Annotated in this window: 42 protein-coding genes; 21 read left to right on the top strand and 21 right to left on the bottom strand. The window is 55.2% G+C overall.

The features are described from left to right. The 9 genes from HA48_RS15970 to otsB form a co-directional block, all read right to left on the bottom strand. The coding region (locus tag HA48_RS15970) for a Tar ligand binding domain-containing protein (protein ID WP_128602204.1) at positions 1–916 on the bottom strand (916 nt) is incomplete at its 3' end. A 168-nt stretch (positions 917–1,084) separates the two neighbouring features. Continuing rightward, a complete protein-coding gene (cheW, locus tag HA48_RS15975) occupies positions 1,085–1,582 on the bottom strand; it encodes a chemotaxis protein CheW (RefSeq protein WP_128602205.1) in 498 nt (165 codons plus the stop codon). Between the two features lie 22 nt (positions 1,583–1,604). Beyond that, positions 1,605–3,593, bottom strand: a complete 1,989-nt coding sequence (cheA, locus tag HA48_RS15980) for a chemotaxis protein CheA (protein WP_208613147.1) — start codon at positions 3,591–3,593, stop codon at positions 1,605–1,607. Between the two features lie 10 nt (positions 3,594–3,603). Next, on the bottom strand, positions 3,604–4,635 hold the full coding sequence (gene motB / locus HA48_RS15985; protein WP_128602207.1) for a flagellar motor protein MotB: 1,032 nt from the start codon (positions 4,633–4,635) through the stop codon (positions 3,604–3,606). Beyond that, a complete protein-coding gene (gene motA, locus HA48_RS15990) occupies positions 4,632–5,519 on the bottom strand; it encodes a flagellar motor stator protein MotA (RefSeq protein ID WP_128602208.1) in 888 nt (295 codons plus the stop codon). The genes motB and motA overlap by 4 nt, the downstream gene beginning before the upstream one ends. A 133-nt stretch (positions 5,520–5,652) precedes the next feature. Continuing rightward, positions 5,653–6,231, bottom strand: a complete 579-nt coding sequence (gene flhC, locus HA48_RS15995; protein WP_128602209.1) for a flagellar transcriptional regulator FlhC — start codon at positions 6,229–6,231, stop codon at positions 5,653–5,655. Then, the gene (gene flhD, locus HA48_RS16000) at positions 6,231–6,581 is read right to left on the bottom strand and encodes a flagellar transcriptional regulator FlhD (protein ID WP_128602210.1); all 351 of its coding nucleotides are present in this window, start codon (positions 6,579–6,581) and stop codon (positions 6,231–6,233) included. The genes flhC and flhD overlap by 1 nt, the downstream gene beginning before the upstream one ends. 1,044 nt (positions 6,582–7,625) lie before the next feature. Then, a complete protein-coding gene (gene otsA / locus HA48_RS16005) occupies positions 7,626–9,062 on the bottom strand; it encodes an alpha,alpha-trehalose-phosphate synthase (RefSeq protein WP_128602211.1) in 1,437 nt (478 codons plus the stop codon). Then, entirely contained in the window at positions 9,059–9,847 is a 789-nt protein-coding gene (gene otsB, locus HA48_RS16010) for a trehalose-phosphatase (protein ID WP_128602212.1), read from the bottom strand. The genes otsA and otsB overlap by 4 nt, the downstream gene beginning before the upstream one ends. Before the next feature lie 470 nt (positions 9,848–10,317). Here otsB and umuD point away from each other — a divergent pair, with 470 nt between their 5' ends. The 6 genes from umuD (at position 10,318) to HA48_RS16040 (ending at position 13,580) form a co-directional block, all read left to right on the top strand. Then, positions 10,318–10,749 carry a translesion error-prone DNA polymerase V autoproteolytic subunit gene (gene umuD, locus HA48_RS16015; RefSeq protein ID WP_128602213.1) on the top strand — a complete coding sequence of 144 codons (432 nt, stop codon included), beginning with the start codon at positions 10,318–10,320 and terminating at the stop codon, positions 10,747–10,749. 277 nt (positions 10,750–11,026) lie between these two features. Continuing rightward, positions 11,027–11,317, top strand: a complete 291-nt coding sequence (locus tag HA48_RS16020; protein ID WP_128602214.1) for a DUF2913 family protein — start codon at positions 11,027–11,029, stop codon at positions 11,315–11,317. A 154-nt stretch (positions 11,318–11,471) separates the two neighbouring features. Next, positions 11,472–11,984 carry a GNAT family N-acetyltransferase gene (locus tag HA48_RS16025; RefSeq protein ID WP_128602215.1) on the top strand — a complete coding sequence of 171 codons (513 nt, stop codon included), beginning with the start codon at positions 11,472–11,474 and terminating at the stop codon, positions 11,982–11,984. Between the two features lie 243 nt (positions 11,985–12,227). Beyond that, positions 12,228–12,398 carry a con-10 family general stress protein gene (locus tag HA48_RS16030; protein ID WP_128602216.1) on the top strand — a complete coding sequence of 57 codons (171 nt, stop codon included), beginning with the start codon at positions 12,228–12,230 and terminating at the stop codon, positions 12,396–12,398. A 198-nt stretch (positions 12,399–12,596) separates the two neighbouring features. Further along, positions 12,597–12,794 (top strand): hypothetical protein, encoded by a 198-nt coding sequence (locus HA48_RS16035; protein WP_128602217.1) that lies wholly within the window; start codon positions 12,597–12,599, stop codon positions 12,792–12,794. Next, complete coding sequence (locus tag HA48_RS16040) at positions 12,795–13,580, top strand: hypothetical protein (protein ID WP_128602218.1); 786 nt, start codon at positions 12,795–12,797, stop codon at positions 13,578–13,580. On the opposite strand, the gene HA48_RS16045 is transcribed toward HA48_RS16040, so the two are convergent. After that, the gene (locus HA48_RS16045) at positions 13,577–15,934 is read right to left on the bottom strand and encodes a phosphoketolase family protein (RefSeq protein ID WP_128602219.1); all 2,358 of its coding nucleotides are present in this window, start codon (positions 15,932–15,934) and stop codon (positions 13,577–13,579) included. The two genes, HA48_RS16040 and HA48_RS16045, sit on opposite strands and share 4 nt — an antisense overlap. A 292-nt stretch (positions 15,935–16,226) precedes the next feature. On the opposite strand from HA48_RS16045, the gene HA48_RS16050 reads away from it, so the two are divergent. The 5 genes from HA48_RS16050 (at position 16,227) to HA48_RS16070 (ending at position 19,214) form a co-directional block, all read left to right on the top strand. After that, the gene (locus tag HA48_RS16050; protein WP_128602220.1) at positions 16,227–16,403 is read left to right on the top strand and encodes a con-10 family general stress protein; all 177 of its coding nucleotides are present in this window, start codon (positions 16,227–16,229) and stop codon (positions 16,401–16,403) included. 193 nt (positions 16,404–16,596) lie between these two features. Next, positions 16,597–17,070, top strand: a complete 474-nt coding sequence (locus HA48_RS16055; protein WP_128602221.1) for a YciE/YciF ferroxidase family protein — start codon at positions 16,597–16,599, stop codon at positions 17,068–17,070. 60 nt (positions 17,071–17,130) lie between these two features. Then, complete coding sequence (locus tag HA48_RS16060) at positions 17,131–18,009, top strand: manganese catalase family protein (RefSeq protein ID WP_128602222.1); 879 nt, start codon at positions 17,131–17,133, stop codon at positions 18,007–18,009. Between the two features lie 408 nt (positions 18,010–18,417). Then, positions 18,418–18,720 carry a hypothetical protein gene (locus HA48_RS16065; protein ID WP_208613146.1) on the top strand — a complete coding sequence of 101 codons (303 nt, stop codon included), beginning with the start codon at positions 18,418–18,420 and terminating at the stop codon, positions 18,718–18,720. Between the two features lie 293 nt (positions 18,721–19,013). Further along, positions 19,014–19,214, top strand: coding sequence for a hypothetical protein (locus HA48_RS16070; RefSeq protein WP_128602223.1), 201 nt, complete (start codon positions 19,014–19,016; stop codon positions 19,212–19,214). 35 nt (positions 19,215–19,249) lie between these two features. Here HA48_RS16070 and HA48_RS16075 read toward each other — a convergent pair whose 3' ends face one another. From HA48_RS16075 to HA48_RS16100, 6 genes are all read right to left on the bottom strand, one after another. Further along, the gene (locus tag HA48_RS16075) at positions 19,250–19,516 is read right to left on the bottom strand and encodes a biofilm development regulator YmgB/AriR family protein (RefSeq protein ID WP_128602224.1); all 267 of its coding nucleotides are present in this window, start codon (positions 19,514–19,516) and stop codon (positions 19,250–19,252) included. 53 nt (positions 19,517–19,569) lie between these two features. Next, on the bottom strand, positions 19,570–19,857 hold the full coding sequence (locus HA48_RS16080) for a hypothetical protein (RefSeq protein WP_128602225.1): 288 nt from the start codon (positions 19,855–19,857) through the stop codon (positions 19,570–19,572). A gap of 158 nt (positions 19,858–20,015) precedes the next feature. Then, a complete protein-coding gene (gene ycgZ / locus HA48_RS16085) occupies positions 20,016–20,261 on the bottom strand; it encodes a regulatory protein YcgZ (RefSeq protein ID WP_128602226.1) in 246 nt (81 codons plus the stop codon). 322 nt (positions 20,262–20,583) lie between these two features. Next, positions 20,584–20,748: a hypothetical protein gene (locus HA48_RS22655; RefSeq protein ID WP_244182886.1), complete on the bottom strand. Its 165-nt coding sequence runs from the start codon at positions 20,746–20,748 to the stop codon at positions 20,584–20,586. Between the two features lie 80 nt (positions 20,749–20,828). Further along, complete coding sequence (locus tag HA48_RS16095; RefSeq protein WP_128602227.1) at positions 20,829–21,269, bottom strand: DUF421 domain-containing protein; 441 nt, start codon at positions 21,267–21,269, stop codon at positions 20,829–20,831. A gap of 12 nt (positions 21,270–21,281) precedes the next feature. Next, positions 21,282–21,791, bottom strand: coding sequence for a hypothetical protein (locus tag HA48_RS16100; RefSeq protein ID WP_128602228.1), 510 nt, complete (start codon positions 21,789–21,791; stop codon positions 21,282–21,284). A 214-nt stretch (positions 21,792–22,005) separates the two neighbouring features. Here HA48_RS16100 and HA48_RS16105 point away from each other — a divergent pair, with 214 nt between their 5' ends. The 6 genes from HA48_RS16105 to dcuR all read left to right on the top strand — a co-directional run bounded on the left by HA48_RS16105 (position 22,006) and on the right by dcuR (position 28,677). Continuing rightward, the gene (locus HA48_RS16105; RefSeq protein WP_128602229.1) at positions 22,006–22,494 is read left to right on the top strand and encodes a CinA family protein; all 489 of its coding nucleotides are present in this window, start codon (positions 22,006–22,008) and stop codon (positions 22,492–22,494) included. A 552-nt stretch (positions 22,495–23,046) separates the two neighbouring features. Then, the gene (locus HA48_RS16110) at positions 23,047–24,105 is read left to right on the top strand and encodes a YeiH family putative sulfate export transporter (RefSeq protein ID WP_128602230.1); all 1,059 of its coding nucleotides are present in this window, start codon (positions 23,047–23,049) and stop codon (positions 24,103–24,105) included. Positions 24,106–24,251: 146 nt separating this feature from the next. Continuing rightward, positions 24,252–25,520: a translesion error-prone DNA polymerase V subunit UmuC gene (gene umuC, locus HA48_RS16115; RefSeq protein WP_128602231.1), complete on the top strand. Its 1,269-nt coding sequence runs from the start codon at positions 24,252–24,254 to the stop codon at positions 25,518–25,520. A 152-nt stretch (positions 25,521–25,672) separates the two neighbouring features. Continuing rightward, positions 25,673–26,209, top strand: coding sequence for a peptide-methionine (S)-S-oxide reductase MsrA (msrA, locus tag HA48_RS16120; protein ID WP_128602232.1), 537 nt, complete (start codon positions 25,673–25,675; stop codon positions 26,207–26,209). Positions 26,210–26,329: 120 nt separating this feature from the next. Beyond that, positions 26,330–27,961 carry a sensor histidine kinase gene (locus tag HA48_RS16125; protein WP_128602233.1) on the top strand — a complete coding sequence of 544 codons (1,632 nt, stop codon included), beginning with the start codon at positions 26,330–26,332 and terminating at the stop codon, positions 27,959–27,961. Continuing rightward, entirely contained in the window at positions 27,958–28,677 is a 720-nt protein-coding gene (gene dcuR / locus HA48_RS16130; RefSeq protein WP_128602234.1) for a two-component system response regulator DcuR, read from the top strand. The genes HA48_RS16125 and dcuR overlap by 4 nt, the downstream gene beginning before the upstream one ends. Here dcuR and HA48_RS16135 read toward each other — a convergent pair. Together HA48_RS16135 and HA48_RS16140 are read right to left on the bottom strand one after the other, a co-directional pair. Continuing rightward, a complete protein-coding gene (locus HA48_RS16135) occupies positions 28,671–29,633 on the bottom strand; it encodes an FAD:protein FMN transferase (RefSeq protein WP_128602235.1) in 963 nt (320 codons plus the stop codon). The genes dcuR and HA48_RS16135 overlap by 7 nt on opposite strands. Positions 29,634–29,686: 53 nt before the next feature. Then, on the bottom strand, positions 29,687–32,467 hold the full coding sequence (locus HA48_RS16140) for a flavocytochrome c (RefSeq protein WP_128602236.1): 2,781 nt from the start codon (positions 32,465–32,467) through the stop codon (positions 29,687–29,689). A 603-nt stretch (positions 32,468–33,070) separates the two neighbouring features. On the opposite strand from HA48_RS16140, the gene HA48_RS16145 reads away from it, so the two are divergent. After that, on the top strand, positions 33,071–34,582 hold the full coding sequence (locus HA48_RS16145; RefSeq protein ID WP_128602237.1) for an anion permease: 1,512 nt from the start codon (positions 33,071–33,073) through the stop codon (positions 34,580–34,582). Positions 34,583–34,747: 165 nt separating this feature from the next. Then, a complete protein-coding gene (gene fumA, locus HA48_RS16150) occupies positions 34,748–36,391 on the top strand; it encodes a class I fumarate hydratase FumA (RefSeq protein WP_128602238.1) in 1,644 nt (547 codons plus the stop codon). Positions 36,392–36,451: 60 nt separating this feature from the next. Here fumA and HA48_RS22215 read toward each other — a convergent pair whose 3' ends face one another. Together HA48_RS22215 and exaC are read right to left on the bottom strand one after the other, a co-directional pair. Beyond that, positions 36,452–36,622, bottom strand: a complete 171-nt coding sequence (locus HA48_RS22215; RefSeq protein WP_167377159.1) for a hypothetical protein — start codon at positions 36,620–36,622, stop codon at positions 36,452–36,454. 168 nt (positions 36,623–36,790) lie between these two features. Beyond that, positions 36,791–38,311: an acetaldehyde dehydrogenase ExaC gene (gene exaC / locus HA48_RS16155; protein WP_128602239.1), complete on the bottom strand. Its 1,521-nt coding sequence runs from the start codon at positions 38,309–38,311 to the stop codon at positions 36,791–36,793. A 314-nt stretch (positions 38,312–38,625) separates the two neighbouring features. On the opposite strand from exaC, the gene HA48_RS16160 reads away from it, so the two are divergent. Beyond that, a complete protein-coding gene (locus HA48_RS16160; protein WP_128602240.1) occupies positions 38,626–39,189 on the top strand; it encodes a class I SAM-dependent methyltransferase in 564 nt (187 codons plus the stop codon). Here HA48_RS16160 and HA48_RS16165 read toward each other — a convergent pair. Beyond that, complete coding sequence (locus tag HA48_RS16165) at positions 39,177–39,896, bottom strand: glutamine amidotransferase (protein WP_128602241.1); 720 nt, start codon at positions 39,894–39,896, stop codon at positions 39,177–39,179. The two genes, HA48_RS16160 and HA48_RS16165, sit on opposite strands and share 13 nt — an antisense overlap. A 178-nt stretch (positions 39,897–40,074) precedes the next feature. Between HA48_RS16165 and HA48_RS16170 the strand changes: the two genes are divergently transcribed. Next, a partial coding sequence (locus tag HA48_RS16170; protein ID WP_128602242.1) for a DMT family transporter occupies positions 40,075–40,915 on the top strand: 841 nt, incomplete at its 3' end.

Below are 40,915 nucleotides of genomic sequence, written 5' to 3' on the forward strand. Positions count from 1 at the left end.
CTGCGGTCTGCTCCAGCGACGCGGCCTGCTCTTCGGTGCGCGCCGACAGATCGTTGTTACCGGCCGAGATCTCGCTGGCACCGGTGAAGATAGCGTCAGATCCTTCACGCACGTTACTCACGGTGCGCACCAGCGCCTGCTGCATCTCATGCAAGTTGCTGGCCAGCTGGCTCATCTCATTGCGCCCGACCACCGCAATGGTCTGCGTCAGATCGCCCTGTGCAATATGCTGGATATGCTGAATGTTGTCGTTCAGTGGCGTGATCAGCACTTTGCGCAGGCCCAGCCAGCAAAGTGCAATCACCGCAATCACTACGGCCATGACGGCACCAATCAGCCACATCATGCGAATATACGCCGCGCTGTTGGCTTCTACTCCGGCGCTGGTCAGGCGATCCTGATCGGCACGCCAGCGGGTGTAATCCTGTAGAAAGGCATTTTGCGACGGCGCAACCGGGATCTTGCCCGCCAGTACGGTGTCGCTGTGCAGCAGCGCATCCTGCATCTCGTCGAGCGCTTTGGCATACGCTTTATAGGTCGTATCCAGATGCTGATTAAGCTGCAGATCCTGGCCCGGCGTGTCCGGCGTACTTTTGAAGATGCGGTAATTTTCAGCCGCCGCCTGCTGGAAACCCTTGCTCTGCTGATACAGCTCGCTGATATCCGCTTCATTGCCTGCCAGTTTGCTGGTGGCAATACGCAGCAGTACACGCGTCAGCACAATGCGGCTCTGGTTAAGGCTCATATAAGCATCATTGATAGCGGCGATATTTTTACTCGCCAGCTGAGAGACATTGAAGCTGGTTTTGTCGTCGTTCAGCGCTTTGATAAACAGCGAGCCTGACGCCAGTTGGAGAAAACCAAAGACCAACAACACCAGCAGCAGGCTGGTGACAACGCGGATTTTCGTAAACATAGTTTGCCCTGGAAAAGTAAGAAAAAGTCATACAGGACAGTTATCGACCAGCGTGCGTAAACGTTGAGGGAAAAATACGGGGTTTTTGTTATTTTCTTGTTGCATAACAAGAAGTTAATTAATCACGGTGATGATAACGGGCCGCATAAGCGGCCCGCAGTTTGTGACTTACGCGCTACGCAGCGTATCCACCAGCGCCATCTCTTCGCTGCTCAGCAGCTTCTCGATATCCACCAGGATCAGCATACGCTCACCCAGCGCGCCGAGACCGGTCAGGTACTCGGTGGACATGGTCACGGCAAATTCCGGGGAAGGACGGATCTGATCCTGCGTCAGCGACAGCACGTCAGAAACGCCATCCACCACGATGCCGACCACGCGGTGCTCCAGATTCAGCACAATCACCACGGTGTTTTCGTTGTAATCCACGTCCGGCTGCGAGAACTTCACGCGCAGGTCGATAATCGGCACGATCACGCCGCGCAGGTTAGTGACGCCTTTGATGAACTCCGGCGTGTTGGCGATGCGCGTTACCTGATCGTAACCGCGGATCTCCTGCACTTTCAGGATGTCGATGCCGTACTCTTCGTCACCGAGGGTGAAAACCAGGAACTCCTGGCCGACGGTTTCGCCAGCGATTTTGGTCACGGTTGCCATGTCAGTCATTTTTTTACCCTTTCGTTATCTATTACGCTGCGGCACCGGCCACACGCTTTTCACGGTTCAACGATTGCAGTGCCGAAACATCCACAATCAGCGCCACGCTGCCATCGCCGAGAATGGTGGCGGCAGAGATGCCCGGCACTTTGCGATAGTTACTTTCGAGGTTTTTCACCACCACCTGATGCTGACCAATCAGCTGATCGACCAGCAGCGCATAGCGCCGCCCTGCGCTTTGCAGGATCACCACGATGCCCTGCGTCGCGTCGGTTTTGGCGTTCTGCACATCAAACACATTCCACAGCTCGACCAGCGGCAGGTATTCGCCACGCACTTCCAGCACGCGCTCACCACCGGCCAGCGGCTTCAGCTCTTCGGCAGTCGGCTGCAGCGACTCCATCACCGCGTTGAGTGGCAGAATGAACACTTCATCGGCCACGCGCACAGACATACCGTCCAGGATGGCCAGCGTCAGCGGCAGCAGAATGCGGATGGTGGTGCCTTTGCCCTGCTTCGAGGCGATCTCAACGTGGCCGCCCATCTCCTGAATATTTCGTTTCACCACGTCCATACCCACGCCGCGGCCGGAGACGTCGGTCACCTGCTCGGCGGTGGAGAAGCCCGGGGCGAAGATCAGCATGCCGACCTCCTCATCGCTCATGCTGTCGCTGACCGGCAGGCCCGATGACATGGCTTTCGCCAGGATACGTTCACGGTTCAGGCCCGCGCCGTCATCGATCACTTCGATACAGATATTGCCGCCCTGGTGTTCAGCGGAGAGCGTCAGGTTGCCGACGGCGGTTTTGCTGGACGCCAGGCGTTTTTCCGGGGTTTCAATACCGTGATCGAGGCTGTTACGCACCAGGTGCGTTAACGGATCGATGATGCGCTCAATCAGGCTCTTATCCAGCTCGGTAGAGCTTCCCAGCAGCGTCAGCTCTACCTCTTTGCCCAGCTTGCTGGCCAGATCGCGCACCAGACGCGGGAAGCGGCTGAACACATACTCCATTGGCATCATACGAATCGACATTACCGACTCTTGCAGGTCGCGCGCATTGCGCTCCAGCTGGCCCATGCTGTTGAGCAGATCACCGTGCGCGACCGGATCCAGTGCGCCGGAGCGCTGTGCCAGCATCGACTGGGTAATCACCAGTTCGCCCACCAGGTTAATCAGCTGATCCACTTTCTCAACGGCGACGCGGATACTGCTGGATTCACTGGTTTTGGCCGGTGCGGCGGCGCGTTTCGCTTCACGTTTTACAGCGGGCGTAATGTCGGTGACCGTTGCGGTCTGTACCGGCTCCGCCGCCGGCGCGTCGGGTTCTGCCACGTTTGCCACTTCGGCCACCGGTGCGGCGGCCTCCGGGAAGCGAATCTGTGCTTCATCAATGACAAAGCAGAGCACCGCCACGATATCGTCTTTGCCGACGCCATCGATGGTGACTTCCAGCGAGTGGGTGCCCTTCACCACGCCGGTGAGCGTGCCAAGATTGCCCAGCTCCTCCAGCATCAGGTCCGGCTCTTTCTCTTTCAGATCGACCAGCTGCAGGCGCAGGCCACTGCTGGCGACCGCGACCGGTGTAGCGATCTCCGTGACGGTTGCCGCTTTCGGGGCTTCCGGCGCTATGCCTTTAGCTTCCAGCGCCAGCTGACGCAGTGCTTCGCAGATGTAGTTAAAGTTCTCTGCGTTTGGCTCCTGCGCAGTTTTATAGGCATCGAGCTGTTCCTGCATAATATCTTTGGTTTCCAAAAACAGGTTGATGATGTCGGTGCTGAGCTGCATCTCGCCGCGGCGCGCACCATCCAGAATGTTTTCCAGGATATGTGTAGTCTCCTGTAAAACCGTAAAACCAAATGTACCGGCCCCGCCCTTAATGGAGTGGGCGGCGCGGAAGATGGCATTCAACTGTTCAGAATCGGGCTCCTGGGGATCTAATCCCAACAGGTGTTGCTCCATATCCGCTAACAGTTCATCGGCTTCATCGAAAAACGTCTGGTAAAAATCGCTGATGTCCATACTCACGGGATCACCTCGGCTGTGAGGGTTGGTCTGGTGTCACCGCGCCAGCGGCGGGCGGCGCTGCTGCTGCAGGCGCGGTCGCAGGTGCCGGCGTAGCCGGTGTTGCGGTCGTCCCTGTGGGGGCAGCTGGCGCAGCCGGTCCTGCCGGTGCGGTAATGTTGGGAATAATCTGCGCCGGGTCGCTTACCTGCACGGCATCGCTCTCGGCATTCTCTTTTTCTATCGCGGCCTCGGTATCGTGGTTCAGTACCAGCAGGCTGATGCGGCGGTTAACGGCATCATCCGCTCCACGGTTCTTCAGCTTCATGGTGTCGGCCATGCCCACCACCCGCAGCATTTTGCTGCCGTCCAGACCGCCCATGACCAGCTCACGACGTGAGGCGTTGGCGCGGTCCGCTGACAGCTCCCAGTTGCTGTAGCCGCGCTGGCCGTTGGCATACTGGTAATCATCGGTATGGCCGGACAGACTGATTTTGTTCGGCAGATCATTCAGCACTGGCGCAATGGCGCGCAGAATGTCGCGCATATAGGGCTCGACGTCAGCGCTGCCGGTTTTAAACATCGGGCGGTTCTGGCTATCGATAATCTGAATGCGCAGCCCCTCTTCCACCATATTGATGATCAGATGCGGACGCAGCGCTTTCAGGCGTGGATCGGCCTCAATCAGCTGATCCAGCTTTTCGCGCAGGCGGTTGAGACGGATCTCTTCCAGTTTTTTCTTCTGCGCATCCATATCCACCACTTTTCGTACTTCGCCATCCTTGCGCGTCGGGTCATCACCGCCGCCAGGGATCGGGCTCTCACTGTCGCTGCTGCGTGCTCCGCCGGTGAGCGCCACTTTCAGCGGCGTACGAAAGTACTCCGCAATCTGTACCAGCTCACGCGGGCTGGAGATCGACAGCAACCACATCACCATAAAAAACGCCATCATCGCCGTCATAAAGTCGGCATAGGCAATTTTCCACGATCCGTGGGCACCATGATGACCTTTATGTTTGCGCTTTTTCACCAGCACAATGGGGCGATTGCCTGCCTTCATGAGTTCTGATCCGAAGTCTGTTTCGCTGGATTCTTGGCGTTCCGCACGTGCTCTTCCAGCTCAGTGAAAGAGGGACGTTCGGTGGAGTACAACGTTTTACGACCAAATTCGACGGCGATTTGTGGTGCATAGCCATTCAGGCTGGAGAGCAATGTCACCTTCACGCACTGCATCATCTTGGTGGTTTCGGCACACTTCTGACGCAGCACCGAAGCCAGCGGCGAAATAAAACCGTAGGCCAGTAAAATACCGAGGAAGGTTCCCACCATCGCGTGGGCCACCAGCGCGCCCAGTTCAGCGGCGGGACGGTCGGCAGATGCCAGCGCATGGACCACGCCCATGACTGCCGCCACGATACCGAAGGCCGGTAAGCCATCACCCATAGCGGCTAAACTTTGCGCTGGCACTTCACACTCGTGCTCGTAGGTTTCGATCTCTTCATCCATCAGCGCTTCAATTTCAAACGCATTCATATTTCCGCTGACCATCAGTCGTAAATAGTCGGTAATAAAATCCACTAAGGGTTTATCGGCCAGAATGCGCGGATAGTTAGCGAAAATTTCGCTCTGACTGGGATCTTCAATATCACGCTCTAACGACAGCATGCCCTGCTGACGCGATTTCGCCATCAGTCGGTAGAGCAGCGCCATTAAATCCATATAGACCGCTTTATTGTATTTTGAGCCGCGCATGAGCAGCGGCAGCGCTTTCAGGGTTTTCTTGATCGACTTACCGTTGTTGCCGACCAGAAAAGCACCTACCGCCGCGCCGCCGATAATGATCAACTCGGCGGGCTGATACAGCGCGCCTAAGTGGCCCCCGACCATCATATAGCCGCCCAACACGGAGCCGACGACCACGATATAACCCAGAAGAATCAGCACAAAAACATCCTTACGTCCGTAACGTGTTGGTAGAAGTTAAGCCAGAGAGCCGCAGGTGTTATTCGTTTTTCGTGGGCAAAAAAAAAGCAGCGGTATTAACCGCTGCTGGATGCTTTCCACGATGCGAACAAACTTAAACGGCGCGTTTAACCTGTTCATCCAGCAGTTGTGGAAAGGTATCGGCAGAATCTGCAGAAAGTTTACGTCTTTTTACGGCACGTGATGGCGGCTGGCACAGGCTGCAAACGAAGCTGCCCACCGGCTGATGCGCGTGGTTAATGAAGCTTCCACCACAGCATTTGCAATCAGCCAGCTCCAGCATGCCGCTTTCGACAAATCGCACCAGGGTCCAGGCGCGCGTTAGCGCCAACAGCGGGCCCTCGTCCGATTGCGGACACTGCTCAAGGTACAGGCGATAAGCTTTAATTACCGCCTCAACGCCACTGCTCAACCCGGTTTTCAGCAAAAACTGCCAGGCGTTACAGAACATCGACGCATGAATATTTTGTTCCCAGGTCATGAACCAGTCTGTTGAGAATGGCAGCATGCCTTTCGGGGGTGGTGCACCACGTAACTCTTTATAGAGTTTAATCAGGCGACCACGGCTCAGCTGCGTTTCACTCTCCAGCATCTGCAGTCGGGCGCCCAGCGTAATCAACTCCATGGCCAGCTGAATATCGCGTGCTTCCTGAACGATACTTTTTTCGGTCATTACACCGCCCTCTTCTTACTGCCGGCATCGTCTTTTGATGCGCTGCGTAATAAACGGCTGGATAATAAGATACCGGTGTGGATTTGCTGCAAGTCATCCACACGTGACTCCTGCGTCAAACGGTTAATTAAGGTGTGATCGGTAAAGCGGAACTGGCAAACCAGTTGATTGGTCTCCGCTAATTTTACCATCTCAGGCAGTGTTAATTGCGACAATGTATCCGCCATCGACTCATCGATGCCTAAACGAAACATTGCAGAAGCTTTTTCCTGGTTAATTAAACGCTGTGCAAGCAGTAAATATGACAGGTTGATGTCATATATATGTTTTAGTAATTCTGATGTACCCATTTTCCCATCCTGATAGACGCGGCATATATACGGCCACAGAATTTAAACTTCTATGGTTCGGGTTGCTGGTTGGTAAATCTAAAGATGGCAAAAAATAATCAGGCATAAGCCAACGCATACTGAACTTTTTTTTATTCCGTAGCGGATTTTGATCAGTAGTAGTCAAAACTCCAGGCCAATCTTTTCTTGAGTTGTAACCATCTTCCGTGACGTCTGCTTACAGTTTTTTAAGACTAATCCGAAAACAACGCAAATCTATATCGTCTGATTTCCACATACAACGTGACTGGCATGAAATTTTAGATAAAGTGTGATCTGGATCACACTTTTAAGGCAAATTTTTCTGCTGAAGCTTCAGTAAAGCTTTTCTGTTGTCTTTTTTTTGTACGATTTTGAAATGTTTCGCTAATATTTCACAAGAAAAGTCTGAAATTTGAACCCTGTCGCAGTTTGGTGGCTCCACGCGATCTTTTGTCTGCTACGTTGGCTTTAGAGTGCTACAACCTGCCGAAACATGGCACATAAGCAGCATAAAACACCAAAAAACGCAGAAATCATTTGCTTTCAGATTAATCACTTACAGGGAATATTGCCGTGAGACACCAATCACGGTCGCAAACGAAGCGTGAAGAGTGCGTGCAGATTAACTGCGGAGTGTAAGGAGTTTGTATAGAGGGTTTAGCGGGTCGCAGGGTGTGTAACAGGGCGTTACATTAGCATTATGAATGAATTGATGTTTTAACACACTGATGTAAGAGAACTATCGGCCTGGCCAGCCAAATCTTTAGGGCGTTAAGGGAAAATTTATGCCTGGCGCGTCTGTTTGCACGCTTTTTAATCAAAACGTGCGCTTTATAACGCTGCATCAGAAAGTTAGCGGTTAACCATTTGAAATCGATTTCATGCAGAAAAGCCGGTGAGGTGAAAACGCTGTGCAGAGAGCGCAAGATAGCAGTAGGTTATTTTCAGAAAAATGCCCCCACTCCGGCATAATCCCGCGAACGGGAAATAGCAGAATGGGGGCATAATGTCCTTTTCCCTTAATTATGCCAGGCGGGGAAAGGTCGCGACTTTATTCACCGTGCCGTGGTCGTCACTGCGTCCCGGCAGCGTATTGAGATCGTCCAGGAAACTTTCACGCCAGGCGGTAATGTCCTGCTTGCGCAGCACTGCCATCATGTCGTTGTAGCGTGAAATACGTTCGGTACGCGGCATGGTTAACGCGCGATCCAGCGCAGCAGCCACCTCATCACGATCGTAAGGGTTAACGATCAGCGCCGAGGTGAGTTCATTGGCGGCACCGGCAAAGCGCGACAGCACCAGCACACCCGGATCGTCCGGGTCCTGCGCGGCAACGTACTCTTTCGCCACCAGGTTCATGCCGTCACGCAGCGGCGTCACCAGGCCGACATCGGTCAGGCGGAAAATCTTCATCAGCAGGCGACGGTCAAAATGCTGGTTCAGATAAAACAGTGGCGTCCAGCCCAGGGTACCGTACTTACCGTTGATGCGCCCCGCTTCGGTCTCCAGCTGATGGCGGATATCCTGGTAGGCCTGCACATCACCGCGTGATGTTGGCGCAATCTGTGAATAACGGATTTTGCCGCGGTGCTGCGGGAAGTTCTCCAGCAGCGCTTCATAGGCCATAAAGCGCTCCGGCAAGCCTTTGGAGTAATCCAGCCGCTCGCAGGCGATGATGTTTTGCAAATCACCCAGTTCACGCTTCATTGCCGCCATTTTCGGCGGTAGCGGGCCTTCGGCCATCTCTTTAATGCTGTCCGGCTCAATGCCAATCGGATAGACCTCCGTCATGAAGGTATTACCGAAGGCACGGTGACGCTTTTCACCTTTATTCTGCAGCTGCGTAAGCTGGCTCAGGCTGTCGAGGAACGCCACGCGATCGGATTCTGTCTGGAAACCCAGCAAATCATATTCACACAGCATTTCCAGCAGTTCCTGATGCGGCGGCAGCGCGTTGAAAATTTCCGGCGTCGGGAACGGGATATGCAGAAAGAATCCGATACGGTTATTAACTCCCTGCTTGCGCAGCTCCGCCGCCAGCGGCAACAGATGGTAATCATGAATCCACAGAATATCGTCTGATTTGATCAACGGTTTTAAACGCTGCGCCAGCAAGGTGTTAACACGGCAGTACCCCTCCCAGGCTTCGCGCTGGAACTGCACTAAGTCGAGACGGTAGTGGAAAGCGGGCCAAATCACCGTGTTGGAAAACTGGCAGTAATATTGATCGTAATCGTTCTGATTCAGGGGGAACGAGGCATAGGTGATGTTGTCCTGCTCGACCTGCGAAATCTCTTCACCCTCTTCACCGGAGAACTCGCTGATCTCTCCGTTCCAGCCAAACCACAATCCTCCGGTGGTCCGCAGTGCGTCGAGAATACCGACGGCGAGGCCGCCCGCACTGGTTTTGCTTCCATCAGGAATAGCGATACGGTTAGATACGACGACTAAACGACTCATAACCTAAACTCCTTACCGACGTTGTCATGTTCTAGTTGTAATAGTAGTTGTTCAAGCCAATGCCAAACGGCAGCCACATTTGGCAGCCGAAAATGTGCGTGGCTTGCTCCTTCCCCGACCTTAACCGAGATGCCTTGCATGGCATTGACGGCCAGAAAGCCCTTCTCATCGGTTAGATCGTCACCCACAAATACCGGAATGCGACCGGTAAAAGGCGCTTCCTGCATAAACTCACTCACCGCGGCACCTTTATCGATGCCCTGCGGCTTCAGCTCCACCACGCATTTGCCGGGTTGCAGTGTCAGCTCCGGAAAGCGCGTAACCACCTCTTCGGCCAGTTGCATGATGGCATTTTCGTAATCTGGCGCGTTGCGGTAGTGCAGCGCAAACGCCATACCTTTGACCTCCAGCAGCGTGCCGGGCCATTGATTCAGCGTCTGCTGCAGCTCAACCTGCAGCGTTTGCATAATGTCAGCGGGTAGCGCATGGCGGTGCATGCGTCCTGCCGCATCACGACGCTCAGCGCCGTGGACGCCGGCCGCAGGAGCCTCAAGCGGCGCTACCAGTGCATCCAGCTGTGCAACAGGCCGGCCGGAAACCAGCGCCAGGGCGCCCTGACTCAGGTTAGAAATTTGCTGCAGATGCTGCCGCACCGAGGCGGGAATAGAGACTGACTCGGGCTGCGACTGAATCGCGGCCAACGTGCCATCGACATCAAAAAAGAAGGCATAGCGTCCGCCACTTAACGACGGCAACGTGCTGTTCTCATTAACCACAGGGGTCACATCTCCTCCTCTCTCTGGTCTGAAATAGGGGATGTTCGGAGGCAGGCTGGGTGTGAGGAGGTTTTACCGTAAAAGACGGTCGTTTGAAGGGTAACGCTCCATAACTAAACGAAATTTCTATCAACACAGCAACCGCACTACGAACATCGGCAACAATAAGTGTAGACAACAATATGGTTTTCGCCAGACGGGCGCGCTTTTCATTCGGGCCAGAGTGAGCTTTTCAGACGCTTGCGATTAAACCAAGCGGATTACTCTGCTTTTTACACGCTTCGCTTAAAGAAAAGGGTTTTTTCAGCCGTACCTTAGGGTGCAGCTGACGAAAAAGCGATCAGATGCGTTTGCCGCGCCTGCAGCAGGTTAAATGTTCTCAAACTTCAATGCGATCGCTGTGCGTTTTGCCGATTCGCTTGATTTGTGCTGTCGCTTGATAATACTGTATATAAAAACAGTAATTATGGACAATCCTTATGACGCGCTTCTTTTTGCCACAGCTTTCACCCGCACGCTGCTATCGCCCGCTGTTCCTTGAGGCCGTGCGCGGCGGCTTTCCTTCCCCGGCGCAGGATTATGTTGAGCGGAAGATCGATCTCAATGAACTGATGGTTACGCGCCCCAGCGCGACCTACTTTGTTCGCGTTGAAGGCGATTCGATGTGTGATGCCAATATTAGCGAGGGCGATTTGCTGGTGGTGGACAGTTCGCTGCGGGCAAAGCATGGTGATATTGTCATTGCCGCTGTAAACGGTGAATTCACCGTAAAGCGGCTGCACACTACCCCCTGCGTGCAGCTGATGCCCATGAACCCGCGCTATCAACCCATCAGGCTGAGCGAAGAAGAGGAGCTGGAAATTTTCGGCGTCGTCACGTTTATTATCTATAACGCACGTAGCCAGCGCTGACCTGCGAGCGCGCGTTGCGGCAAAGCAAACTGATACCAGGAGAGTTCTGATAAATTATTATTCTGCGGCAATGTCTCCAGCCCAGGAATTAAAATCTTCTATCAGCGCGTAAGAAACTTCTGCTGATTTGACTGGCTATTTTTCAGCGTGCTAAAGAAAATCTTAAAATACAGATTGTGCTCGCAATTGTGACATTCATCGGCCGGATTCTGTTTGACCTGCTTTTCGCATCCATGCACACTGGCGAGCGTGAAAACGGCAGATGAAGAGCCATGAGATGTTGCAGAATTATAGCCAGCGCGTTCATTTCTATTACTGCATTCTGGTCGCACTGAAAATCAACGCTAAAAGTAAAAAATCCGGCGGCGTACGCGGTAAAAATAACTTTTTACTGAAGTGGCTGCGTACCGCGCAAAATAACACGATATTTCATCCCGATATCAGCAGCGAAATCGAGTGGCTGCGCGGCAAAATTATTAGCGCCGGGCCCGATGCCGATTTAGAACCCATGCTGCAGTATGTCTATGAAACGGCCAAACGGGCGGAAACGCTGCGCCTGGGGTCCTGAGGTGTTATCTGCCTCAGGCGATGACCTCACCAGCCTGCCGTTTCACCCCCTCCGCAAACCTTTACCTTTTTGCACCTGACGCGCTATGGTGTCCCGCCTGCGATAAGCATCACGCAGGCGCATTCATGATAAGAAAAAAGAAAGGAAGACTGGCATGGAATTCACCATACGCAACGCGCAGCCCGCCGACGCAGAGCTTCTGCATCAGTTAGGCCGCATGACCTACAGCGCCCACTTTAAGCATATGTGGGTATCCGAAGCCGAGATGGATGAGTTCATCGATAAAGAGTACGGTCTGGCTGAACTGAACAGCAGCCTGGTGGCGCCCAATGAGCGCTGGCTGATTGCCGAGACCGATAAGCCGATCGGTTTCGCAAAGGTGACCTGGAATACCCCGGTGCCGGACTCCGGTATGACCGGTGCCCTGCTCAACAAGCTGTACCTCAATCCGCAGGAGACCGGCAAAAATTATGGCCGCCGGATGTTTGAGAGCATCATCCACGAAGCGCGGGAGAAGCAGGAGGGGTATCTCTGGCTCGAAGTAATGGGTGCCAACGCCCGGGCGCGTAAGTTTTACGAGGCCTTCGGTATGCAGCACATTAAAGATATCCCCTTCATTACGGCCTCGCAGCAGAGTATTGTGCAAATTCTTGGCATGGTAATTTAACCCCTGAACTCCCCCTGGTCCTCCCCGGCGCGGTCACTGCATCGCGCCCCAGAAATAAGCCTGTGCCCAATGGATAAATAGTATGACCTCCCGGCTTATGTTATTTCTGCTTACACATAAGCGCGCTGTTTTCCTGCTCCGCTACGCTTGCAGGAATATTATGCGCCATTATGCTTAAATACGTAACGCGCACATGGCAATGTACAACGTCATGTTATTAAAGACTCATGAAGAGGATATATTATGACTCAGCATCGAGGCGGTTCAGGTAATTTCGCAGACGATAAACAGAAGGCGTCTGAAGCCGGGAAAAAAGGCGGCCAGAGCAGCGGCGGCGGTAACTTCAAAAACGACCGTGAAAAAGCATCCGAAGCGGGCAAAAAAGGCGGTCAGAGCAGCAAGCGTGGCTCGTGACTGACCAGGCGGCACAGGGAGGTGCTGCCATTGACTGCCCCACTTGTTTTACGATGATCTGCTGTACCCCGCCGCATTACGCCTCCTCTGCATTTATTCCTTTTACTACAGCAGACAACTCTGAAATTACTTCACAGGGCAGAATTGGATATATGCTCAGTTATCGCTTAATTCATCCCACAGGACAGGGTTACCACTATGTTTCGCTTTCTTATCTCACTCTTCAGTAGCCCGGAATCCCTGTTACAGGTAATGAGCCGCCAGGATATTCGTGAATCTATCCAGGATGGCGACAGAATTATTATTGACGAAGATGGTAATGCTTCGGTTAATCCGCTTAGCCCTGAGGTACAGCAGGACTTTCTTGAGCACGTTAATACATTAAAGGATATCTGAATGGGCACGGCAATTTTTATGGTGTTAATGGTGTGCGGCTACTGGTATACCAGCCGCGATATGTCCAGCCGGTTAAAAATAAAGCGATCCATTGGCTGGGATGTCTATTTTCTGATTGCCCTGTACGGCTGTATTTTCGTGGTACAGGGGGTGCTGGCTACCGCGCTGGTCTGGCTGATCTTACTGGCCGCCTCCGCGGCGAATAATACATTTGCCCTCTCTGCCGATCTGCATGCGCGCTGGCACGTCGATTTTATGACGTGGAGTTTCCTGGGCATTCAGGCGCCTGTGGTGATTATGCTGACGTTTGCCGTGCTGTTCTGCGTGTACCGTTCCAACTGGGCCGGCAGCGCGCGGCTGACTGCCGGAAGCCGCAAGGAGCTGTATCAGCGCCTGTCTCGCTCTAACGGTATTGAGCAGATGTTGCTGCACTGCATGGAAGAGGGTGAGCTGGCGTGGATAACGCTGAAATCGCGCCGCATCTATATCGGCATGATTCACGCCGCCACCTTTGAGTACGCCAATACTGCTAACGTGGTCATGATTCCGATGCTCAGCGGCTATCGCGATCCGCGCACGCTGAATCTGGCGGTCGAGCACAACTACAGCCGCTGGTATCACAAGCACGATATCAGCTTCTCCTCGACGCCAAAAAGTGCGCTGGAGTTTCGCAAGGTGCTGATGGTGTCACAAATTGAGAGCCTGTCACTGTTTGACCCGGCCAGCGCAACCGCGCTGGCGATGGGGAAAACCGTGGGTAAACGCCGGCGCTATCACCAACGTTAGCGCCTGCCCGACCACTGCCAGTTGCGCACCTCCGGCACATCTTCGCCGTGCTCACGCACATAGCGATGGTGTTCGGCGATGCGCTGCTGTAAATCGTCCAGCAGTTCCGGATGGCGCTCTGCCAGGCCGGGGACATGCAGGATGGCTGACTGCGCCAGATGGTAGCGGTCCAGCTGATTCAGTACGGTCATGTCGAACGGCGTTGTTGTTGTCCCCTCTTCATTGAAACCGTGCACGTGGAAGTTGCGGTGATTATTGCGCTGCCAGGTCAGGCGATGGATCAGATTAGGATAGCCATGGAAGGCAAAAATCACCGGCTTGTCACGCGTGAACAGCGCATCAAACTCCGCCTCCCCTTTGCCGTGCGGATGCTCCTCCTGCGTCTGCAGCGCCAGCAGATCGACAACGTTCACCACGCGGATGCGCAGCGCGGGCAGATAGTCACGCAGCAGGTCAACGGCCGCCAGCGTCTCCATAGTGGGCACATCCCCGGCGCAGGCCATTACCACCTCCGGCTCGTCGGTACAGCTCGCCCAGTGCCACTCGCCCATCCCCGCTTCACAATGGGTTTTGGCGCTCTCCATATCGAGCCACTGCGGTGACGGCTGTTTGCCGGCGACAATCACGTTGATACGGTCCCAGGTGCGCAGGCAGTGATCGCCCACCCACAGTAAGGTGTTGGCATCCGGCGGCAGATAGATACGTACGATATCGGCCTTTTTATTCGCCACGTGATCGATAAAGCCCGGATCCTGGTGACTGTAGCCGTTGTGATCCTGCCGCCAGACGTGCGACGAGAGCAGATAGTTTAATGAGGCGATCGGCTGCCGCCAGCCCAGCTTGCGCGACACCTTCAGCCATTTTGCGTGCTGGTTGAACATCGAATCCACGATATGGATAAACGCTTCGTAGCAGTTGAACAGGCCGTGACGCCCGGTAAGCAGATAGCCCTCCAGCCAGCCCTGACACTGATGTTCGCTCAGAATTTCCATCACCCGCCCGTCCCGCGCCAGCTGTTCGTCATAGCTTTCCGTCTCCGCCATCCAGCTGCGGCTGGTGACGTCAAACACCGGCGTCAGACGGTTTGAGGCAGTCTCATCCGGCCCGAACAGGCGGAAATTGTCCTGATTACGCTGGAAGATAGCACTGAGGTAGTGACCAAACTGCTTTGTGGCCTCGCCGCTATGGCTACCGGGCACGCCGGTCTCCAGCGCAAACTCACTGATATCGGGCGTATTCAGCGCGCGGCGTAAGCGTCCGCCGTTGGCGTAGGGCGACGCACCCATGCGTTTATTCCCCTGCGGCGCCAGCGCACGCAGTTCAGGGCGCAGTTTACCCGCCTCATCAAACAGCGTTTCTGGCTGATAACTCTGCAGCCACTGCTCAAGGATCTGCCGGTGCGCGTCATCTTCACGGCAGGCGGAGACCGGTACCTGATGCGCACGCCAGAAGCCCTCTACTTTTTTACCGTCAACCTCTTTTGGCCCGGTCCAGCCTTTAGGACTGCGCAGTACAATCATCGGCCAGCGCGGAATCGCCTCGTCTGCGCTGCCACTGCGCGCCTGCTGCTGATACCGCGCAATGGTGTTGAACGCCTGATCCAGCGCCTGCGCCATCTGCTGGTGCATCGCAGCAGGCTGGTCACCACACACAAACAGCGGCTCATAACCGTAACCGCTGAAGAGCTGCTGCAGATCGTCGTCGCTGCTACGTCCGAACAGCGTAGGGTTGGCAATTTTATAGCCGTTAAGGTGCAGAATCGGCAGTACCGCGCCATCCCGCTGCGGATTGAGAAACTTTATGCCGTGCCAGCTGGCGGCAAGCGGGCCGGTCTCCGCCTCACCGTCACCAATCACGCAGGGGACGATCAGCTCCGGGTGATCAAATGCCGCGCCAAAGGCGTGCGATAGCGAGTAGCCCAGCTCACCCCCCTCATTGATGGAGCCGGGGGTTTCCGCCGCCGCATGGCTGGGGATACCGCCAGGAAAAGAGAACTGCTTAAACAGCCGCTGCATCCCTTCCGCATCTTCACTGATGTGCGGGTAGATCTTGCTGTAGCTGCCCTCCAGCCATGTATTCGCCACCATGCCCGGTCCGCCATGTCCGGGCCCACACACATAGAGCAGATCGACATCGCGCTGGCGGATGATGCGATTAAGGTGCGCGTAGATAAAGTTGAGCCCCGGCGTGGTACCCCAGTGCCCCAGCAGGCGCGGTTTAATGTGCTCTGCCTGCAGCGGCTGGCGCAGCAGCGGATTATCCATCAGGTAAATTTGCCCGACAGAGAGATAGTTGGCGGCGCGCCAGTAGCGATCCAGCAAGGTCAGTTCATCATTCGCGCTGGGGGTAGTCATGCCTGCTCCTTAATTAATCTGATTGATTATTAACCTTAATAGAGGATCGGCGATGCCGCGAGCCAGACGGTAAGCGCAACCGGAAATAAAAATAACATAAAACATGGCACGGAAAATAATAAAGCGAAGCGCAAAAGGCACCCGGTTAATTAGCTTACAGAAAAGTCTTAATCCCTATTATTTACACCGTCACGCTTGCAGGAATGCCCTGCGCTATTATTATTAAATACGCAACTCGCACATGGCAGAAGAACCCGCCATGTTAATAAAGCTCATGAAGAGGAAATTAATTATGACTCAGCATCGAGGCGGTTCAGGTAATTTCGCAGACGATAAGCAGAAAGCATCTGAAGCGGGTAAAAAAGGCGGCCAGAGCAGCAACAGCGGCGGCGGTAACTTCAAAGACGACCGCGAAAAAGCCTCCGAAGCCGGTAAAAAAGGCGGTCAGAGCAGCAAACGCGGCTCCTGATACGCCAGTGACTCAGGGATGAGGCGTGGGGAGCACGGAGTGCTCCGTTATCTCCCGTCCCGTTTAAATATCTATCCTTTTGAATAGCGATAAATATTTATATCGTAACCGTTTCATTTATTTACCCCTTGCCGTTTCGTCTTTTATTGACGGGCATATTCCGCACCGTTTATTAACCTACGGAGAATAAACCATGAAAGTTGAATCCCTGCTCGATCTGTTTATTCACGACCTTTCTGATGTTTACAGCGCTGAAAAACAGATTACGCGTGCGTTACCTAAAATGGCTCGTGCGGCTTCGGATGAGAGTTTAAAACAGGCCTTCAGGCAACATCTGGAAGAGACCCAGGGGCAAATTGAGCGTCTCGATCAGGCCGTAGAGGCGCACGAAGAGTTGCGTATTAAACGCATGAAGTGCCATGCGATGGAAGGCCTGGTAGAAGAGGCGCAAGAGCTGATTGATTCAACCGAGGCGGGCCCGGTACGTGATGCGGGTCTGATTGGTGCCGCCCAGAAGGTTGAGCACTACGAAATTGCCACTTACGGCACTTTAGTCGCTACGGCGAAAAAACTGGGGCTGGATCAGGCAGCCAGTCTGCTGGCAGAGACGCTGGCAGAAGAGAAATCGACCGACGAAAAACTGACAACTATCGCTGAACAACAGTGAATAACTATGTGAAATGATTGCAGTCTCTCTGCTCTCGTGAACGTTTCAACGAGGTGAGCTATGTTTCGACACGTTAAGAAATTGCAGTATACCGTCCGGGTTAATGAGCCTAACCCCGGACTGGCCAATCTGCTGCTGGAGCAGTTTGGCGGCCCGCAGGGCGAATTAGCCGCAGCGATGCGCTACTTTACTCAGGGTTTAGGTGATGACGATCTTGGTCGTCGTGACATGCTGATGGATATCGCTACCGAAGAGCTGAGCCATCTGGAGATTATCGGTTCGCTGGTTGGCATGCTGAACAAAGGTGCCAAAGGCAAGCTGGCCGAGGGCACGGAAGAGGAAGGCGAGCTGTACCGCTCAATTACCGGTGCCGGTAACGATAGTCATCTGACCTCCATTTTGTACGGGGGTGGTCCACCACTGACGAACTCCGGCGGCGTGCCCTGGACGGCGGCTTATATCGATACCATCGGTGAAGTGACGGCGGATCTCCGTTCCAACGTTGCAGCCGAAGCGCGTGCCAAGATCATCTACGAACGTCTGATTAACGTGACAGATGATGTGGGCGTAAAAGATGCGCTGGGCTTCCTGATGACGCGTGAAGCGGCGCATCAGCTCTCCTTTGAAAAAGCGCTGTATTCGATTCGCAACAACTTCCCGCCGGGTAAACTGCCACCGATTGAGCAGTATGCGCATACCTACTTCAATATGTCTGAAGGGGATGAAGTACGCGGCAGCTGGAATTCGGATGAGAACTTCGATTACGTCGCCAATCCGCAGCCAGCGGTTGATGGCGGCGATGGCCTTGCTCACGTCACCCTGCCGGCCGATCAGCAGGCTGATGTGGATAGCCTGGCGGCCCGTACCGCGTCCGATCCGGATGTTAATCCGCTGACAGGTGCCGAGGCCGGCAGTAAAAAACCGCAGCCTGATGTCTGATTAAGGAGGTCCGTATGACTAATCGCATGGGTAATGGTGGTCGTCCTGATGACCAAAAGTCGCCACAGCGACCTGAGGATGACGAGACCAACGCACCGGAATCAGGTGATAAACAACCTGATTGATCCTAACCGCCTTCGGGCGGTTATTTTTTGTCTTCCGCTTCGCGCCCTTTTTGTTCTCGCGTTTACCCTTCGCTTATTTTATTTCATAACGAGAATCATCAGATTAATTAACGATCCTGCCGAAGCGTCTCGAGAAATATAAGCGAAGCGGCAGAGCGCATTATTTTTGTGCGCCCTGAAAAATTACGCGTTTATTTTTGTTTTACGCTGGCGTTCTGCAGATTCTGGTCTATGGTGCATAGAGCTTGTCAGTACCACGCATCACTATAATAACCAGGAATCAATGATGGATTTTAAAATGTTTGAAGCCAGACTACAGCAATGGCAACACTTGCACTTCACTGCGATTGAGTTAAATCAACGCGACGGAAAATTCGAAATTTACGCAACCGCCGCAGAACATCAAACACTTAGCCAGCTTTTTATCTGCCGGGCAAGCGATGAAACCCATGCTCAGGAGCAGATAAAACAGTTCCGCAGCTGGTTACATAAACTCAATCTTGGCCGGACAAAGCGCAAACTGCAGCAGTTTAATCGTACTGCCACGGTTAATTTTCATGCGACTAAAAGCGTGGCGTTAAAATAACCTGCCGTGCGGTTCTGCTTTTTTACATTGCATTAATGGCGATACCCGGCGTATTGTGTGGCCGACGATGAATCTATTTTTGTCTCTAAGGCCACCTCTTATTAATATCCTGCAACAACGCTTTCCCGTTATGCCCTGTGATAGTGCAAAAGCTTACTGTATTTATCACTTCACCCGCGCTTTCGTTATGCTGGCGCACTTTATCTCCTTACCGCAGGCGCAGCGGGAGAAAAAAGTTTCGTGTCGCTATTGCCTGTGTCACACTGTATATACATACAAGTTGTGGAGGTGATGTGAGAGATGAGAACCGTCCAACACCGGATCTGTATGCGCTGATTGGTATCGCGGTAGCGGGATTTGTTCGGGAGGATCGCGCTTTTGAGGCGCATGACGTTACGCTGACGCTCCACGATATGAAATCGGGAACGCACGATAAAGAGTTACAGTTGCTGTGCGATGCCGCTATACGGCTACTGGCCGATCTGATGCACTGAGTTGTCCCCCACGTAAATGGGGGACGCACGACTCATCAGGCATCATCCGGCGTATAGCCCACGACAATCTCCAGCGTACGCCGTAACACATCGGCTTCGGCCTGGTCATGCGTAGACTCCAGCGCCATTACCAGACACAAGATAATCGATTTATTACTGACCCGACCCTCTGTTGCCAGCAGCGTGCGGATAACATTATCCAGCACCATGGCTTCATCAGATAATACCTTACCCGCATCACGAAAATGCGCGGCCAGCTCAGTGTCAGGCAGCGCAGTATAGAGGTTGTGATTTTCCGACATCATGCTCATCCCGTACTGTTAGCTACACAGTCAGATTATAATTCAACTTCCGGTTAATGCTTGCGGCTACTGCCCGGCGTTTCAGTACTGCTGAACAGCTGGTGTACGTTGTCCCTTTCCGGCTGATCGTCACGCCGTTTGCGTCCTGCGGAGACGCTATTGCGCACCTCTGCAATGGCAGCATTGATCAGCGTCTGCTGATTGCCGTCGCTGGCCTGGGCGTGCATTTTATGTAACTCATCGATGAGCCCCTGGGTATTGACCGGCCCTGAGCGCTGTAACAGCGTCAGGGCGGCCTCCCCGATAAGCTCATCGATGATCTTCTGGTGTTCTTTGTTCATAACGAATCTCTGCATGCTGCCTGCCCCGACCGGGAACGTGGCAGAAAAATAGCGCCGTACAATTACGGCGCGATACAGCCCGTCACAGGTCATACATGGGATAGTGCATTATCAGAGAAAAGTTTTCGTGTGTACAACCTGAACGTCTTAATACGCTTTCAGCTTTCACGCTCAAATAACAGGCCGATGAGCTGGTGATAGTGGTGCTCTTCTTCGGTCGTTGAAGCAAGCTCCAGACGACGCAGAAGTTTCGTACAAAGGGATTTGCGATTCAGATTGCGGCCCTCGCGGAGGATCTCAACGACCACCTGCCCCAAAGTTTCCTGCTGTGATGGCAGGGAAGCTTTGCTGAAATAGTTGGCAATCGCCTCGACTGAGTTCGGAGTGTATCCGTTCTGGCGCATAAGTGACTCCCGTTAAAGTTGACTACCGGATAAGTATCCGGTGAAGTTGTACAAGTATTGTAAAAACTGTACAGAGGATAATAGAGGTTTCGGGAGGTTTTTGTTGCAAAAAGTGCTACCGGCAGGCAATTAAGAGTATTGGAAATCCAGGCATATCAAGCTTTCAGGCCCGGCGTCACCTGTTACTGACGCGGGCCCTGTACAAGTTAACTTTTTTTGTCGCGCTCCGCAGCGGGCATTCTGACACTGTCGCTCTGGTGACTCAATCCCCGCAAAGGCGAACGGCTGCGATTGTCGTTCTCTTCCGCTGAACGGTAGTTCATCAGCACTGGCGGGCCTCAGCTATCTGCTCAAGCCGCTCTGTGTCTGTCTCTTTTCCGGCCATAGTTGCCAGTTCAGCAGCCAGCGCGGAAACCGTCACATCCTTGCGTTGTAACAGCAGCGCATAGGCCGCTTCACCAACGATTTTATGCTCTGCATTCATCATATTTAACCTCCTGAGAATGTGGGCTTACGCTTGGTTCTCACAGGTTATTATAGACTATTGCGTTTTCACAACCGTCTGGCTTATTTTACGGGAATTATTGAGATGTGCCCGTTGACCTCCAGTACCGCATATTTAATTTGCTCCAGCCGCTCCAGCCCCTGCGAACGTGCCGCTTCCAGCACATCGTCCTGACTGATACCGGTCATCTTCATCCGCTGGTGCAAAGCGTTACCGTGTTCAACCAGAATCACCGGCCCCCCTTCTGCCATCTGCTCAATGGTCGGAAAGCGGTTTTTCAGTTTCCCGAGCACGATATCAATCGCAACCAGCGTTATGATGGTCAGCGCGGCACCGGTGACAGAGAAATCATCACCCAGCAGCGCCTGCTGCGTAGCTTCACTGATGATCAAAAGCAGGATGAGATCGAATGAGGTCATCTGCAGCAGTGCACGCCGCCCCGCAATTTTAAACACCACCATTAGCACCAGGTAGATACCGGCCGCGCGTAATACGGTTTCCATAACGTTCGCCTCTCAGGGATAGATCCATTGGGAGAAATGTACCGGCTGCATGCCGTCAACGCTGACGCTAACCGGCACTGTCCCCACGCTTTGCGCCTGCAGGCCGAGCCACACGGCGTGGCTGGCATTGGCGGCGTGCGTCGCAAACGTTAAGCGCAGATCGTTACCCTCGGTTATCGCCTCCAGCGGCTGCGGCTGCAACGTCTGGATCTGCAGGTGGTTAAGCGCCCCGCTGCCAAGGGTGACGGTAAAACGATCGCCGGCGTGTGGCGCAACGTGAATCGTCATGTTCATGTTGCTTTGCGCCCGACCGAAGCGTTCGTACTCAACCGTAACCGAACCATCCGCGGAGCGCGCGTGGCCGCTGCTCAAAAAGCCTTTGGAGAACAAGCCACAGGCGCCGAGAATAACAATCGCTATCAGCAGATACTCACCGGCGCGCTGTATGACACTCTCGCGGCGCTGCCAGCGCATGTTCTCTTGTACCGGAGCGCTCCGGCTGCTTAACTCATCATTTTTCACCGCATCATCCCTCTGGCATGGAGACAAACGTCAGGCAGGCCTGGTCCGCCTGTTATCTCAAGCTTAGTGAGGGAAAACGTGCACGTCATGTTGCGGCTCGGTTTATTTTACGTCGGGCTTAAAACGTAATGATAAATAAAACAGTAACTGCACAATTAATTCTATAATTCTGTTATCAGGTGATGTCATGTATTAACGAAACAGGAAACAAACAATGGATGAGAAATTAATTTCCTTAGCTAATGAACTGGGCGAAATTTTAAAAGAAAAATCACTGACGGTAACCACAGCGGAATCCTGTACGTCAGGCTGGGTAGGCTCCGCGCTGGCCGCCGCCAGTGACAGCAGCCGCTTTTATAGCAGTGGTTTTATAACCTATACCAATGAAGCGAAGCAGCGCGTTTTAGGTGTCAGCGGCGATACGCTGGCACGTTTTACCGCCGTCAGCGAAGCGACTGTCAGCGAAATGGCCTGCGGTGCAAAGAAACTCTCCGGCGATAACATCGGCCTTGCAACCAGCGGCTACGCAGGACCGGATGGCGGCGAAGATGGCACGCCGGCAGGCACCGTATGGTTCGCCTGGTGCCTGGCGGATGAGAGCGTACACACCAGCCGTCAGTGGTTTTCCGGCGAAAGCGAAGAGGTAGTGTATAAAGCCACTCTCTTTAGCCTGAGTGAATTAAAACGCTTACTGGCAGAGTAAAACGCGTTTTTAACGAGACGGAGAACGCGGGATGGCTAATTTTAATTTTTAAACATAAAGCTGGCCATCCTGCTGATTATTCCCGACATCCTGATAGCGGGGCGTAAAAAGAGAGCCCGCCGCGCTTGCATGTCATTAAGCAGCGAGTAGCCTTAATAAAGTAATACGCTGATGAGACGACGCTTATCGCGCTATTAATGGCTGTTAGTGAGGTAATATTCTGAGTAAGCCTTGCGACAGTTCCGGTAATTTCGCTGACGACGAACAGATCGCGTGATACCGGTAAAAACGGCTACAGAATAGCCGTCGCAATGGCTGACAGACGGTTACCTTGCCCGGGTATGCCATAACGCTTTCTAAGGGTGTTTATCGCACTTTTTTGTTGTTTTGGGCTACTTACCCCACGGTGCTGTTACAGCGACAGCGCCGTTTTTTATTTCCGTATGGCGCGATCGCCCTGCTTTACCACTTATAACGATAAAATATAACGATATAAACCGTTTTTATTAATGACGCTTCCTGCGCATCATAAATGCAACACAGGAGGACGTTATGGCTGATATCTCATTACTGCGACACCCGCGCGGCGTGGCACCGCTGGCTTCCGGCTTAGTGCTGACGGGCGCGATTGCCTTACTCACTGCATGGCTTGGCAACCAGCCCGCCGTTGCCCGGCTGGGTTTAGGCGCGCTTACGCTGGCTATCCTCGGCGGGATAATTTTAGGGAATACGCTCTATCCTGCCCTCCACGATCGCTGCGGAGAGGGCGTGCAGTTCGCCAAACAGAAGCTGCTGCGCCTCGGTATTATTCTGTACGGTTTTCGCCTGACGTTTCAGCAAGTGCTGGATGTTGGCGTTAGCGGTGTCGTGATCGATGCCCTGATGCTGACCAGTACCTTTCTGCTTGCCTGCTGGCTCGGGCGTAAGGTGCTGAAGCTGGACCGTGAAACCGCGTGGCTGATTGGTGCCGGCAGCAGTATCTGCGGCGCCGCCGCTGTACTGGCCACCGAACCGGTGATCAAAGCCAGCCCGACCAAAGTGGCGGTTGCCGTGGCGACCGTGGTGATCTTTGGTACCGCCGCTATCTTTCTTTACCCGCTGATTTGGCACGGCATAGCAACGTTGTTCCCCGATATCAGCCCCGCTGCGTTCGGCGTTTATACCGGCTCCACCATGCACGAAGTGGCACAGGTGGTCGCGGCCGGCCACGCCATCAGCCCTGAAACGGAGAATGCGGCGGTGATTGCGAAGATGCTGCGCGTCATGATGCTGGCACCGTTTCTGGTAATTGTGGGTATGCTGGTGCGCCGCCGTACGCCAGAGGCGGGCGGTACACCGCAGCGCATCACCTTTCCATGGTTTGCCCTGCTGTTCATCCTGGTGGCGCTGTTTAACTCAACACATCTGGTACCGCCCGCTGCGCTTGCTGTGATTAATCAACTCGATAACGTATTACTGGCCATGGCGATGGCCGCGCTGGGGCTCACCACTCAGATCGGTCAGTTGAAAAAAGCCGGGCTGCGCCCACTGCTGCTGGGCCTGCTGCTGTTTATCTGGCTGATTATCGGCGGGGGTGCCATTAACGTGGCGGTACATGCTCTGCTCAGCTAATGCGCCCCACCCGCTTTACCCTGGCGGAACCTGCTTTATTCGATGAATAATCAATAAATTACCGGTTCCGCCTCATTTCCCGCTTCGCTGCCGCTGCTTGTCTGTCTATACTGTTTTTATATACAGTCTTTTTTGAGCAAAACGTTATGTACGCTCTGGTAGATGTCAACTCTTTCTACGCCAGCTGCGAAACTGTGTTTCGCCCGGACTTGCGCGGCAGGCCGATTGTGGTGCTATCGAATAACGATGGCTGCATTATTTCACTGAGCAGGGAAGCAAAAAAACTTGGCCTCAAGATGGGGGCGCCCTACTTTAAACATCGCGAAGAGCTGCTGCGCCATCAGGTGGTGGTTTTCTCCTCAAACTATGCCCTGTATGGCGACATGTCGCGGCGCGTAATGGACACGCTGGCAGAGATGTCCCCGCGCGTCGATGAGTACTCCATTGATGAGGCCTTTGTCGATGTCAGCGGCATGCGTAACGTGACGTCGCTTGAAGCGCTGGGGGGCGAAATCCGTGACCGTATCTATAAAGAGACTCACCTTCGCGTCGGCGTCGGCATTGCTCCGACCAAAACCCTGGCCAAACTCGCTAACTGGGCGGCCAAACGCTGGACCAAAGCCCATAACGTGCTGGATCTCTCCGCAACGCAGCGCCAGCGCGGGCTGATGCAGCGCATGAACGTGGAAGATGTATGGGGCGTAGGCCGGCGTTTGTCAAAAAGGCTCAATCTTATGGGGATTGAGACCGCGCTGCAGCTGGCTGACGCGCCAACCGCGCTAATCCGCAAGAACTTTGGCGTAGTGCTGGAGCGCACGGTACGCGAGCTGCGCGGCGAGCCGTGCCTGGCGTTTGAAGAGGTGATTCCGCACCGGCAAAATATCCTCTGCTCACGCTCGTTTGGCGATCGTATTACCGAGTACCAGGATATGCGCGAAGCCATCGCCAGCTACGCCGCGCGTGCCGCCGAGAAGCTACGCAGCGAGCGGCAGTATTGCCGCCATATCAGCACCTTTGTCCGCACCAGCCCGCACGATCCACATCAGCCCTACTACGCCAATGCCGCCAGCCAGACGCTGATCACCCCTACCGCCGACAGCCGCGATATTATTCAGGCCACGCTCAACTGCCTGGATCGCATCTGGGTACCCGGCAAACGCTATCTGAAAGGCGGCGTGATGCTGGGAGATTTCTACAGCGACGGCGTGGCGCAGTTTGATCTGTTTGCTGACTATCAACCCAGGCGCAATAGCGAGCAGCTGATGGCGCTGATGGATGAGATGAACGCCCACCAGCGCGGTGCGCTGTGGTTTGCCGGCCAGGGCATTCAGAAACCCTGGGCGATGAAGCGCGAGATGCTGTCGCCGGCCTATACCACCCGGGTAAGTGATGTGATGCGGGTGAAGGTGCGTTAGCCGTCTGCGCCGCTTATGCCTCCGCGCGTGATTTTCTGGCCAGCCAAAGGTAGGCGCCTACACGTCAAGCCCGAAATGTTCATTTAAACACGGTTGATTTCGCGCTCGCGCGCCCTCACAGTTATGCTTTCGTCCTGACAGGAGTAAAAACAATGGCAACCGAATATGCGATCATCGCCGGTGGCTGTTTCTGGTGTACCGAAGCAGTGTTCAAAGATGTGATTGGCGTAGAGTCAGTAGAGAGTGGTTATACCGGCGGCGAGCGTCCGAATCCCACTTACGAGCAGGTGTGCAGCGGTGCCACCGGTCACGCTGAAGCCATTCGCGTCGGGTTCGATCCCGAAAAGGTGAGCTACGGCGATCTGCTGGATATCAGCTTTGCCACTCACGATCCTACCCAGCTGAATCGCCAGGGCAACGATGTGGGTACGCAGTACCGCTCAGCGATTTTCCCGGCCACTGCCGAGCAGGAAGCCGAAGCGATCGCCGCCATTGCGCGCGCGCAGGAGGATCACAATGTGCCGGTGGTCACCACCATTGAGCCACTGAAAGCCTGGTATCCGGCGGAAGCGTATCACCAGGATTACTGGGACGGTGCCGGCCAGCGTAACGGATACTGCCTGGCGGTGATCCCACCGAAATTACAGAAGCTGCGTAAAAGTTTTGCTAACCGCGTAAAACAGAGTTAATCACGTCAGCCTTTCAGGTGCGCATTATGCGCACCTGCACTGAATATCCTGCTGTTTTTGCCGCGACCCGCCCCCGATTATCCGTCATAATAGCTCCCCTCCTCTTTTCAGAGCGCCATCATGAATTTTCCACAGCCCGAAACCACGGCGCACAGGCGGCCGATGAAGCTCAACACCCTGGTGACGCTGATGCTGAGCGCGGTGATCGTGCTGGTGCTGCTGAGTGTGCATATGTTCTATTTCTTCCAGATTGGCGCTTCCACGCGTAGCCAGCTGGAGGATAAAGCGATGGCGGTAGCGCGTACGCTGGCTAAATCGCCGGAGATTCAGCAGGCGCTGCGGCTACCGCCCGAACAGGCAAATCTCCAGCCAATCGCCAAAGCGGTTGAAGCCAGCAACAACCTGTTGTTTATCAGCATTACCAATATGGACGGCATACGTTATTCGCACCGCAACCCGGAGCTGGTGGGTAAGCACTTTATTGGTGCCGATATTGAGCCGGCGCTACGCGGCAGCGAGGTAGTCTCGGTCAATCAGGGTTCACTGGCCAAAGCCCTGCGCGTCTTTACCCCTATCTATGACGCACAGCGCCGTCAGCTGGGCGTGGTGTCGATCGGTATTTCCCTTGATGCCGTGACCGATCAGATCAACCAGAGCCGCTGGAGCATCTTATGGACCATCCTGATCGGCACCCTTGCCGGTGCGGTGGGTACGCTGGTGCTGGTGCGCGTGCTGAAACGCATTCTGTTTGGCCTGGAGCCCTATGAGATCTCCACCCTGTTTGAGCAGCGCCAGGCGATTCTCAACTCCGTGAAAGAGGGCGTGGTGGCGATGGATGAGCAGGGCCAGGTCACGCTGGTGAACCAGGCCGCACAGCAGCTGCTGAACGATAACATGGCCAGCAGCGTCGTGAGCGCAGAGCGCATTTATGACGCCTCGGTGATCAATCACCACCTGCAGGAGGTGCTGCGCAGTGGGCATGCCCGGCGGGATGAGGAGCTCAACGTCAATGGTCGCCTGCTGTTGAGTAACACCGTGCCGGTGCGCAGCCAGGGGCGTATTATCGGCGCGGTCTGCACCTTCAGGGACAAAACCGAGATCAGTCAGCTGATGCAGCGCCTGACGGGCATGGTAAGCTATGTGGATGCGCTGCGTGAGCGCTCGCACGAATTTATGAACAAGCTGCACGTGATTCTTGGCCTGCTGCATATGAAGAACTATGCGCAGGTGGAAGCCTATATTTTAAAAACCGCTAACAACTATCAGACGGAGATCGGCTTCCTGCTGGAGAAGATTAAGTCACCGGTGATTGCCGGTTTCCTGCTCAGCAAGATCAATCGCGCCTCTGACTGCGGCCATCGCCTCACCATCAGCGATGCCAGCTACCTGCCGGATAGCGGTAATGAGCAGCAGATGGCGGCGCTGATTACTATCGTCGGCAACCTGGTGGAGAACGCCCTGGATGCGATGAGTGAGCAGACCGAAGGTGAAATTCACGTGATGCTGCACTATCAGAACGGCTGGCTGACCTGCGAAGTGAGCGATGATGGCCCGGGCATTATGCCAGACCACCTTGCCACGGTGTTCGATAAGGGCTTCTCCACCAAGGGCGAAAATCGCGGCGTGGGGCTGTTCCTGCTGAAACAGCAAACCGAGCATCTGGGTGGCAGCGTCAGCGTGGAGTCAGAACCTGGCGTGTTTACGCAATTTTTAGTCCAACTTCCGTGGGATGGAGGAAACCAAACCGCATGATTAACGTGTTAGTGGTCGATGATGATGCCATGGTCGCCGAACTGAACCGCAGTTTTATCGGCCAGGTGCCGGGTTTTAACTGCGTCGGCACGGCCTCAACGCTGCAGCAGGCGAAGGAGTTCCTGTTTAACAGCGACACGCCGATCGACCTGCTGCTGCTGGATATCTACATGCAGCAGGAGAACGGTCTCGATCTGCTGCCCGCGCTGCGCAAAGCGCAGAGCCCGGTGGAGGTCATCATCATCTCGTCAGCGGCGGATGCGGAGAACATCAAAACCTCGCTGCACTATGGCGTGGTGGATTATCTGATTAAGCCGTTCCAGTTCCCGCGCTTTGAAGAGGCGCTGACCGGCTGGCGGCAGAAGAAGTCGCTGATGGATAATCAGCACTACTATCAGCAGGCGGATCTTGACCTGCTGATGCACGGCAGCCCGGCAACGCAGCATGACAATAAACGGTTACCGAAAGGCCTGACGCCGCAAACCCTGCGCACGCTGTGCCAGTGGATCGACGCGCATCCGGGGCACGAGTTCTCCACCGATGAGCTGGCAGCCGAGGTGAATATCTCCCGCGTCTCCTGCCGCAAATACCTGATCTGGCTGGCGCAGATCAATATTCTGTTCACCAGCATTCACTACGGCGCAACCGGGCGGCCGGTCTACCGCTATCGCCTGCAGCCGGAGTATCGCTCCCTGCTGCAGCAGTACTGTCAGTAACGCAGTGACCAGGCCGCATCCAGTGGCTGAAAGCGGAAGTGGCGCGGTGCAGAGCAGATGATTTGCTGGTCGCGGGTGACAAATACCGCGTCCAGATCGGCCTGGTCGGCAAGCCAGGCCAGCCCCCGCTCAACGCCCATGCCGTAGAGCAGCGTGGTGTAGATATCACCATCCAGCGAGCGATCGGCAATTACCGTGACGCTGAGCAGCTCGTTATCCAGCGGATAGCCGCTGCGCGGATCAAAAATGTGGTGCCAGCAGCGGCCGTCCAGCTCAAAATAGCGCTCATAGATACCGGACGTCACCACCGATTTGCCCTGCACCTGCAGCACTCCTAGCAGTTCATCCTCGCGGCCAAACGGTTTTTTCAGGCCGATGCCCCAGCCCTGCGGTTCGTGCGGCGGGCTGCCCAGCGTCTGCACGTTACCGCCCAGGTTAATCAGCGCCTGCGTTACGCCCTGCTGGCGCAAAAAGGCCTGCACCACGTCAGCAATATAGCCTTTGGCGATGGCGCCGAGATCGATCTCCATGCCAGGCTGCTGCAGAAACACCGAGCGCTGCGCATCATCCAGCACCACCTGATGCGGATCGGTAAGGCGGAGCAGCGCAGCGATCTCCGCAGCAGGCGGCACGCTGCGCCCCTGAAAGCCAATCTTCCAGCGTTTCACTACGGGCCCGATGGCAAAGTTAAAGGTACTGTCCGGCAGGATGCTCACCGCATGCGCCACGCTGATCAGACGCCAGACCGCTTCGCTGACCACCACCGGATGGCGACCGGCAGCGTGGTTGATCGCCATCACTTCCGATGCGGCGCGGTTAACGGTGAACAGATTCTCCTGCTGTTTGATCAGGCTGAATACCTGGCGGGCGAGCGTGGGATTGTCTTCGAAGAGTTTGAGCAGAATGGGCGAACCCATCAGGACGGCAGAGTAGCTATAGACGCCAGCGTCGGACATGAGTCGCCTCGTGAGAAAAACGCTGCCTGCCGGTAAGCAGGCAGCGTAACAGCTTAGTTGCCCAGTGCCAGTTTAGCGGCATTCCGGCCAGCTTTGATACCAAAGATGATGATATCGGCCACGGCGTTACCGCCGATACGGTTAGCACCGTGGATACCGCCGACCACTTCACCGGCCGCCCAGGCACCGGGAATCACCTGCTTCTGCGCATCCAGCACTGCGGTGTCGGTGTTGATGGTGACGCCGCCCATGGTGTGATGCACGCCCGGGGCGATGCGGATAGCGAAATAGGGCCCCTGATTAAGCGGATGACGCAGCGCGGTTTTGCGACCAAAGTCTTCGTCATTCTGGTTAATCACGAATTCATTGTAACGGCCAAGCGTGGTTTGCAGCGCTTCCTGATCCATGTTGAGTTTCACTGCCAGCTCGTGCGGCGTCGGTGCGCTGATCACAAAGCCTTTGGCGATGTACTCGTCCGCTGCTTTGTTGTTGGCCCGCACCTGCTCGTCAAAGATGATCCACGCACTTTTCTCCGGCAGCGCGATGATCTCAGCAGAGACTTTGTCGCGGGTTTCCATCTCATTATAGAAACGCTGGCCCGCCTGGCTGACGAGGATCGCCCCGCCGCCACGCATCGCTTCGGAGATCAGATACGAGGTGGTCTGCTCTACCGTTGGGTGAATCTGGATCTCGCCCATATCGACGGTATCTGCGCCAATTTTCTGCAGCATGCCAATACCGCTGCCGGTTGCCCCTTTGTGGTTCGTGGTGACGAAGCCATCCAGCTCCGGACGGTACTTCACGACCATCTCGCGGTTAGCACTGAAGCCGCCGGTCGCCACAATCACACTCTTCGCATTCAGGATGCGGCTGTCGTTGTACTCATCCACCACTTTTACGCCGGTCACGGCGCCATTCTCAAACAGAATCTCTGAGACAGAGGTCTCCAGCAGCACTTCGATTTCGCGCTGGTTAATGTTCTTCACCAGGCCGCTGATCAGGAAGCCACCGACCGCTGAGCGATCTTCCGGACGGTGGGTACGGTCAATGCTCATGCCGCCGGTAATGGTGATATCGCTCAGTTCGATCTGTTTAGCCGCCAGCCACTCAATGGCTTCCGGTGCCTGCTCAACAAACTCACGCAGCAGAACCGGGTTGTTTTTGAATTTACCGCCCTTGAGCGTCTCTTCGTAGAACAGCTCTTTGCTGTCTTCAATCCCTTTCAGCTTCTGATAACGGGTCTCTGCCGCGTTCATGCCCACTGACGCTTTGATGGTGTTGCCGCCAATGGTCGGCATTTTTTCGATGATTACCACGCGCGCGCCGTCATCGTGCGCCTGAATCGCTGCGGCCAGCCCGGCACCGCCGGTACCGATCACCACCACATCGTAGTTGACCGGTGCATTCGGATTACCGCCCTCTTCAATCACATACTCTTTGCTTGAGGTGGTCAGCGCACGTGAGACCGCTTTTTTCAGCGCCTCACTCTGTGTGGTGGCACCGGTAATGGCATCCACGTGCGGGCTGTTTGCCACCAAAATACGTTCGCGCAGGCTCTCGAAGGTGCTGGTGAAATCGACGTCAAGGTTCGGGTCCGGTACCAGCGAGATATCGGTAATACGGTCGGTATCGAGCGTAACGTTGATTTTCAGCTTCAGCGCTTCGGCTTCAACTTTGGCCTGATAAACCCCGGCTTTGTACTTACGGTGACCATCACTGACGTCACGGATCATCGCGTCCACCAGCGAGAAGCGCCACAGCGGCTCCGGAATGGTCAGGGCTTCGCGTTTGGTGCTGTCGATATACAGCTCCATGCGCTCATTATTAATGATGCGATCGGCCCAGTCCGGATAGGCGATACAGGCTTTGCCCACCGCCACCAGGTCAAAACCTGAGGCCAGCGCCAGTTCAGCATCCTCTTTATTCACTACGCCGCCGACGCCAATGACCGGTACCTTCGCCAGCTGAGCAGAGCGCTGCGCCAGATATTTCGTGATCAGCGGCGTCGGGTCCTGCGTATCCACAATTGACGGGCGTAGCAGCTGGCCAACAGAGAAGTGGACGTAATCAAGACCGCGCGCCGCCAGCTTCTCCAGCAGCCAGAGCGTGTCATCCCAACGGATGCCCGGCACTTCCAGCTCTTCCGGCGAGAAGCGGTAGCCAATAATGAAATCCGCTGCCGCAAAGCGATCGGCCATGTTGTGGGTAATCTCCAGCACCTCCAGCGGGAAGCGTGCGCGGTTTTCGCGGCTGCCGCCCCACTTATCGTCGCGCTGGTTGGAGTTGGGTGAGTAGAACTGCTGAATCAGGTAGGTATTTGCACCGTGGATCTCTACACCGTCGAAGCCGGCTTTGATGGCACGGTTCACCGCATCACCGAATTTAGTGATCATGACATCCACCTCTTCCGCGGTCATCGCCTGCGGAGTGGTGGCGCCTTCACGCGGCGCGGCGATGGCGCTGGGCGCAATCGGCGTTTTCCCGCCAATCAGCGACGGTTCTACCATACGGCCGCCGTGGTAGATCTGCAGAATGGCTTTCGACCCCTGCGATTTGATCGCGTGGGCAATGCGTGCCAGGCCGGGGATCTTGTTGTCACTGTCGATGGCAATCGCGCCAGGGAACGCCGGGCCACGGTTATCAACGAAGGCACACTCAACAATCACCGTACCGATACTGCCCGCGCGCACCCGGTAATATTCGACAAGGTCGCTGGTGACACCGCCATCATAATAACCGGTGCAGGTGGTCATCGGCGCCATCACCAGACGGTTTTTAAGGACAGCACCTTTCGGGAGCGTTAACGGGTTAAGAATCGGGGTGAGCGTATTCATAATGGGTAACTCCGGAATGTAGAAATTGATAATCAATTCTTTGGCTGATCGGCGTCGTTTTTAATTATTGGAGTGGTCCGACTTCATGCTGTAAATATACCATTTAATTTAGTTACATAACCTAAGTTGTTAGTTATATAAGTTTCAGGCATGAAAGTAGTATTTATTACACATGGACGAAATTGTCGCTCCGCTAAGTTTTAACCAAGACTTGACAAAAATCAACTTTTTCCTTACATTTGATAAATTATCATTAATTTCAACGACATAAAAACAGCACAACTGCCTGCTATTGCTTAATTATGCGCCTGATGTTCACTTTTACTGCTTAATTCACCCCTTATGGTTCGTTTATTAAGGCGCAAAAGGTTAAAACAAAAAATCCCGCACAATTTTTATTGATCCAGATCAAAATAGATATTTTAATTAATCGCATCATAGCGTCATTCATTTGATAATTCGCGTAACGAATTTGCAAATCAAAGATTCATCTGAAAGGCATATTAAATAGTCACGGCAACTCTGCTCATTCTGTTTCGTTACTCAAAACCAGCAGCAACCGGGGCGATAAATCGCATTCTCCACAACTTGCAGACCAAAACTATGAATACACAAACAACCCAGAGTGAACCCCTGAAGGCGCCACCCGCCGCACCGGGGAAAAAGAACCGCCTGATGATGTTGTGCCTGCCGATTATCGTGGCTGTGCTGCTGCTACTGGTACCTACCCCTGCCGGGCTGGAACCTTACGCGTGGCACTTCTTCGCCATCTTTGTCGGGGTTATTGTCGGTCTGATTTTCGAACCCTTACCGGGTGCGGTTATCGGCCTGACCGGCGTGGTGGTGATCGCGCTGTTCAGCCAGTGGGTGCTGTTTAGCCCGGCAGAGCTGGCCGATCCGAAATTTAAAACCGCAGGACAAGCCTTCAAATGGGCGGTAAGCGGCTTCGGTAACTCCACCGTGTGGCTGATCTTCGGCGCCTTTATGTTCGCGGCTGGCTACGATAAGACGCAGTTTGGCCGCCGTCTGGCGCTGATCCTGGTGAAGTATCTGGGTCGCCGCAGCCTGACGCTGGGCTACGCCATCACCTTCGCTGACCTGCTGCTGGCGCCGTTTACGCCCTCCAACACTGCACGCAGCGGCGGTACCATCTACCCGATTATCGCCAACCTGCCGCCGCTCTACGGCTCTAAGCCTAACGATCCCAGCGCGCGTAAAATCGGTTCTTACCTGATGTGGGTGGCCATTACGGCGGCCTGTATCACCAGCTCAATGTTCCTTTCGGCGCTGGCCCCTAACCTGCTGGCGCTGGCGCTGGTCAAAAGCGTGGTGGGCTTTGATATCTCATGGGGCATGTGGTTCCTCGCCTTCCTGCCGCTGGGCCTGCTGCTGATTTTGACCATGCCGCTGCTGGCTTACTGGCTCTATCCGCCTGAAGTGAAAGTGAACGATGAAGTACCGCGCTGGGCAAAAGCGGAGCTGGAGAAGCTGGGCCCGCTGTCACGCAATGAGATCCTGCTGCTGGTGTTCGTGGTCGCCGCGCTGATGATGTGGATCTTCGCCACCGCCTGGATTGAACCGGCCATGGCTGCCCTGCTGGTTATCGTGCTGATGCTGTGGACTGGCGTGCTGAACTGGAGCGATATCACCAACAACAAAGCGGCATGGAACACCTTTGCCTGGTTCGCCACCTTAGTGGCGCTGGCGGATGGTCTGGCACGCGTGGGCTTTATCGCCTGGTTGGGTAAAGAGGGTGCGCTGCTGCTGCAGGGCTATGACCCGCAAGTCTCTGCGGTGGTGTTGCTGGTGGCCTTCTACCTGCTGCACTACCTGTTTGCCAGCACCACGGCGCACACTACGGCGCTGTTGCCCGCCATGCTGACCATTGCCGCCTCCATCCCGGGCATCAACATGCCTGTGTTCTGCCTGATGATGTGTACCTCACTGGGCGTCATGGGCATTATCACCCCGTACGGCACCGGCCCAAGTCCGATTTACTACGGCAGCGGCTATCTGCCAACCAAAGATTACTGGCGTCTCGGCACGATCTTCGGCGGCTTCTTCCTGATTGCGCTGATGGTTATCGCCTATCCGTGGATGGTGATGATGTTCTGATGATGTTGCTCCGATGTTAAAAACGGAGCCGCGCACGGCCATGAAAGTGATATGATGCTCGCCAGTCAGCTCTTGCAGAGGGCTGGCGAGAGAAAAATCGAATAACAGATCGCCTAATTTGCTGCCCGTCGTGCTGGCGGGCAACACGAAGCTAAGTGAGCCAACATGTCGAACAAACCCTTCTTCTACCAGAACCCCTTTCCTCTCGCCAAAGATGATACCGAGTACTACCTGCTAAGCCGCGAACACGTTTCCGTGGCGAACTTTGATGGCGAAGAGGTGCTAAAGGTTGACCCTAAAGCGCTGACGCTGCTGGCGCAGCAGGCCTTCCACGACGCTTCGTTCATGCTGCGCGCTGCGCATCAGCAGCAGGTGGCGTCGATTCTGGCCGATGACGAAGCCAGCCAGAACGATAAATATGTCGCGCTGCAGTTCCTGCGTAACTCGGAGATCGCCGCCAAAGGCGTGCTGCCAACCTGCCAGGATACCGGCACCGCCATCATCATGGGTAAAAAAGGCCAGCGCGTATGGACCGGCGGTGGCGACGAAGCCGCGCTGTCACAGGGCGTCTATAACACCTTTATCGAAGATAACCTGCGCTACTCGCAGAACGCCCCGCTGGATATGTATAAAGAGGTTAACACCGGTACCAACCTGCCGGCGCAGATCGATCTCTACAGCGTGGATGGCGACGAATACAAGTTCCTGTGCATTGCCAAGGGTGGCGGCTCCGCCAACAAAACCTACCTGTATCAGGAAACCAAAGCGCTGATCACCCCGGCGAAACTGAAAAATTATCTGGTCGACAAAATGATGTCGCTGGGCACCGCGGCCTGCCCGCCGTACCATATCGCCTTCGTCATTGGCGGTACCTCAGCCGAGAGTACGCTGAAAACCGTGAAGCTTGCCTCGACCCACTATTACGATTCGCTGCCAACCGAAGGTAACGAGCACGGTCAGGCGTTCCGTGATGTGCAGCTGGAGCAGGAGCTGCTGGAAGCGTCGCAAAAGCTGGGCCTGGGCGCGCAGTTTGGCGGTAAATACTTCGCCCACGATATTCGCGTGGTGCGCCTGCCGCGTCACGGCGCCTCCTGCCCGGTTGGCATGGGTGTATCCTGCTCTGCCGATCGCAACATCAAAGCGAAAATCAACCGCGAAGGGATCTGGATCGAGAAGCTGGAAGACAATCCAGGCCGCTACATTCCGGAAGCGCTGCGTCAGCAGGGTGAAGGTGAGGTAGTGAGCGTTGATCTGAATCGCCCGATGAGCGAGATCCTTGCGCAGCTCTCCTCTTATCCGGTGGCAACCCGCCTGTCGCTCAACGGCACCATTATCGTGGCGCGTGATATTGCGCATGCGAAGCTGAAAGAGCGCATCGACAACGGTGAAGGGCTGCCGCAGTACATTAAAGATCACCCGGTGTACTACGCCGGCCCGGCCAAAACGCCAGAGGGTTACGCGTCCGGCTCGCTCGGCCCGACCACGGCGGGACGCATGGACTCCTACGTCGATCTGCTGCAGGCCAACGGCGGCAGCATGGTGATGCTGGCAAAAGGCAACCGCAGCAAGCAGGTGACCGATGCCTGCCACAAGCACGGCGGTTTTTATCTTGGCAGCATTGGCGGTCCGGCCGCGGTGCTGGCGCAGCAGAGTATTAAGAGCCTGGAGTGCGTGGAGTATGCTGAGCTGGGAATGGAAGCGATCTGGAAAATTGAGGTGGAAAACTTCCCGGCATTTATCCTGGTGGATGACAAAGGCAATGACTTCTTCCAGCAGATTCACAACCAGTGTGCGGCCTGCGTGAAGTAGTCACGACGGCACCGGCCACGTTAAAACGCTCCCCGGGAGCGTTTTTTATTGCCTGCCGCGTTACGCCTGAATGCAGCGGCTGTGCACATCCAGCAGGAGGTCAACGTCGTCATCGTTCTGGCCGATCACGTAGATGGCCTGACGCCCCGGCAGATTGACGGTAATGATATTTTGCTCCACCGCATCCAGCACCTCGTCGTGCTGCTCCTGATAGTCATACAGCGTGTTCATGTTTTCTCCTTAAAAACGGTGCGTCACTTTACGGACTCTCATCACTTAATATCGGCAAGAATCGGCTTAAAAACAGCGGAAAATTCTGCTTTGGTACTGGCGGCACTGTGTCAGGCAAAAATGACATTCTGATGAAGATAGCAGCGGATTGCGCCGCTGCCCGCATAATCAGAAGAAACCGAGCGGCTGCGTGCTGTAGCTCACCAGCAGATTTTTAGTTTGCTGATAGTGATCGAGCATCATTTTGTGGGTCTCGCGGCCGATACCGGATTTTTTATAGCCGCCAAACGCCGCGTGCGCCGGATAGAGGTGATAGCAGTTGGTCCAGACGCGTCCCGCTTTGATGGCGCGCCCCATGCGGTACGCCCGGTTGATATCACGCGTCCAGACGCCGGCACCCAGGCCGTAGATCGAGTCATTGGCGATCGCCAGCGCTTCCGCTTCATCTTTGAATGTCAGCACACCCACCACCGGGCCAAAGATCTCCTCCTGGAAGACGCGCATGCTGTTGTCACCTTTCAGCAGCGTTGGCTGGATGTAGTAACCGCTGTCAAACGCTTCGCCGATCTTCTCTACGCCGCCGCCGTGCAGCACTTCAGCACCCTCACGCTGTGCGATCTCCAGATAAGAGAGGATCTTATCGAACTGCTGCTGCGACGCCTGCGCGCCAATCATGGTTTCGGTATCCAGCGGATCGCCGCGCTTGATGGTTTTAATCCGCTTCATCACGGCGGCCATGAAGGGCTCAAAGATCGACTCCTGCACCAGCGCGCGTGACGGACAGGTGCAGACTTCACCCTGGTTGAGGAAGCCAAGCACCACGCCTTCGGCCGCTTTCTCAATGAAGCTCTCTTCGGCCTGCATGATATCTTCGAAAAAGATATTGGGGGATTTGCCACCCAGCTCGACGGTGGACGGAATCAGGCTTTTCGCTGCCAGCTCAAGGATATGCCCGCCGGTTGCCGTAGAACCGGTAAAGGCGATTTTAGCGATGCCCGGATGCGAAGCCAGCGCTTCGCCCGCCTCTTTGCCGTAGCCGTGAACCACGTTAATCACGCCCGGCGGCACCAGATCCCTGATCAGCTCAACAAACAGCGTGATGGAGAGCGGTGTCTGCTCGGCCGGTTTAAGGACAACGCAGTTGCCCGCGCCCAGCGCTGGCGCCAGTTTCCACGCGGCCATCAGCAGTGGGAAGTTCCACGGGATGATCTGCCCGACCACGCCCAGCGGCTCATGAAAATGGTAGGCAGCAGTAAACTCATCGATCTCTGCCGCCGACCCCTCCTGCGCACGCACGCAGCCGGCAAAGTAGCGGAAGTGGTCAACCGCCAGCGGCAGATCCGCAGCCAGCGTCTCGCGCACCGGTTTGCCGTTGTCCCAGGTTTCATTTACTGCGATGTATTCCAGATTCTCTTCCAGCCGGTCGGCAATTTTCAGCAGCAGCAGTGAACGCGCCTGCGGCGACGTTTTTCCCCACGCATCCGCAGCCTTACTGGCTGCGGCTACCGCATTATCGATATCCTGCTTATCGGAGCGCGGGAACTCGCCAATGGTCGAGCCGTTAATGGGCGTGGTATTAACGAAGTAGTTACCGTTTACCGGCGCGACAAATTCGCCGTTGATAAAATTGCCATAACGCGATTGCAGAGTGATCAGAGAACCTTGTTCTCCCGGAGCGGCATAACGCATGGTATTTCTCCTGACGGATAGCGTGGAATTAACAAGTATTAAACCTGTAATTAACATTGCGTGATCATCGTCAGCCTGTCAGATCGCACAGCGGGAAACTGTGACCGCACCGAAGGAAAATACGCGTGGAGAGGGCAAACCAGATCGCCATGCCGGGCGCCCCCGGGGAAGCGATATGACCGACTCCAGGGGCACATTCATACGCAGCGGGAAACGCACAGAAAATTCTGAGTTTGCCCGCCAGCGCGGCGAAAGGCGAAACATGGGCGATTTCTGTGGTCAATATCAGGCAGACCACTGAACAGGAGACTTCGATGCTGGCTTCAGCCCTGACCTTAATGCGCAATAAAGCGAACTTTGTTCAGCAATTTATCCGCAACCCGCGCAAAATGGGCAGCATCACGCCCTCTTCGGATGCGTTGTGCCGCACCATGTGCGAAGCTGCCGACTGGGATCGTGCGCTGCGCATTGCTGAACTGGGCGCGGGCGATGGCGTACTGACCCGGCACATTCTGGCGAACATGGCACCGCAGGCACAGCTTGATGCGTTTGAGATCAGCCCGGAGATGGCGGCAGGTTTACGGCAGTGGCGTGATACGCGCATGCAGGTGCGCGCCTGCTCGGCCGAATATCTCTCCGGCGAGTACGATGTGATCTTCTCGGGCCTGCCGCTGCTGTCGCTGCCTGCCAGCACGCGCGCGGCTATCCTCAGCGCCGTGCATGACGTGCTGGGCCCGCGTGGCCTGTTCATACAGTTTCAGTACACGTCGCTGACCCAGCCCGATTTGTCACGCTACTTCACCTGGCAACGCCAGCGGGTGCTAAAAAACGTTCCGCCGGCATGGGTCTACCGCTGCACCCGCCACTACGCGCCCTGAGCCCGGGCGCGCGACTGTGGTCGCGTCTGCAGCCAGAAGCGCCGCAGCAGTTCACGCGCCCAGTCGTCACCCGCGATCTGCTCGCCCGTATCCCCTGTCTCTGCCGGTAAACAGGCAGACATGATGTGAGGGGTGAACTCCGGATGGAACTGCACGGAGATCGCCTGCGCGCTGTAGCGCAGAATCTGGCAACCCTCCTGGGCAGAGTGTGCCAGCACCTGAGCATGACGCGGCGGCACCAGCACCGACTGGCGATGCGAAAGCCAGGCGGAGAAGGTATCAGGCAGGTGTGCCAGCCAGGGATCGCCCTGCCCGTTGCGGGTTAGCGTCTTCAGGCCACGCTCCCAGCCGTTCGGGTTATCCGCTACCTCGCCACCCAGCGCATAGGCCATCAGCTGATGGCCATAACAGACGCCCAGCAGCGGCAGCGCGGCCTCCAGCGCTGCGCGAATCCATGCGGCGGTGCGTTCGCTCCACTCGGCGTGGTCGGTTACCATCGCCCAGGAACCACTGAGGATCGCGCCGCTCACGCGATCAAATGCCGGCAGTGCTTCGCCAAGATGCGGACGCACAATCACGTAGTCAGCCGGCTGCAGCTGCAGCGCATCAATAAACCACGCGGGCTGTTCGCCAATTTTTGCCACCACGGCGGGCGGCGGGATTTCCAGTTGAATCAGGGCAAGGGGAAGTGCGCAGGTTTGTGTCATACCGAATACGGTCCTCTGAATGAACGTGTTTCGGACATCCACTCTGACAGCAAATGTGCGCCCTGTCCTGGTATTTTCCTGCATAAGGTACTTCGCAGGCGAAAAATAATCGGCCTGATGCCCGTGCTTCGTGCCATCATTAGGCGGTGATAACACTCTTTGCGTGAAGGATAACAGCGTGGCGGTGCGGCATTTCTTTCTGGTGCTGATGGTGGTTTCCATCTGGGCCTTTAACAACGTGGCGGTTAAGTGGGGCTTACTCGAACTTCCGCCGCTGTTTCTTACCTGGATGCGCTTTGTGGTGGTGGCAATTGTGCTGGTGCCATTCTGCCGCATTACGCGTCAGCAGCTACCCTGGCTGCTGACGCTGGCGTTCACCTTTGGCTTTATGCACTTCTCCCTGCTGTTTGTGGGCATGCGTTATACCGATGCCGGCACCGGCGCCATTGTGGTGCAGCTGGGCACGCCGATTGCCATGCTGCTGGCCATGGTGGTGCTGAAGGAGAAACTGCGGCTGGTACAGCTGATCGGTATCGCCATCTCCCTGAGCGGTGTGGCCGTGCTCTCCGGCAGCCCGACCATTCCTGCCTGGTGGGTGCTGTGTATCCTGCTGTGCAGCGCCACTGGCTGGGCGGTAAGCAATATGATTGTTAAAAAGTCTCCGCCGATTAAACCGCTTACGCTAACCGGCTGGATCTCTTTTCTGGCGGTGCCGATTGTCGGCGTGGCCTCGTGGCTGACCGAGTCACACCAGTTTTATGCCCTGAGCCACGCCGGCTGGCGCGGCTGGTTTGGCATCCTCTACAGCGCGCTGGCCTCCTCGGTTGTGGCCTACACGCTGTGGTATGCGCTGCTTAAAAAGTACAACGTCAATCTGATCATGCCCTACTCGCTGCTGACCCCGGTGCTGGCGGTGCTGATGGGCGTGCTGGTACTGGGTGATAGCATGAACAGCTTTAAAATAGTCGGCGCGTCGCTGGTGGTATTGGGCACGGCGATTGCGGTGATCAACCTGCGCA

This window comes from Pantoea wallisii, from assembly GCF_002095485.1.
Classification (GTDB): domain Bacteria; phylum Pseudomonadota; class Gammaproteobacteria; order Enterobacterales; family Enterobacteriaceae; genus Pantoea; species Pantoea wallisii.

Coding starts and splice junctions, on each gene's coding strand:
- HA48_RS16030 (WP_128602216.1), top strand. CDS start 12,228: ATGACTCAGCATCGAGGCGGTTCAGGTAATTTCGCAGACGATAAACAG.
- umuD (WP_128602213.1), top strand. CDS start 10,318: ATGACGCGCTTCTTTTTGCCACAGCTTTCACCCGCACGCTGCTATCGC.
- HA48_RS16105 (WP_128602229.1), top strand. CDS start 22,006: ATGGATGAGAAATTAATTTCCTTAGCTAATGAACTGGGCGAAATTTTA.
- motB (WP_128602207.1), bottom strand. CDS start 4,635: ATGAAGGCAGGCAATCGCCCCATTGTGCTGGTGAAAAAGCGCAAACAT.
- HA48_RS16095 (WP_128602227.1), bottom strand. CDS start 21,269: ATGGAAACCGTATTACGCGCGGCCGGTATCTACCTGGTGCTAATGGTG.
- exaC (WP_128602239.1), bottom strand. CDS start 38,311: ATGCGTTATGCCGCTCCGGGAGAACAAGGTTCTCTGATCACTCTGCAA.
- HA48_RS16025 (WP_128602215.1), top strand. CDS start 11,472: ATGGAATTCACCATACGCAACGCGCAGCCCGCCGACGCAGAGCTTCTG.
- cheA (WP_208613147.1), bottom strand. CDS start 3,593: ATGGACATCAGCGATTTTTACCAGACGTTTTTCGATGAAGCCGATGAA.
- umuC (WP_128602231.1), top strand. CDS start 24,252: ATGTACGCTCTGGTAGATGTCAACTCTTTCTACGCCAGCTGCGAAACT.
- HA48_RS16075 (WP_128602224.1), bottom strand. CDS start 19,516: ATGTCGGAAAATCACAACCTCTATACTGCGCTGCCTGACACTGAGCTG.
- HA48_RS16045 (WP_128602219.1), bottom strand. CDS start 15,934: ATGACTACCCCCAGCGCGAATGATGAACTGACCTTGCTGGATCGCTAC.
- HA48_RS22655 (WP_244182886.1), bottom strand. CDS start 20,748: ATGATGAATGCAGAGCATAAAATCGTTGGTGAAGCGGCCTATGCGCTG.
- HA48_RS16110 (WP_128602230.1), top strand. CDS start 23,047: ATGGCTGATATCTCATTACTGCGACACCCGCGCGGCGTGGCACCGCTG.
- HA48_RS16060 (WP_128602222.1), top strand. CDS start 17,131: ATGTTTCGACACGTTAAGAAATTGCAGTATACCGTCCGGGTTAATGAG.
- HA48_RS16135 (WP_128602235.1), bottom strand. CDS start 29,633: ATGTCCGACGCTGGCGTCTATAGCTACTCTGCCGTCCTGATGGGTTCG.
- HA48_RS16165 (WP_128602241.1), bottom strand. CDS start 39,896: ATGACACAAACCTGCGCACTTCCCCTTGCCCTGATTCAACTGGAAATC.
- HA48_RS22215 (WP_167377159.1), bottom strand. CDS start 36,622: ATGAACACGCTGTATGACTATCAGGAGCAGCACGACGAGGTGCTGGAT.
- HA48_RS16065 (WP_208613146.1), top strand. CDS start 18,418: ATGATGGATTTTAAAATGTTTGAAGCCAGACTACAGCAATGGCAACAC.
- HA48_RS16055 (WP_128602221.1), top strand. CDS start 16,597: ATGAAAGTTGAATCCCTGCTCGATCTGTTTATTCACGACCTTTCTGAT.
- fumA (WP_128602238.1), top strand. CDS start 34,748: ATGTCGAACAAACCCTTCTTCTACCAGAACCCCTTTCCTCTCGCCAAA.
- flhD (WP_128602210.1), bottom strand. CDS start 6,581: ATGGGTACATCAGAATTACTAAAACATATATATGACATCAACCTGTCA.
- HA48_RS16080 (WP_128602225.1), bottom strand. CDS start 19,857: ATGAACAAAGAACACCAGAAGATCATCGATGAGCTTATCGGGGAGGCC.
- otsA (WP_128602211.1), bottom strand. CDS start 9,062: ATGAGTCGTTTAGTCGTCGTATCTAACCGTATCGCTATTCCTGATGGA.
- HA48_RS16040 (WP_128602218.1), top strand. CDS start 12,795: ATGGGCACGGCAATTTTTATGGTGTTAATGGTGTGCGGCTACTGGTAT.
- ycgZ (WP_128602226.1), bottom strand. CDS start 20,261: ATGCGCCAGAACGGATACACTCCGAACTCAGTCGAGGCGATTGCCAAC.
- HA48_RS16125 (WP_128602233.1), top strand. CDS start 26,330: ATGAATTTTCCACAGCCCGAAACCACGGCGCACAGGCGGCCGATGAAG.
- HA48_RS16140 (WP_128602236.1), bottom strand. CDS start 32,467: ATGAATACGCTCACCCCGATTCTTAACCCGTTAACGCTCCCGAAAGGT.
- msrA (WP_128602232.1), top strand. CDS start 25,673: ATGGCAACCGAATATGCGATCATCGCCGGTGGCTGTTTCTGGTGTACC.
- HA48_RS16020 (WP_128602214.1), top strand. CDS start 11,027: ATGTTGCAGAATTATAGCCAGCGCGTTCATTTCTATTACTGCATTCTG.
- cheW (WP_128602205.1), bottom strand. CDS start 1,582: ATGACTGACATGGCAACCGTGACCAAAATCGCTGGCGAAACCGTCGGC.
- HA48_RS16145 (WP_128602237.1), top strand. CDS start 33,071: ATGAATACACAAACAACCCAGAGTGAACCCCTGAAGGCGCCACCCGCC.
- HA48_RS16035 (WP_128602217.1), top strand. CDS start 12,597: ATGTTTCGCTTTCTTATCTCACTCTTCAGTAGCCCGGAATCCCTGTTA.
- dcuR (WP_128602234.1), top strand. CDS start 27,958: ATGATTAACGTGTTAGTGGTCGATGATGATGCCATGGTCGCCGAACTG.
- HA48_RS16160 (WP_128602240.1), top strand. CDS start 38,626: ATGCTGGCTTCAGCCCTGACCTTAATGCGCAATAAAGCGAACTTTGTT.
- flhC (WP_128602209.1), bottom strand. CDS start 6,231: ATGACCGAAAAAAGTATCGTTCAGGAAGCACGCGATATTCAGCTGGCC.
- HA48_RS16050 (WP_128602220.1), top strand. CDS start 16,227: ATGACTCAGCATCGAGGCGGTTCAGGTAATTTCGCAGACGATAAGCAG.